This is a genomic window from Kitasatospora sp. NPDC096147 (genome assembly GCF_044763225.1).
Classification (GTDB): Bacteria; Actinomycetota; Actinomycetes; order Streptomycetales; family Streptomycetaceae; genus Kitasatospora.
On record NZ_JBIWFX010000009.1, the window covers coordinates 114,609 to 172,279 of the forward strand.

Annotated in this window: 37 protein-coding genes and 2 pseudogenes (2 of these 39 cut by a window edge); 19 read left to right on the forward strand and 20 right to left on the reverse strand. The window is 75.1% G+C overall.

Annotated features, from left to right (window positions below; translation table 11 throughout):
* The 6 genes from ACIRBX_RS26305 to ACIRBX_RS26330 form a co-directional block, all read right to left on the reverse strand.
* Positions 1–1,878, reverse strand: partial view of a M20/M25/M40 family metallo-hydrolase gene (locus ACIRBX_RS26305; protein ID WP_402300064.1) — the 5' portion only. It extends 504 nt beyond the left edge of the window; the window shows 1,878 of its 2,382 coding nt (coding positions 1–1,878); the start codon lies at positions 1,876–1,878; the stop codon falls past the left edge of the window.
* Between the two features lie 46 nt (positions 1,879–1,924).
* Positions 1,925–5,476, reverse strand: coding sequence for an amino acid adenylation domain-containing protein (locus ACIRBX_RS26310; RefSeq protein WP_402300066.1), 3,552 nt, complete (start codon positions 5,474–5,476; stop codon positions 1,925–1,927).
* 49 nt (positions 5,477–5,525) lie between these two features.
* Positions 5,526–5,717: a ferredoxin gene (locus ACIRBX_RS26315; protein WP_402300068.1), complete on the reverse strand. Its 192-nt coding sequence runs from the start codon at positions 5,715–5,717 to the stop codon at positions 5,526–5,528.
* A gap of 50 nt (positions 5,718–5,767) precedes the next feature.
* On the reverse strand, positions 5,768–6,271 hold the full coding sequence (locus ACIRBX_RS26320; protein WP_402300070.1) for a DinB family protein: 504 nt from the start codon (positions 6,269–6,271) through the stop codon (positions 5,768–5,770).
* Between the two features lie 39 nt (positions 6,272–6,310).
* Positions 6,311–9,598 carry an amino acid adenylation domain-containing protein gene (locus ACIRBX_RS26325; protein WP_402300072.1) on the reverse strand — a complete coding sequence of 1,096 codons (3,288 nt, stop codon included), beginning with the start codon at positions 9,596–9,598 and terminating at the stop codon, positions 6,311–6,313.
* Positions 9,599–9,749: 151 nt separating this feature from the next.
* Complete coding sequence (locus ACIRBX_RS26330) at positions 9,750–15,122, reverse strand: amino acid adenylation domain-containing protein (protein ID WP_402300074.1); 5,373 nt, start codon at positions 15,120–15,122, stop codon at positions 9,750–9,752.
* A gap of 264 nt (positions 15,123–15,386) precedes the next feature.
* On the opposite strand from ACIRBX_RS26330, the gene ACIRBX_RS26335 reads away from it, so the two are divergent.
* Positions 15,387–16,142 (forward strand): hypothetical protein, encoded by a 756-nt coding sequence (locus ACIRBX_RS26335; RefSeq protein WP_402300075.1) that lies wholly within the window; start codon positions 15,387–15,389, stop codon positions 16,140–16,142.
* Positions 16,143–17,214: 1,072 nt separating this feature from the next.
* Here the strand turns inward: ACIRBX_RS26335 and ACIRBX_RS26340 are convergent.
* The 9 genes from ACIRBX_RS26340 to ACIRBX_RS26380 all read right to left on the reverse strand — a co-directional run bounded on the left by ACIRBX_RS26340 (position 17,215) and on the right by ACIRBX_RS26380 (position 34,212).
* The gene (locus tag ACIRBX_RS26340; protein ID WP_402300076.1) at positions 17,215–19,449 is read right to left on the reverse strand and encodes an AAA family ATPase; all 2,235 of its coding nucleotides are present in this window, start codon (positions 19,447–19,449) and stop codon (positions 17,215–17,217) included.
* A 43-nt stretch (positions 19,450–19,492) separates the two neighbouring features.
* Entirely contained in the window at positions 19,493–19,705 is a 213-nt protein-coding gene (locus tag ACIRBX_RS26345; RefSeq protein WP_402300359.1) for an MbtH family protein, read from the reverse strand.
* A 53-nt stretch (positions 19,706–19,758) separates the two neighbouring features.
* Entirely contained in the window at positions 19,759–20,502 is a 744-nt protein-coding gene (locus tag ACIRBX_RS26350; RefSeq protein ID WP_402300078.1) for a thioesterase II family protein, read from the reverse strand.
* A gap of 21 nt (positions 20,503–20,523) precedes the next feature.
* Positions 20,524–21,786: a cytochrome P450 gene (locus ACIRBX_RS26355; protein WP_402300080.1), complete on the reverse strand. Its 1,263-nt coding sequence runs from the start codon at positions 21,784–21,786 to the stop codon at positions 20,524–20,526.
* 19 nt (positions 21,787–21,805) lie between these two features.
* On the reverse strand, positions 21,806–24,112 hold the full coding sequence (locus ACIRBX_RS26360) for an amino acid adenylation domain-containing protein (RefSeq protein WP_402300081.1): 2,307 nt from the start codon (positions 24,110–24,112) through the stop codon (positions 21,806–21,808).
* The gene (locus ACIRBX_RS26365) at positions 24,109–25,533 is read right to left on the reverse strand and encodes a condensation domain-containing protein (protein ID WP_402300084.1); all 1,425 of its coding nucleotides are present in this window, start codon (positions 25,531–25,533) and stop codon (positions 24,109–24,111) included. The genes ACIRBX_RS26360 and ACIRBX_RS26365 overlap by 4 nt, the downstream gene beginning before the upstream one ends.
* Before the next feature lie 4 nt (positions 25,534–25,537).
* The gene (locus ACIRBX_RS26370) at positions 25,538–28,684 is read right to left on the reverse strand and encodes a condensation domain-containing protein (protein ID WP_402300086.1); all 3,147 of its coding nucleotides are present in this window, start codon (positions 28,682–28,684) and stop codon (positions 25,538–25,540) included.
* Between the two features lie 61 nt (positions 28,685–28,745).
* Positions 28,746–33,389, reverse strand: coding sequence for a condensation domain-containing protein (locus ACIRBX_RS26375; RefSeq protein WP_402300089.1), 4,644 nt, complete (start codon positions 33,387–33,389; stop codon positions 28,746–28,748).
* 115 nt (positions 33,390–33,504) lie between these two features.
* A complete protein-coding gene (locus tag ACIRBX_RS26380) occupies positions 33,505–34,212 on the reverse strand; it encodes a thioesterase II family protein (RefSeq protein ID WP_402300090.1) in 708 nt (235 codons plus the stop codon).
* A 432-nt stretch (positions 34,213–34,644) separates the two neighbouring features.
* Here ACIRBX_RS26380 and ACIRBX_RS26385 point away from each other — a divergent pair, with 432 nt between their 5' ends.
* On the forward strand, positions 34,645–35,136 hold the full coding sequence (locus ACIRBX_RS26385) for a hypothetical protein (RefSeq protein ID WP_402300092.1): 492 nt from the start codon (positions 34,645–34,647) through the stop codon (positions 35,134–35,136).
* 191 nt (positions 35,137–35,327) lie between these two features.
* On the forward strand, positions 35,328–36,620 hold the full coding sequence (locus tag ACIRBX_RS26390) for an MFS transporter (RefSeq protein ID WP_402300362.1): 1,293 nt from the start codon (positions 35,328–35,330) through the stop codon (positions 36,618–36,620).
* A gap of 375 nt (positions 36,621–36,995) precedes the next feature.
* Here ACIRBX_RS26390 and ACIRBX_RS26395 read toward each other — a convergent pair whose 3' ends face one another.
* Entirely contained in the window at positions 36,996–38,087 is a 1,092-nt protein-coding gene (locus tag ACIRBX_RS26395; RefSeq protein ID WP_402300094.1) for a PhlD, read from the reverse strand.
* Between the two features lie 355 nt (positions 38,088–38,442).
* Between ACIRBX_RS26395 and ACIRBX_RS26400 the strand changes: the two genes are divergently transcribed.
* From ACIRBX_RS26400 to ACIRBX_RS26425, 6 genes are all read left to right on the forward strand, one after another.
* Positions 38,443–38,649: a hypothetical protein gene (locus ACIRBX_RS26400; RefSeq protein ID WP_402300096.1), complete on the forward strand. Its 207-nt coding sequence runs from the start codon at positions 38,443–38,445 to the stop codon at positions 38,647–38,649.
* A gap of 292 nt (positions 38,650–38,941) precedes the next feature.
* Entirely contained in the window at positions 38,942–39,229 is a 288-nt protein-coding gene (locus tag ACIRBX_RS26405; RefSeq protein WP_402300098.1) for a hypothetical protein, read from the forward strand.
* 93 nt (positions 39,230–39,322) lie between these two features.
* Positions 39,323–40,243 carry a hypothetical protein gene (locus tag ACIRBX_RS26410; protein ID WP_402300100.1) on the forward strand — a complete coding sequence of 307 codons (921 nt, stop codon included), beginning with the start codon at positions 39,323–39,325 and terminating at the stop codon, positions 40,241–40,243.
* Between the two features lie 134 nt (positions 40,244–40,377).
* Positions 40,378–40,935, forward strand: coding sequence for a hypothetical protein (locus ACIRBX_RS26415; protein WP_402300102.1), 558 nt, complete (start codon positions 40,378–40,380; stop codon positions 40,933–40,935).
* 191 nt (positions 40,936–41,126) lie between these two features.
* On the forward strand, positions 41,127–42,335 hold the full coding sequence (locus ACIRBX_RS26420) for an alpha/beta hydrolase family protein (protein WP_402300103.1): 1,209 nt from the start codon (positions 41,127–41,129) through the stop codon (positions 42,333–42,335).
* Between the two features lie 116 nt (positions 42,336–42,451).
* Entirely contained in the window at positions 42,452–43,717 is a 1,266-nt protein-coding gene (locus tag ACIRBX_RS26425) for a hypothetical protein (RefSeq protein WP_402300105.1), read from the forward strand.
* Between the two features lie 108 nt (positions 43,718–43,825).
* Here the strand turns inward: ACIRBX_RS26425 and ACIRBX_RS26430 are convergent, their stop codons facing one another.
* The gene (locus ACIRBX_RS26430; RefSeq protein ID WP_402300107.1) at positions 43,826–44,086 is read right to left on the reverse strand and encodes a GlsB/YeaQ/YmgE family stress response membrane protein; all 261 of its coding nucleotides are present in this window, start codon (positions 44,084–44,086) and stop codon (positions 43,826–43,828) included.
* Between the two features lie 227 nt (positions 44,087–44,313).
* On the opposite strand from ACIRBX_RS26430, the gene ACIRBX_RS26435 reads away from it, so the two are divergent.
* The gene (locus ACIRBX_RS26435; protein WP_402300108.1) at positions 44,314–45,432 is read left to right on the forward strand and encodes a LuxR C-terminal-related transcriptional regulator; all 1,119 of its coding nucleotides are present in this window, start codon (positions 44,314–44,316) and stop codon (positions 45,430–45,432) included.
* Between the two features lie 309 nt (positions 45,433–45,741).
* On the opposite strand, the gene ACIRBX_RS26440 is transcribed toward ACIRBX_RS26435, so the two are convergent.
* Entirely contained in the window at positions 45,742–46,281 is a 540-nt protein-coding gene (locus tag ACIRBX_RS26440; RefSeq protein ID WP_402300109.1) for a hypothetical protein, read from the reverse strand.
* A 159-nt stretch (positions 46,282–46,440) separates the two neighbouring features.
* Here ACIRBX_RS26440 and ACIRBX_RS26445 point away from each other — a divergent pair, with 159 nt between their 5' ends.
* The 4 genes from ACIRBX_RS26445 (at position 46,441) to ACIRBX_RS26460 (ending at position 50,187) form a co-directional block, all read left to right on the forward strand.
* Positions 46,441–48,363 (forward strand): BTAD domain-containing putative transcriptional regulator, encoded by a 1,923-nt coding sequence (locus ACIRBX_RS26445; protein ID WP_402300111.1) that lies wholly within the window; start codon positions 46,441–46,443, stop codon positions 48,361–48,363.
* 155 nt (positions 48,364–48,518) lie between these two features.
* Entirely contained in the window at positions 48,519–48,653 is a 135-nt protein-coding gene (locus ACIRBX_RS26450; protein ID WP_402300112.1) for a hypothetical protein, read from the forward strand.
* Positions 48,654–48,662: 9 nt separating this feature from the next.
* Positions 48,663–48,968 (forward strand): hypothetical protein, encoded by a 306-nt coding sequence (locus ACIRBX_RS26455; protein WP_402300115.1) that lies wholly within the window; start codon positions 48,663–48,665, stop codon positions 48,966–48,968.
* 412 nt (positions 48,969–49,380) lie between these two features.
* Positions 49,381–50,187, forward strand: a complete 807-nt coding sequence (locus tag ACIRBX_RS26460; RefSeq protein WP_402300117.1) for a DUF1206 domain-containing protein — start codon at positions 49,381–49,383, stop codon at positions 50,185–50,187.
* Positions 50,188–51,250: 1,063 nt separating this feature from the next.
* On the opposite strand, the gene ACIRBX_RS26465 is transcribed toward ACIRBX_RS26460, so the two are convergent.
* Positions 51,251–52,255 carry an aldo/keto reductase gene (locus tag ACIRBX_RS26465; protein ID WP_402300118.1) on the reverse strand — a complete coding sequence of 335 codons (1,005 nt, stop codon included), beginning with the start codon at positions 52,253–52,255 and terminating at the stop codon, positions 51,251–51,253.
* Positions 52,256–52,439: 184 nt separating this feature from the next.
* Here ACIRBX_RS26465 and ACIRBX_RS26470 point away from each other — a divergent pair, with 184 nt between their 5' ends.
* Together ACIRBX_RS26470 and ACIRBX_RS26475 are read left to right on the forward strand one after the other, a co-directional pair.
* A complete protein-coding gene (locus tag ACIRBX_RS26470; RefSeq protein ID WP_402300364.1) occupies positions 52,440–54,191 on the forward strand; it encodes a glycoside hydrolase family 36 protein in 1,752 nt (583 codons plus the stop codon).
* Positions 54,192–54,226: 35 nt separating this feature from the next.
* A pseudogene (locus ACIRBX_RS26475) lies at positions 54,227–54,304 on the forward strand (NAD(P)-binding protein); the annotation flags it as partial.
* A 602-nt stretch (positions 54,305–54,906) separates the two neighbouring features.
* Here ACIRBX_RS26475 and ACIRBX_RS26480 read toward each other — a convergent pair.
* Complete coding sequence (locus ACIRBX_RS26480; protein WP_402300120.1) at positions 54,907–55,062, reverse strand: hypothetical protein; 156 nt, start codon at positions 55,060–55,062, stop codon at positions 54,907–54,909.
* A gap of 184 nt (positions 55,063–55,246) precedes the next feature.
* Here ACIRBX_RS26480 and ACIRBX_RS26485 point away from each other — a divergent pair.
* From ACIRBX_RS26485 to ACIRBX_RS26495, 3 genes and pseudogenes are all read left to right on the forward strand, one after another.
* A pseudogene (locus ACIRBX_RS26485) lies at positions 55,247–55,636 on the forward strand (GMC oxidoreductase); the annotation flags it as partial.
* A gap of 151 nt (positions 55,637–55,787) precedes the next feature.
* Positions 55,788–57,197, forward strand: coding sequence for a hypothetical protein (locus tag ACIRBX_RS26490; RefSeq protein ID WP_402300121.1), 1,410 nt, complete (start codon positions 55,788–55,790; stop codon positions 57,195–57,197).
* A protein-coding gene (locus ACIRBX_RS26495; RefSeq protein ID WP_402300123.1) for a TauD/TfdA family dioxygenase crosses the window boundary here: on the forward strand, positions 57,194–57,671 show its 5' end (the start). Its footprint extends 524 nt past the window's final position; only the first 478 of its 1,002 coding nucleotides appear in the window; it begins with the start codon at positions 57,194–57,196; the stop codon falls past the right edge of the window. The genes ACIRBX_RS26490 and ACIRBX_RS26495 overlap by 4 nt, the downstream gene beginning before the upstream one ends.

Genomic DNA, 57,671 nt, shown 5'->3' on the forward strand with positions numbered 1-57,671 from the left:
TCGGGTGCCGGCCACGGCGCTGGTCCAGGCGGGCGGGGCGGAGTCGGCGCTGACCCAGCGGGCCCCGTGCTCGGCGTCCCAGAAGTAGGCCAGGCTGGTGTGGGCCGGGTGCTCGGCATCGGTCACGTCCACCCGCAGGCCGACCCCGAGCAGGGCCAGACCGGCCGCCAGGGCGACCAGCGAGGTCCAGCCGCCGGTGCGGCGCGGGAGCGAGCCGAGCAGCGGCAGGGCGAGGGCCAGCAGCACGGTGAGCAGGATCAGCGGGACGGCCGCCTGGGCCAGGCCGAGGGTGGGCAGCACCAGCACCACGATCGGGATCAGCAGGGTGACGGCCGGCAGCGCGGCAGCCGTGGCGCCGAGGGCGAGCCAGCCGGGCTCGGCCCGGCCCCAGCGGACGGCGGCGGCCAGGCCCGCGCAGCCGAACAGCAGCGGCCAGGCGAACAGGTAGGAGGCGCCCGGTGCCAGCAGGGTGGTGACCACCGTGAGCAGCGCGGCCCAGACCCAGACCCCGAGGGCGAGTTGGGCGGTGCTCACCCGGCGGCGCAGCAGCAGGTACCAGCCGAGCACCGCCGCCGCGAGCAGCAGCGTGAAGGCCGCCCGGAACCACGAGGGCCGGTAGGTGTCGCCGGTCATGAAGCCGCCGTACTCGGGCCGGACGGCGCACAGCAGGGCCCAGCCGCCCGCACCGACCAGCACGGCGGCCGCCAGGGTGAGCGGGAACGCGGCGGCGGCGCCCAGGGTGCCGCGCAGCGGGACGCCGTGCCGGCGGGCGTACCCGAGGGTGAGCAGGAGGGCCAGCACGGCCAGGGCCGCGACCACCGGCACCAGGGCCTGCGGGTAGTGCACCAGGAAGCCCAGCGCGGTGAAGTAGGTGTCCCGGCCGTCGGGCAGCGCGCCGAGGTCCCGGCCGGCCAGCTCGCGGGCGGCGGCGAGCACGCCCTCGCCCTGGTGCTGGAGGGTGTCGGCGTCGAGGTTGGCGACCGAGTCGGCGGTGGTGTGGTAGCGCGCGGAGCCGTCCACGAAGGCGAAGTTGAGGCCGGTGAAGCCGCCTTCCTTGAACTCGCTGAAGTCGGTGTCGTTGGGCAGGAAGCGGTAGATCTCGTCGGCCAGCGAGGTGGCGATCGGGCGATCGGCCGCGCCCAGCGCGCCGAGCACGCCCCGGTTCCGCTCGCCGGATTCGAACATGATGGAGGGTCCGGTGGAGCCCCGGGCCTCCAGGTTGAGCACCACGCTGCGGGCCGGGTCCAGCGCCTTCGCGTCGACGAAGGCGCTGGCGCCGAGCAGCCCGGCCTCCTCGCCGTCGGTGAACACCACGTCGATGTCGTTGCGCGGGGCGCCGTCGGCCCGCAGGGCGCGGACCACCTCCAGGATCGCGGCGACGTTCACGCCGTCGTCGGAGGCGCCGGGGCCGGCCGGGACGGAGTCGTAGTGCGCCACCAGCACCACGTGGCCGGTGGGGTCGGTGCCGGGGAAGCGGGCGTGCAGGCTGGCCACCTCGGCCACCCCGGCGGTGCCCTTGCCGTTGCGCGCCACGGTGCTGGTCAACACCTCGGTGGTGCCGCCGAGTTCGGTGAGCCGGCCGGTCAGGTAGGTGCGGGCGGCGGCCGCCGCCGGGCTGCCGATCGGGTGCGCCTCCCGGCCGACCTCCCGGGCGTCGGTGAGCGCCCGCCCCGCCGAGAAGTCCCGGGTGGGGGCGGAGGCCGGACGGGCGTCCGGCGGTTGCAGGGTGACCAGGGTGAGCGCGGTCAGCAGGGCGACCAGCAGCAGGGCGAGCAGCCCGGCCCGGCGCGGGGCCCCACCGGTCGGCGGGGGTGGTGGCGACGGCCGGTCCGGGGCGCCGGTGACGGCCTCGGGGACGACGTGCGGTGCTGCGGTCATGGCGCGCTCCGTGGGGGCGAGGGGTGGGGGCCGGGCTGACGGTGGCTCAGGCGGTGCGGGGCCGGCAGTCGGCCAGCCGGACCGGACCGGCCATCGCCACCACCACCTGGCGGGGCCCCTCGAAGGGCTCGCGGCTGTGCGCCATCCGGAGGTTGTCCACGATCAACAGATCGCCGTCGCGCCAGGGTTCGCGCTGGGTGAGCGAGTCGTAGACCGCGTTGATGCTCCGCACGACGGCGGGGTCGATCCGCTCGCCGTTGCCGTCCAGGCTGTTGAAGGGCAGGCCGTCCTCGCCGAACTCCAGGGTGAGGAACTCGCGGACCGCCGGGTCCAGGGTCCACTCGTTGAGGAAGGCGATCTGGTTGAACCAGCCGCGCTCGCCGGTGATCGGGTGGTGCAGCACGGCCGGGCGGTGCTGGCTGGTGCGCAGCGTGCCGTCGGCCTCCCACCGGGCGGTGATGCCGTGGTCCCGGCAGTAGGCGTCCACCTCCTCCCGGGTCCGCGCGCCGAAGGCCTCCTGCCAGCCGACCCCGACCAGGCCGTTGTAGGTGCGGGCCAGCGTCCAGCCCTCCCGCTCGAACTTCGCCACCAGCTCGGCCGGCAGGGCGGCCAGCACCTCGCGGGAGTCCGCGACGGCGGTGGCGCCTCCCTCGGCGGGGGCCCGCAGGCAGCCGAACAGCATCAGGCTGGGGAACTCGTCGGCGTAGCTGAGCTCGTGGTGCATGCACATCGGCTGGTCGGGCGGCCACTCGGAGGAGCCGTAGGTGCCCTCGGCGAGCACCTGGCGGGGGGCGAAGCCCTCCCGCTCGACCACCGGGGCCGCCCCGAGGGCGCGGGCCACCGCCGTCACCTGGGCGGCCTCGGTCAGGCCCAGCCCCCGGACCAGCACCGCCCCGTCGGCCGCGATGACGGCCCGCAGCGCCTCGGTGTGTTCGGCCACCCAGCGGGCCGCGCCGCCCGGCTCGACGGCGTCGGCCAGTACCACCGGGGGGCGCCGGTCGGCCCGGGTCACCGCGAGGGCGGTCGGGGCCGGGAGCGGGGCGGAGCTGTCGGCCGGGGCGGTGGTGCGGCCGTCCAGCAGGGCCGCGAGCGCGGCGAGCACGGGGGTGGTCACCAGGTCCTGGAGGGAGAACCAGCGGTCGTTGGCGATCACCATCCGGACGGCCGAGAGCGAGCTGCCGCCCAGGCCGTAGAAGTCGTGCTCGCGGCGGATCTGCCCGACCGGGATCTTCAGCGCCTCGGCCCAGGCGCCGGCCAGCCGGCGCTCGGTCGGCGTGGCGGGCTCGGTCGACTCCCCGTCCGCCGGGGCGAGTTCGTCCACCAGCCGGGTCAGGGCCTTGCGGTCGGTCTTGCCGTTGTCGGTCAGCGGCAGTGCGTCGAGGCGGTGGCAGAGCGCCGGCACCATGTACTCGGGCAGCTGCCCGGCCAGTGTCTCCCGGACCTGCCCGGCGGTGGTGGCGGGCCGGGCGGCGTAGAAGCCGACCAGGCGCTTCTCCCCGGACGGGGCGTCGACGACCACCACGGCGGCGTCCGCCACACCGCCGATCCCGAGCATCCGGTTCTCGATCTCGCCGATCTCGATCCGGAAGCCGCGGATCTTCACCTGGGCGTCCCGGCGGCCCGCGAAGCCCAGTGTGCCGCCGGGCAGCCAGCGGCCGAAGTCGCCCGAGCGGTAGAGGCGTTGACCCGGCCGGTACGGGTCGGGCAGGAAGGCCAGCCGAGTGCGCTCCGGGTCGTTGATGTAGCCGCGCCCGACACAGACGCCGGAGAACACGATCTCGCCCGGCGAGCCGAGCGGCACCAACTCCAGCCGCTCGTCCACCACGTAGACCCGGACGTTGCGGACCGGGCGGCCGAGCGGGACGGCGTCCTGCGGCGGGACGGCCCGCATCACCTCGTGGTTGGTGTCGTCCGAGGTCTCGGTCAGACCGTAGGCGTTGGCCAGCGCGATCTGCGGGTAGGCGGCGAACCAGCGGGTGACCAGCTCCTTCTTCAGCGCCTCGCCGGTCGCCGAGACGATCCGCAGCCGGCCCAGCGGTCGCGGCGCCAGCTCCAGCTGGGAGAGCACCAACTCCAGGTAGGACGGCACGACTTGGAGCACCTCGACGTCGCCGCTGACCAGCCGGTCGAGGTAGCGCGGCACGTCCAGCACCGCCTCCTGCTCGACGATCAGCGTGCGACCGCCGACCAGCAGGGCGGCGAGCAGCTGCCAGAGCGAGATGTCGAAGCACTGCGGCGCGGTCTGGGCGACCACCTGGCCCTCGGTGATCCCGAGGTCCTCGATCTTGGCGTAGAGGTGGTTCAGCATCCCCTCCTGCTCGCACATCGCGCCCTTGGGCGCCCCGGTGGAGCCGGAGGTGAAGTAGACGTAGGCGAGCGAGGCCGGCCCGACGGCGGTCTCCGGGTCGGTCGACGCGTGCTCCTCGGCGTACAGCTCCGCCACCGTGAGCGGGGCCGGCAGGCCGAGCGCGGCCAGGGCCGGGAGCAGGTTGGCGGTGCTGCCCCGCTCGGTGAGGACGGTGCGGGCGCCGCTGCCCGCCAGCACCGAGCCGATCCGCTCGGCCGGGAAGTGCGGCTCCAACGGCAGGTACGCGCCACCGGACTTGAGCACCGCGAGGACGGCGACCAGCCAGTCGAGGTCGCGCTCGGTGACCACCGCCACCACCTCCTCGGGCCGCAGCCCCCGGGCCAGCAGGGCACGGGCCACCCGGTTGGCGCGGGCGTTGAGCTCGCCGTAGGTGAGCGTCCGGTCCAGGTGGACCACGGCGACCCGGTCGGGGTGGAGCCGTACGCGCTCCTCGAACAGCTGGTGGAAGCGCCGGTCCGGGAGCTCCCGCCGCTCCCCCGCCAGGCCGTCCAGCTGGAGGGCGGTCTCGGCCTCGGAGAGCAGCCGCACCGAGCGGTGGTCGGCTGACGGGTCGTCGGCCAGCGCGGCCAGGGCGCGTGCGTAGTACCCGGCCAGCCGCTGGGCGTACTCGGCGCCGACGGCGCTCGTCCGGTGCGTCAGGCGCAGCCGGAGGGCGCCGCCGGACCGCTCGAAGGAGACCCGGAGCACCTCCTCGGCGGCCGGTGCCCCGACCGTACGGTCCGGGCCGGTGCCGGCCGAGCCGGTGCTGTCCAGGCCCGTGCTGTCCGGGCCGGTGCTGTCCAGGCCCGAGGTGTCGAGCACGACCTCGAACGGCCGGTGCCCCGGGCCGAGTTCGCGCAGCACCTCGGCGACCGCCTCGGCCGCCGCCCGCTCCTCCCCCGGCCGCACGGCCGGGGCACCGGCCGCCTGGCCGACCAGGCGGCGCCACGGCCCGTCCGGCACCGCGACGCGCACCGGCAGCACCCAGCCCGACCGAACGCGGCCGGTGAGCAGGTCGCCCTCCCCCGTCACCGCCGCGAGCACCTTGGCGTGCACCGCCAGCAGCAGGTCGGCGAGGCCCGCCGACCACTGCCCGGCGAGCTCACCGAGCGCGGCGGCCACCGGCCCGGGGACCTCCGACGTCAGCTCGCCGAGGGCCGGCTCCCCCGCACTCCCCGGCCAGCGGGGAAGCGGTGAGCCACCGACGTCCGACAGCACGGAGCGCCAGTACTCGTGCGCCTGCTGGGCCATACCGAACCTCCACGGGGTCCTACGGAAGGAGTGCTGGGTGCTGGGGTTGCTACTGCCGGATGGCGATCGCCTGGGCGGGGCAGAGGTACGCGGCGTCGCGGACCGCCCCGTGCGCGTCCTCGCCGGGGTTCTCGTCGAGCAGGGTCACGATGCCGTCGTCGTCCTGGGTGAAGACCGTCGGTGCCGTGAACGAACAGCGCCCGGACGTGACGCACAGGTCGGGCTGGATCTCGATCCGCATGCTGGGCTCTCCCTCGCAGGTGTGGTGCCGGGTGGTGGGGTGACGGGGGCTCAGAGGCCGGTGCTGCCGTCCAGCAGCTCGCGGATCGCGTCGGCGTGGCCGTTGTGCCGGGCGGTCTCCTCGACCATGTGGACCAGGACCCACCGCAGGTCGACGGTGCCCAGCTCCTCGTTGGGCACCGCCCGGCCGAGGTCGGGCGTGGCGGCGGTGATCTGCCGGCTGCGCTCGCAGGCCGCCAGGTAGTGGGTCACCACCGACTCGGTGCTGTCCGCCTCGGTGAGCTCGAAGGTCTCGCCCCCGCCGTAGAGGTAGGGCTCGTCGCTGCCCGCGTACTCGATGGCGAACCAGCCCTGCTCGACCTCGGTGAGGTGCTTGACGATGCCGAGCAGCGAGAGCCCGGACGGCAGCACCACCTTCCGCAGCTGCTCGTCGCCGAGCCCGGCCAGCTTGCGCAGCAGGGTCGCCCGGTGCCAGTCCAACCAGCCGGTCAGGGCAGCCCGTTCACTGCCGGCGCCGGGCGGGTCGACGCGTTCGGTCGGGATCACGAAGGACATCCGGCCCTCCTCTCTTCGGTGACGGATCGGGACGGGCGGCTACGCGTCGCGCTCGCCGAGCATCCGGGCGACGTCCTCCTCGGACAGCGTGCCGACCAGCAGCACCGTGGCGGCGGCGGCGTCCACGTCCACGCTGGCCTCCCGGCCCGCCTCGGCGAGCAGCGCGGCCTGCTGGGCGACGGTCGGGGCGTCGAAGACGGTGCGCAGCGGCAGGTCGATCCGGAAGGTCTCGCGCAGCAGCGAGACCACCTGGGTGGCGTGCAGCGACTGCCCGCCGAGCTCGAAGAAGTGGTCGTGCACGCCGATGCTGTCCACCGGCAGCACCTCCAGCCAGACGTCCCGGACGACCTTCTCGACCGGGCCGCTGGGCTCGGTGTAGGCGGTCGCCAACTCCGGTCGTTCGGTGCCGACCTCGGGCAGTGCGGCGCGGTTCACCTTGCCGTTGGGCGAGAGCGGCAGCGCGTCCAGGCGGACGAACACGGCGGGCACCATGTAGTCCGGCAGGGTGCGCCGCAGGTGGTCGCGGAGCCCGGTGACGCTCGGGCCGCCCTCGGCCGGGGCGACGTAGTAGGCCACCAGCCGCTTGCCCGCGCCGTCGGCGGCGGCCACCACCACCGATCCGGCCACCGCCGGGTGCCGGTTGAGCGAGGCGGTGATCTCGCCGAGCTCGATCCGGAAGCCGCGGATCTTCACCTGGTTGTCGATCCGGCCGAGCAGCTCGATGGTGCCGTCGGCGCCGAACCTCGCCAGGTCGCCGGAGGCGTACAGCCGCTCGCCCAGCGGCACGCCGGGGATGGCGTACGGGTTGGGGACGTAGCGCTCGGCGGTCAGGCCCGGGCGGCCCAGGTAGCCCCGGGTGATGCCGGTGCCGCCGTGGTAGAGCTGGCCGGGGACGCCGACCGGCACCAGGCGCATCAGCTCGTCCAGGATCAGCGCCTGGGCGTTCCCGGTCGGCTTGCCGTAGGGGACGCTGCTCAGGCCCGCGTCGGCCTCGGTGACCTGGTGCTCGGTGGCGTAGATCGAGGTCTCGGTCGGGCCGCCCATGTTGAAGTGGCGGATGTTCGGGAAGACCGCCCGGGCCCGGCCGGGCAGGCCGATCGGGAGGACGTCGCCGACGTTCAGCGCGAGGTGGATGGCCGGGCGGGTGCCGCCGGTCCGCTCCAGTTCGGTGACCAGGGCGTCCAGCATCGCCGGGACGGAGACCCAGACGGTGACACCGTGCCGGTCGATCAGGTCCAACAGGTAGGCGGCGTCCCGGAGTTGGTCGTCGTCGGGCAGGATCACCGTGGCGCCCAGCGAGAGCGCGGAGAACAGCTCGAAGACCGAGACGTCGAAGCTCACCGAGGACATGCTGATCAGCCGATCGGTGTGGCTCATGCCGTAGCCGGTGCTGACCGAGACCACGGTGCTGACCAGGCCCCGGTGCGGCACCGCGACGCCCTTGGGGCGGCCGGTGGAGCCGGAGGTGTAGATGACGTTCGCCAGCCGGCCCGGGTCGTTGTCGGCGGGCACCCGCTCGGTGCTGCTGCCGAAGTCCTCCAGGGCCAGCACCCGGGTGGTGCGGCCCTCGCCGCCGGCCACCTCGCCGGTCTCCGGGTCGACCGGCAGCAGGCCGATCAGCTCGCGCTGGGCCAGCACCACCACGGGGGCGGAGTCGGTCAGCATGTGGGCCAGGCGCTCGGCCGGGTAGCCCGAGTCCAGCGCCACGTACGCACCGCCGGCCTTCAGCACGCCGAGGATGCCGACCGCCAGCTCCAGCGAGCGGCGGGCGCAGATGCCGACCACCACGTCGGCCCCGACACCGAGCTCGCGCATCCGCTGCGCGACGGCGTTGGCCCGCTCGTCCAGCTCCCGGTAGCCGATCGCTCCGCCGGGCCAGCGCAGCGCGATCTCCTCGGGCCGCTCGGCCGCCTGACGCTCGAACAGCTCGTGAAGGCAGACGTCCGGCACCTCCCGACGGGTGTCGTTCCACTCCACCAGCAGCCGGTGCTCCTCCGCCTCGGTGAGCAGCGGCAGCTCGGAGAGCCGGGCCCCCGGACGCCGGACGGCGGCCGAGAGCAGCACCTCCAGGTGGCCCCAGAGCGCCCGCACGGTGGCCGGGCCGAACAGGTCGGAGTTGTACTCCAGGAAGCCGCCGATCCGGTCCTCGCCGGTCCACAGGTGGACCTCCAGGTCGAGCTGGGCGGCGCCCCGGCCGACGTGCAGCGGGGAGACCTCCAGGCCCTCGAAGGCCGGGGCCGGGACGGGCGCGTTCTGCAGCACGAACATGGTCTGCACGACCGGGTTGTAGCTCAGGTCGCGCGGGACGCGCAGCTCCTCCACCAGGCGGCCGAACGGCAGGTGCCGGTGCTGGATGCCCTCCGCCGTCACCAGCCGCACCCGGTCCACCAGTTCGGCGAAGCTCGGGTCGCCGGCCAGCGAGGTGCGCAGCGGCACCGCGTTCACGAAGCAGCCGATCAGCCCCTCGGTCTCCGGCTCCCGGGTGGAGGCCGGGGTGCCGACCACGATGTCCTCGCTGCCGGTGTAGCGGTGCAGCACGGCGTCGAAGGCGGCGAGCAGCACCATGAACGGGGTCGCGCCGCTGCGCCGGGCGTACTCCAGGACCAGCCGGGAGACCTCGGGGGTCAGCGCGACGTTCTCCAGCTCGCCGCGGAACGCCTGGGAGGCCGGGCGCGGCCGGTCGGTGGGCAGCTCCAGCAGTTCGGGGGCCCCGGCCAGCTGGGCCCGCCAGTAGGAGATCTGCTCCTCGGCGAACGCGCCGGTCAGCCGCTCGCGCTCCCAGACCGCCAGATCGCCGTACTGGACCGGGAGTTCGGGCAGCTCGGCGGCCCGGCCCGCCAGCTCGGCCGCGTAGGCGGCGGACAGCTCGGCGAGCAGGATGCCGACCGACCACATGTCCGAGACGATGTGGCTGACGGTGATCAGCAGCACCTGGTCGTCCTCGGCCGACCGGTACAGCGAGAGCCGCAGCAGCGGGCCGGTGGCCAGGTCGAACGGCCGGGCCGCGTCGGCGGCCAGCAGGGCCGTCAACTCCGCCTCGGCGTCCGCCCGTTCGCGCAGGTCGGTGACGGCGATCGGGGTGGGCACGGTCTCCGCGACCAGCTGCACCGTCCGGCCGTCGATCTGGCCGAAGGTGGTGCGCAGCGCCTCGTGGCGGCCGACCACCACGGCGACCGCGCGCTCCAGCGCCGCGACGTCCAGCCGGCCGCGCAGCCGCAGCCCGAGCGGGACGTTGTAGGCCGCGCTGTCCGGCACCAGCTGGTCCAGGATCCACAGGGACTCCTGGGCGAAGCTGGTGGGGAAGATCGCGGACGGTTCCGCAGTCATGGCTCTCTCCGTTCTCGGCACGGGGCACCAGCGCACGGCGCTGGGACGGGTGGGGCGGTACTGCTGGGACTGCACGGACTGCTGGCGGTGCTGGTGGTGCTGTGGGTCCTGCGGGTCCGGTACGCGGAGGGGGTGGGTCCGGCCGGACCGGCTACGCGGGATCGGCCGACTTCGGCACATCGGCATCCGGCCCGGACGCCTTCGGCCCGCCGGCCGGCCGGCGCATCGCCTCCGGCAGCCGCAGTCGGCCGTCGGCCGTCCGGGTGCCGGTGTAGGCGCTCCGGTCGACCCGGGTGACCGGCGCCGCCGGGGCGGCCTGGGCGGGGGTGCCGGCGGCGGCCAGCTCGCCGATCAGCGCGGCGACCCGGGAGACGGTGATCTCACCGCCGAACAGCTCGCGCAGCGGGAGCTCGACGCCGTACCGGTCGCGGACCCGCAGCGCCAGCCGGGCCACCATCAGCGAGTGCCCGCCGAGCGCCAGCAGGTCGTCGTGGCGGCCGATCCGGGGCAGCTCCAGCAGCTCGCCGACCAGCCGGGCCAACCACTGCTCGTCCTCGCCCACCGGTTCGGCGTACTCGCCGCCGAGGCCGCGCACGGCCTGGTCCACGCTCGGCTCGGGCAGCGCGGCCCGGTCGACCTTGCCGTTCGGGGTGAGCGGCAGCGCGTCTGCGGTCACCAGGAAGGACGGCACCGCGTACCCGGGCAGCCGGTCCCGCAGCAGCGCCAGCACCGAGCGGGTGTCCACCGTGCCGATCCCGTCGGCGGCCACCAGGTAGGCCACCAGCCGGAGTTGGCCCGCGCTGTCCGGGCGGCCGAGCACCACGGCCCGGCGCACCTGCGGGTGCTCCTCGATCGCCGCCTCGACCTCGCCGGTCTCGATCCGGTGGCCCCGGATCTTCACCTGGTGGTCGCTGCGGCCGAGGTACTCCAGGCGGCCGTCGGCGGTGGCCCGGGCCAGGTCGCCCGAGCGGTAGAGCCGCTCGCCGGCCCGGGTCGGGTGCGGGACGAAGCGCTCGGAGGTCAGGCCCGGACGGCCCAGGTAGCCCCGGGCCAGGCCGGAGCCGCCGACGTGCATCTCGCCGACGCCGCCCGCCGGGACGGGCTCGCCGTCCTCGTCCAGCAGCCGGATCTCGGTGCCGGGCAGCGGGCCGCCCAGCGAGATCCGCCCGGTCGGGTCGGTGATCTGGAAGAAGGTGCTGTGCACCGCCGTCTCGGTGATGCCGTAGAGGTTGGCCAGCCGGGTGCGCGGGTCGCCGTGGGCCACCCAGTCCGCCAGGTGGGCGGCCTCCAGCTTCTCGCCGCCGAACATCACGTGCCGCAGCCGGCTGCCGGCCAGCCACTCCCGGCCGCCCGCCGTCAGGTGGGCGAAGACCGCCGGGGTCTGGGTGAGCACGGTGACCCGGTGCTCGCGGACCAGCTCCCAGAGCTTCTTGGGGTCGTGCACCGCCTCCGGCGGGACCACCACCAGCGTGCCGCCGGTGGTGAGGGGCGCCCACAGCTCCCAGACCGAGTAGTCGAAGGAGACCGAGTGGAACAGCACCCAGGCGTCCCGGTCGTCCACGTCGAAGAGCGAGACCGCCCCGAGCACGCTGGCCAGCCCCCGGTGCTCCATCTCCACGCCCTTGGGGCGGCCGGTGGAGCCGGAGGTGTAGATGACGTAGGCCAGCCGGTCCAGGCTCGGCTCCGGCAGCTCCACCGGCCCTGCGGGCGGGGCGGATTCGGCCAGGTCGAGCACGGTGGCGGTGTGCGGCGGCAGCGCCGCGCCCAGCTCGCCGCGGGTGACCACCACCCGCACCCCGCTGTCCCGCAGGATGTGGTCCAGCCGGTCGGCCGGGTAGCCCGGGTCCAGCGGCACGTAGGCGCCACCGGCCTTGAAGACCGCCAGCACCGCCACCGCCCACTCCGGCGAGCGGTCCAGGCAGAGCCCGACCAGCTGCTCGGGGACGACCCCGGCCTCGACCAGCCGGGCCGCCAACTCCTCAGCCCTGGAATCCAGTTCGCCGTAGCTGAGCCGGCCGCCGTCCCAGGACAGCGCGGTCCGCCCGGGGGCCTGCGCGGCCTGCTCGGCGAACTGCTCGTGCGCGGGGCGGAGCGGGCCGGGCAGCTCGGGGCCGGTCAGCACCGACTCGGTGTGCGGACGGTGCAGCGCCGCCAGGCTGAGCCCGGGGTGCTCGACCGCCACCGCGAGCAGGTCGGTCAGCTGCCCGGCCAGCCGGGCCACCGTCGCGGCGTCGAACAGGTCGGCGTCGTAGTCGAAGGTGCCCGCCAGGCCGTCGGCCACCTCGCCCATGGTCAGCGTCAGGTCGAACAGCGGGACCAAGTCCGGGCGTTGCACGGTGGTCAGCCGCAGCCCGGCGAAGTCCACCGCGCCGTCCGCCAGGCCGAGCGCGAACCGGGCCAGCTGCCGCTTGGGGCCGCCGCCGAACTGCTGGAGCGCGAAGACCGCCTGCACCAGCCGGGGCACCCCGGGCACCCGGGCCGGGCGGAGCCGCTCGACCAGGGTGGCGAACGGCATGTCGGCGTGCCGCAGCACCGCCGCCGTGGTGTCCCGGGTGACCCGCAGCACCTCGGAGAAGGTCTGCTCGGGACGGAAACTCCCGCGCACCGGAAGCATGTTGACGAAGTATCCGACCGTCTCCGCGTCCCGGCCGGCCGACCGCCCGTGGGTCGGCGTACCGACCAGCACCTCGGACGAGCCGCTGGCCCGGCTGAGCACCAGCTGGTAGGCGGCCAGCAGCACGTCGTGCAGGGTCACCCCGTGGTCCCGGGCCAGCGCCTTGATCCCGGCCGTCAGCGTCTCGTCCAGCCGGACGGCGTGCCGGGCGCCGCTCGGGCGGCGGTGGGCCTGCCGGGGGCGGTCGGCGGGCAGCGCCAGGGTGGTCGGCGCACCGGCCACCTGCTGCTGCCAGAAGGTGAAGAGCCGCTCCCCGGCGGCGCCGGTGAGCGCCTCCTCCTGGGCGGCGGCGTGCGCCAGCCCGCTGCGGACCACGGCCGGGGCGGGCAGGGCGCGGCCTCCGGCGGCGGCCCGGTAGAGCCGCTCCAGCTCGCGCAGCACCACCTCCATCGACCAGAGGTCGGCGACCAGGTGGTGCACCGCGAGGTGGATCCAGTGCTGCTCGGCGGACCGGGTCAGCACCCTGATCCGGAACAGCGGCCCGGTCAGGATGTCGAACGGCTCGGCGGCAGCCGCGCGCAGCAGCTCCTCGACGGCCGCGTCGTCCAGACCGGCCACCTCCGTGTGCTCGAACTGCGGTGCGCCGTCCGGGTGGACGCGCTGCACGGCCTCGCCGTCCACGACCGGGAAGCTGGTCCGCAGCGAGGCCTGGCCGGCCACCAGCGCGGTGGCGGCGGCGCGCAGCGCCGCCACGTCCAGGGCGCCGGAGACGGCCGCGTTCACCGAGATCACCTGGGCCGGGCTGTCCGGGTCGAAGCGCTCGCCGAACCAGAGCGAGCGCTGACCGGCCGTCAGGATGTGGTCGCCGACCTCACCGCCCGGGCCGGTCGCCGGGGCGGCCGGAGCTGCCGGCGCGGCGCCGACCGGCGCGGCGGCCAGCTCGGCCGCGCTCATCGCGAGCACGTCCTCCGGGTCCAGCTCCACCCGCAGCCGCTCGCGCAGCCGGTGCGCCAGCCGCACCCCGCTGATCGAGTCCATCCCGAGCTCCACCAGCGGCCGGTCCGGGAGGACCTCGGCCACCGGGACCTCCAGCAGCTCGGCCACCTCGGCCAGCACCTCCTCCAGCACCGCGCCGTCCGCGACCAACCCCAGGTCGGCGGCCCCCGCACCGGCGGCCGGCTGCGCGCTCCCGCTCTCGGCCGCAGCCGCCGCCCGCCCGTCGGTCTCCGGGCAGCCGCGCAGGTCACTGCGGAACAGCACGGCCAGCTCGCCGGCCGCGAGCGCGTCCCGGGTGCCGCTGCGCCGGACCTTGCCGCTGGAGGTCTTCGGGAGACTGCCCGGCTTGATCAACACCACCGACAGCGGCCGGAGTTCGTGCACCCGGGCGATGTCGGCCCGGATCCGGTCGGCCGCCGCCGCCAGGTCGGCGCCGCGTGCCTCGCGGTGCACCTCCTGCACCACCACCAGCTCCTCGGCACCGTCGGCCGTCACCGCGAAGGCGGCGGCACCCTGCCGGCCCAGGGCCGGATCGGCGCACTCGGAGGTGTGCTCGACGTCCTGCGGGTAGTGGTTGCGGCCCCGGATGATGATCAGGTCCTTGAGCCGCCCGGTCACGAACAGCTCGCCGTCGGTCAGCCGGCCGAGGTCGCCGGTGCGCAGGAAGCGCGGGCCCTCGGTGCCGGCCAGGGTGGCGCCGAAGGTGGTCTCGTTCAGCTCGGGCCGGTTCCAGTACCCGGAGCTGACGCTCGGTCCGCTCACCCAGATCTCGCCCACCTCGCCGGCCGGGCGCAACTCCCGGGTCTCCGGGTCGACGATCTCCACCCGCTGCCCGGCGGCCGGCGGGCCGGAGCTCACCGCCGCCCGCTCGTCCGCCCGGTAGACCGAGCCGACCGGCTTGCCGGACACCATCAGGCTGGACTCGGCCAGCCCGTAGCAGGGCGAGAGCGCGGTGGCCGGGAAGCCGGAGCCGGCGAAGGCCTCGGCGAACCGGCGCAGCGTGGAGTCCCGGATCGGCTCGGCCCCGTTGAACGCCACCCGCCAGCTGCTCAGGTCGAGCTGCGCCCGCTGCTCGGGGGTGATCCGGTCGACGCAGATCTCGTAGCCGAAGTTGGGGCTGCCGCTCGCGGTCCCCCGGTAGCGACTGATCGCCTCCAGCCAGCGGTACGGGTCCCGGACGAAGGAGACCGGGGACATCGTCACGCAGTGGCCGCCGCAGTAGACCGTGCCGAGCACGCTGCCGATCAGACCCATGTCGTGGTACATCGGCAGCCAGGAGACCACCGTGGTGGTGGCGTCGGTGCCGAACTGGGCGCTGATCACCTCGGAGTTGGCGATCAGGTTGCGGTGGGTCAGCACCACGCCGCGCGGGTCGGCGGTGGAGCCGGAGGTGTACTGGAGGAAGGCCACCGTCTCCGCGTCCGCCTCGGGGTGCTGCCACTCCTCGGCCAGGTCGGGCTCGACCAGGTCGGTGGCGATGTGCGGCATCAGGGTCAGCGAGGGAGTGCGCTCGGCGATCCGGGCCGCCAGCGCGGAGGTGGTCAGCGCCACCGAGGAGCCGGAGTCCATCACGATCGTCACCAGCCGCTGCACCGAGGCCGGCTGCCGGGTCGGCGGGTAGGCCGGCACCGCCACCACGCCCGCGTACAGGCACCCGAAGAAGGCCGCCACGTACTCCGGCCCCGAGGGGTAGAGCAGCAGCGCCCGCCCGCCGGACAGCCCCTCGGCCCGCAGCCGGACCGCGATCGCCCGGGCCCGCCGGTCGAGTTCGGCGTAGCTGAGCACGGCGGGGGCGGTCTCGTCGTCGTCCGCGAGATGGGTGAACGCGGGGGCGTCCGGGCTGCGGTGCGCGGCCCGCCGCAGGACGTCGATCCAGGTCGACGGTGCGGGCTCCACGGACGAAGGATCGGGCATTCCGGCCTCCTCAGGCTTTCGTTCGGCTCTCTGGACGGGGAATCGACCCGACGTCGGGGGCGGGCACCGCTATCCGCGACGGCTCGCCCGCGAATTCCGTCAGCGTGAGGAATCCTGTCGCCCGGGGCTCCTGAGGCGCAGTCAGGACTATCCCTGACATCCCCTCGGCGGGACCCTGACGTACCGTCGCGAAATACCGTGGTGCCGTGTGCGCCGACGGGCTCCACGGGGAATTCCGACCGCCCAGCCCGGAAGAGGACGCTGATGACCGTCGCACCGCAGGAGACTTCGCAGGGGACATCGCCGGAGGCGGTCACCCTGACGATTCCGAGCCGCTTCAACGGGCCCGCCACCGCCGGGAACGGGGGCTACGTCTGCGGCAGCGTGGCCGCGCTGGCCCGGGAGCTGGGCGACGGGCCGGCCGCCGTCACGCTGCACGCGCCCGTCCCGGTGGACCTCCCGCTGGACGTCCGCCGCAAGGGCAGCCGGCTGCACGTCTGGCACGGCGAGGAGCTGATCGCCTCGGCCGCCCTCTCCACCGCCCCGATCGGCCGGGTCGACCCGGTGGACCCGGCGGTGGCCCGGACCAGCTCCGAGCGGTTCGGCGGGCACACCGGCCACCCCTTCCCGACCTGCTTCGTCTGCGGCATGGAGCGCGCGGCGGAGGACGGGCTGCGGCTGACCCCGGCGCCGGTGCCCGGTCTGGAGCACACCGCGGCCTGTCTCTGGCGCCCGACGGCGGCGGTGGCGGGGCCGGACGGCACGGTACCGCCGGAGATCGTCTGGAGCGTGCTCGACTGCCCCGGCGGCTGGACCGCCGACCCGACCGTGGAACCGATGGTGCTGGGCCGGATGTGGGCCCGGATCGACCGCCTCCCGGCGGTCGGCGAGGAGTGCGTGGTGGTGGCCCGTCAGGACACCCGCAACGGCCGCACCATGACCAACACCTCGACCCTCTACGACGCGGCGGGCCTCCCCTTCGCGGACGCCTCCGCGATCTGGGTCGCCGTCAACGGCTGACCGCCCTCCGCCGCCCCAGCCGGCCCGGGCCGCCAGGCCCGCATCCTCCGGGGCGGCGGCTGACCGGACATCACCCCGCGCACGACAGCACAGGCAACGGCACCACTGGCCCAGGCCCGCACCCTCCAGCGCGGCGGCTAACCAGACGTCTCCCCGCGCCCAGCAGCGCGGGCAACGGGAGCAGCGCGGGCAACGCAGGCAACGGGAGCAGCGCAGGCAACGCAGGCAACGGGAGCAGCGCAGGCAACGCGCACGCATCCTCCGGGGCGGCGGCTGACCGGACATCACCCCGCGCACGACAGCACAGGCAACGGCACCACTGGCCCGGGCCCGCACCCTCCGGGGCAGCGGCTAACCAGACGTCTCCCCGCGCCCGGCAGCACGGGTAGCGCGGGCACTGCGGGCAACGGGAGCAGCCCGGGCAACGCAGGCAGCGGGAGCGCACCCTCCGGGGCAGCGGCTGACCGGACATCACCCCGCGCCCGGCAGCGCGAGCAGCACGGGCAGCGGCACCATGGGCCCTCGGCCGGGCACCGCAGGAGGAGCGCTCCGCGCGGCTCGTCCGAGGTGCGGCCGGTATGCCGACCCACGGACGGTCGGCCAGCCGGGACGCCGAGACGTTCGGGCACTTCGTCAACATGCTTCCGACGCCCGGGAGTTTCCGTCCTGAGCGGACCTTCCCCGAGGTGCTGCGGGGCACCCCGGTCGAGCGGCTCCGCCCGGCCCGGGTGCCCGGGGTGTCCCAGCTGGTGCGGGCGGTCGTCGCGCTCCGGCAGTCCGGCGGCAGCCCCAAGTGGCAGTCGGCCCGGTTCGCGCGCGGTCCGGTCGACGGCGCGTCAGGCTGCGGGCACTCCAGCAGATCCCCCGGCCAGCCCGCCCGGCCCACCAGCAACGCGACCCGGACACGGGCCGAGACACCCGACCCCCTCACACCCCACCAAGCCGACCACCACCCGGGACAACCGCCAGAACACCCCACCCACACCCACCAAGCCCGGTCAGCCCACCCAACAGCAACGCGCCCCGGACACGGGCCGAGACACCCGACCCCCTCACACCCCACCAAGCCCGGTCAGCCCGCCCGGCCCACCAGCAGCGCGACCTGGGCGCGGGCCGAGATGCCCAGCTTCTTGAAGGTCCGGCCGAGGTAGGTCTCCACCGTCTTGTGGCTGAGGCCGAGTTCGCGGGCGATCTGCTGGTTGGTCCGCCCCTGGCTGACCAACTGGGCGATCTGCTCCTCGCGCTGGCTCAGCAGCTTGAGCGGGCTCTGCGGGTCCTCGGTCGGCCGGCCCGCCGCCGTGGCCGCCACCGGTCCGTAGGCCGCGCACTGCTCCGCCTCCTCGGCGTAGCGGCCGGCGCCCTCGAGGTCGTGGTGGGACAGGCAGAGCTCGGCCAGCGCGACCGCGAAGCCGCGCTGGAGCACGCGCTGCCCGTGCAGGCCCACCAGCCGGTGCCCGCGCAGCAGATGACGCTCGGCCTCCTCCCGGCGGCCGAGGGCCGCCTCCGTGCTGCCGAGCCAGCGCAGCGTCTCCAGGCCGCCCGTCAGGGCCGCGTCGTCGAGACCGTCCACCAGCTCCGCCGCCCGCCGGGCCCGGCCCTCGGCGGTGCCCCGCTGGCCGCCCAGCCAGGCGCTGGCCGCGAGCAGGCTGAGACATCGCGCCCGGTGGGCCGGCTCGGCCGGCAGCGCGTCCACCGGCGCCCCGGTGCCGGGGCGCCGCGCCCAGGCCGTGCCGGAGTCCACGGCGACCGCCAACTGCTCGCTCCACAGGCCGGGTTCGGCCCCGGCGGCCGGCTCGCCGTGCGCGGTCTCGTCCGCCTCGGCGGTCAGGCCGAGCCAGCGCTCGGTGCGCGCCAGCCACTCGGCGGTGGCGGCACGCAACTCCTCGGGCAGCGCGGCGCGTTGCCGCCGGAGCCCGACCAGCAGGGTCCGTGCCTCGGCCGGCCGGCCGTCCAGGGCCAGTGCCGTGGCCCGGGTCAGGACGTCGGCCGGGTCCGGCTCGGCCTGCCGGAGCCGGGCGGCCACCTCCAGCCAGCGCAGCGCCCGCGCCGGGGCGGTGAAGACGGTGTCCCGGGCGGCGGCCGTCAGCACCCGGGCGCCGGCGGTGTCACCGGCGATCGCGGTGTGCTCCAGGTGGCACGCCTGCCTGGCCGGGGCGGCCCCGGCCAGCCGGAGCAGCAGGGCCGCCCTGGTGTGGGCCGACTGCCGCCAGCCGGGGGCCGCCGCGTGGTAGGCGGCGGCCCGGACCACGGGGTCGCGCAGCCGCAGTCCGCCGTCGGCGGCGGGCAGCACCAGGTGCTCGGCGGCCAGTTCGTCCAGCACGGTCTGGGCCTCGGCCCCGGTCACCTGGGCGACGAAGGCCACCATGGTCAGGTCGAAGGGATCGCCGCAGACCGCCGCCGCACAGAGCGCGAGCAGGGCCGCGGGCGACAGGCGCCGCATCTCGGGCACCGGCGGCACCACGAAGTGCGGTATCCCGCTGCGGAGTTCGTCCCCGTGCGGATGGTGGCCGAGCTCCGGCCGGGGGCCGTGGGCCCGGGCCAGCTCCTGGGCCACGCCCGGATTGCCCGCGCTGTCGTGGTGCAGCAGCCGCCGGGTGAGCCGGTCGGCGCCGGCCGGGAGCAGCCCGGCGGTCTGGTCCTCCGTCAGCGGGCCGAGCTCGATCCGGATCGCCGCCCCGTACCGGACCACCCGCTCGACCAGCTCGGTCAGCCCGGGCCCGGCCTGGGCCGGCCGGTAGCCCAGCACGATCACGATGGCGGCCTTCGGCGGGTCAAGGAAGAGGAAGCGGAGGAACTCCAGCGAGACCGGATCGGCCCAGTGCATGTCGTCGCAGAACAGCACCAGGCTGCGCTCCCGGGCGAGCCGCACCAGCAGCGCGCGGGCCAGCCCGAAGACGTGCGAGATCTCCGCCGGATCGCTCGGCCAGCGGGCCGTCCAGCGCTGTCTCAGCACCGGGAACAGCCCTGCCAGCCACGAGAGTTCCTCCGCGCCCAGGCCGTCGAAGACCGACTCCGGGGCGTGCCGCAGGCAGTGGTCGAGCGAGGAGGTCAGCACCTCGGAGGGGGTCATCGAGGCGGGGTGCTCGGCGCTGCCGGCCGCCACCGTGCAGCCCCGGGTGCGGACCTCCTCCAGCCACTGGGCCACCAGCCGGGTCTTCCCGGCCCCGGCCGGTCCGGTGACGGCCACCAGCCTCGCCTCCGCCGGCCGCCGCTCCAGCACCGCGTCGAGCGCGGTGAGTTCGGCCCGCCGCCCGAGGAATTCACCTCGGGAGGAGGAATCCAGAATCCGGTAGAAGTCCGCCACCATGCCGGCAACCCCCGTTGCAGAAGTAGACCTTCGCTCGACCGGGTCAGGCGTTCCGCAGGCTGAGCGGGCGCATGTCGGTCCAGCTATCGTCGATGTAGCGGAGGCACTCCTCACGCGGTCCGCGCTTTCCGACCGTCGTCCATCCGGCGGGCACCTCACGTCCGGCCCGCCAGATCGAGTACTGCTCCTCACCGTTCACGACGACCTCGAATTCGTCGGAAACACCAGTGAACACAGTGAACCTCCAGTGCGAAATGTATATGAACTGACGAGTTTCTCCGCCCTGCCGGGGGCAGAGGTGACACAGCCTCAGACGAAGTCGGCCAGGTCCTCGGAAATGGCCGCCATGAGGTCGTCAGGTGCCTCCATGAACTGGTAGTGCGGCCCCTGGAGCAGCCGGAAGCTGGTCTCCCCGCAGTCCGCCCAGCCGTCCATCAGGCGGTAGTCCACCTCGACGTCCTGGGCCCAGCCCAGCGCGCTGATCGGCAGCGGCAGCACGGTCGGCTTCTCCGGCTTGTACCGCTTGTTCGCCTCCACGTCGGCCCGCAGGATGCGGATCGACAGCTCGACCATGTCGGTGGTCGGCTTGCCGCCCAGCGAGGTGATCAACTCGGCCACCTCCACCGAGAGTTCCTCGTCGCTCATCTCCAGGAAGCGCCCGGCCGGCCCCTGGTGCGGGGCGACCTGGGAGGAGACGAACAGCCGGGACGGCAGCGGGTAGCCGCGCTCCAGCAGCCGCACCGAGGTCTCGTAGCCCGGCAGGGCCGAGCCGCAGTGCCCGAAGAAGGCGAACGGCCGGTCCAGGTAGGGCAGCAGGGCCTCGGCGAAGTCGTCGGCCAGCTCCTCGTAGGTGCCGTACGCGGGCTCGCGCAGGCGGTTCTCCCGGCCGGGCAGCTGGACGGCGCAGATCTCCACCTCGCCCAGGTACCTCGGCCACTTGCGGTACATGCTGGCCCCGCAGCCCGAGTACGGGATGCAGAACAGCCGCACCGCGCTGCTGTCGGACGGTTCGCGCAGCAGCCACTTGGCCTTGCGCGCAGTGGTCTCGGCCATCGTCGGTGTCCTCCCCGCCGCTCAGTCGGCCACGGGGGCGGACACGCCGGCCCGCGCCTTGGCCCGGATCGGCATGTGCTTGATGCCCGCCACGAAGTTCGAGCAGAGGTGCTCCACCTCGCCGGCCCGCTCGAAGTCCTCGAAGGTGGTGAACAGCTCCTCGAAGAGCAGCTTGAGGCTCATCCGGGCCACCGAGTGGCCGACGCAGTAGTGCGGGCCGATGCCGAAGGCGATGTGCTTGTTCGGCTTGCGGTGGAAGTCGAAGGTGAACGGGTCGGTGAAGTACTCGTCGTCCCGGTTCGCCGCGCCCAGCCAGACCACCACCGCGTCGCCGGCCGCGATCTGCTTGCCCCGGATCTCCACGTCGGCGATCGCGTAGCGCATGAAGTGGTTGGCCGGCGAGGCCCAGCGGACCGCCTCGTCCACACCGGTGGTCAGCGCGTCGGGGTCGGCCATCCACTCCTTCAGCCGGGGGGTGTCCATCAGCTCGTCCATCGCCGCGATCGGCACGAAGGGGGTGGTGATGTTGGCCCCGAGCAGCAGGCTGTAGCAGTTGGCCAGGACGGCGCCGACCTCGATCGGCTCGCCCTCCACCTCCATGGTCAGCATCAGGCTGATCAGGTCGTCGCCGAGGTTCTTGCGGCGGTCCCGGACGATGTCGTGGAAGTAGGCGAACAGCTCGCGGTGGGCCAGCTCCAGGGTGGCCTGCGCGGTGTCCTTGGCGGCGAACTCCGGGTCGTCCGGGGCGATCGACATCGCCGTCAGCTCGGTGAGCCGGGCCCAGTCGGCGCGCGGCAGGTCCATCAGCCGCCCGGCCGTGGCCATCGGCATGGCCATCATGTGCGCGGCGAAGTCGTAGACCTCGCCGGAGATCGCGGGCGCCAGCACCCGGCGGATCTCGTCCCGGACAGCGCCCTGGTAGCGCTCGATGGACTTGGGCGCCAGCGCGCGCTGCAGCGGCACCCGCATCCGGGTGTGCCGCGGCGGGTCGGTGGCGGCCATCTGGCGGCCCCGGGCCGGGTCGTCCTTGCCGAGCAGGAAGAGCATGGTGCCGCGCTGCGAGGTGAAGCGGGTGTGGTCACGGAGCACCAGGTCGGCGTCGTCCATCTTGGTGATGGACCAGAAGCCGAGGTCCTCCCCGACCGGCTGCCAGCGGACCGGGTCGCGGTCGCGCATCGCGTGCCAGATGGAGTGCGGGTCGCCGTGCCCGTAGAGCTCGGAGTCGACCAGGTCGACGGCGTCCAGGTCGATGGTGGCGGGGTCCAGCGGTCGGTTGAGTCGCATGTCGTTGGCTGCCCTTCGGTCAGGCGGAGGCGGTGCCCTGCTCCAGGGCCTCGGCGAGTTCGGCGATGGTCGGGCGCAGGTAGAGGGTCTGCGCGGAGAGTTCGATGGAGCGCTCCTCCTGGATCCGGGTGATCAGCTCACCCGCCATCAGGGAGTGCCCGCCGAGCTCGAAGAAGTCGTCGTCGATGCCGACCGGCTCGACGTCCAGCACCTCGCCCCAGAGGCCGCAGAGGTACTCCTCCTCGGGGGTGACCGGCGCCCGGTAGGCGTCCGGCAGGTCGCGCGGGACGCGGCGGGCGGCCGGCAGCGCGGCGCGGTCCAGCTTGCCGTTGCGGTTCAGCGGGAACTTCTCCAGCGTCACGTACGCCCACGGCAGCATGTAGGACGGGAGTTGACGGCGCAGCGCCTCGCGCAGGCTGGCCACGTCGCCGTCGCCGGTCGGCACCAGGTAGGCCAGCAGCCGCTTGCCGCCGGCCGGGTCGGGCTGGGCCAGCACCACGGCCTCGGCGACCGCCGGATTGGCCAGGACGGCGGCCTCGACGGCGCCGATCTCCACTCGGTAGCCGTTGATCTTGACCTGGTTGTCGGCCCGGCCGAGGAACTCCAGGTCGCCGTCGGGCAGCCAGCGGGCCAGGTCGCCGGTGCGGTAGATCCGCTCGCCCGGCCGGGCCGGGTCCTCGCGGAAGGCGGCGGCGGTGGCCTCGGGGCGGCCCAGGTACTCCCGGGCCAAGCCCTCGCCCGCGGCGTACAGCTCGCCCGGCACCCCGGCCGGGACCGGCCGCAGCGCGCTGTCCAGCACCAGCACCCGGGTGCCGGCGATCGGCCGGCCGATCGGGACGGAGCCGGTGCGGGGCGCGGTGCGGGTGGTCCAGCAGGCGGTGAAGGTGGTGTTCTCGGTCGGGCCGTAGCCGTTGGTGAAGGTCAACTCCGGGTGCGCGCCCAGCAGTCGGCGCAGCTGGTCGGGGCGGATCACGTCGCCGCCGGCGATCACCTGGCGCAGTCCGGCGAAGGACTTCAACTGCGAGCCGACCATCTGGTGGAACAGACCCGCCGTCAGCCAGGCGACCGTCACGCCCTCGTCGCGCAGCAGCTCGGCCAGCCGGTCGGCGGTCACCGGACCGGCCGGGTAGACGGCCAGCGAGGCGCCGTTGGCCAGTGCGCCCCAGAGCTCCAGGGTGGAGGCGTCGAAGGCGACGGGGGCCAGCTGGAGCACCACGTCCTCGGGCCGGAGGTCGGACCAGTCGTTCGGGCCGACCAGCCGGGCCACCGCCCGGTGCGGCACGGCGACGCCCTTGGGCTCGCCGGTCGAGCCGGAGGTGTAGCTGATGTAGGCCAGGTCGTCCGGGCCGACCTCCACCGGACGGAAGCCGGCCGGGGCCTCGGCCGGGACCTCGGCCGGGGTGAGCACGGTCAGACCGCCGGGCAGGCGCTGGCGCAGCGAGTCCTGGGCCAGCACGGTGCGCACCCCGGCGTCGGCCAGCTGCGCCGCCGAGCGGGCGTCCGGTGCCTCCGGGTCCAGCGCCAGGTAGGCGCCGCCCGCCTTGAGCACCCCGAGCACGGCCGTCACCAGGGCGGCGCCGCGCTCGTGGCTGACCCCGACCACCTCGCCGGGGCGGACCCCGGCGGCCAGCAGGGCGGCGGCCACCGCGTCGGCGGCGCCGTCGAGTTCACGGTAGGTCAGCTTGCTGCCGTCGGCGCTGACCGCGACCGCGTCGGGGGCGGCCTGCGCCCGCTCGGCCACCAGGACGTGCACCGGCCGGGCCGGGCCGGGGGCCACCCCGGTGCCGCCCCAGGCGGTGACCTGGGCCAGGTCCTCGGCGGAGGCCAGCGGCACGGCCGTCAGGGCGTCGCCCGGGGTGGCGGCCAGCGCCAGCTCCACCAGGCCGGCCAGCCGGTGCTCCGTGACCGCGTCCACCGGCTTGGGCAGCAGGTGCACCGAGCCGTCGGGGGCGGTCAGCAGCAGCGGGGTGGTGCGCCGCCCGGTCTCCGGCGAGCCGGCGCCCCGGTAGCCGAAGTCCGTGGCGGCCGCCTCGAGTTCGTCGAGCAGCTCCTCCTCGTACTCGTCCAGGCCGGCCACGGCGGCGGTCAGCCGCTCGGCCAGCTCACCGGCGGTCGGGGTGTCCGAGAGGTCCAGGGTCAGCACACCGGCCCGGGTGGGCTCGGCCGCCGGGTCCAGGTAGTCGACCCGCAGGGTGTCCCGCAGGCCGGCGCGGTGGACCACCAGCGCCAGCGCGGCGATCGCCGCGGCCGGGGTCCGGCTGCCGATCGGCACACCCGACGGTCCGTCCGCGTGGTCGGTGGCAGGTAGGTTCGCGAATGTGGTCATGCCGCCCTCACCGTGAGGAGTTCCCCGACGCGCCGATCGGCGTCATCGGCCAAGTCGCCCAAGAGGGCCAGGAATTCGTCCGCGATCGCGGTGCCCAGCGCGGGGCTGAGCACGTCGGTGCGGTGGTTGACGTACAGGTACCAGCCCGCCGGGGAGCTGGAGACCCGCACCGTCAGGTCGTTCAGCGCGTGCTCCCAGGGCGCGTCCCAGAGCTCGCCGGAGAGCTCGCCCTCCGGGAAGACCGTCTCCGGGTCCTCGTCGCGCTGGAACAGCACCCGGAACAGCTGACCGGTGGTCAGCCCGGCCAGCCCGGCGATCTCCTCGTACGGGAGGTCGTCGTGCGCCAGGTCGGCCGTCACCTCGGCCCGCACCGCGTCCAGATGGGCGCCGAAGCCGAGGCTCCCGTCGATCCGCACCCGGAGCGGGACGTAGTTCAGGTGGGCCCCGATCAGCCGGGCCGTCTCCTGCCGGTCCCGGCGGGTCACCGGGGTGGAGAGCACCAGGTCCCGCCGGCCGGTGCGGCGGGCCAGCACGATCGCGAAGGCCGCCAGGGTGGTGATGAACTCGGAGGCGCGGTGGGCGTCGGCCAGGGCCTTCACCCCGGCCGCCACCCGTGCGGGCACGGGCCGCACCACCACGTGTCCGGCGGTGCTCGGCGGCACCGCCCGGGTGGTGTCCGAGGGCAGCTCCACCGCCGCCGCGCCGGCCGTCCTGGCCCGCCAGTAGGCGTGCAGCTCGGCCTCCCGGGGGCCGGTCAGCGCGGCCTGCTGCCAGGCCGTCACATCGGCCGTCTGGGCGGTCAGCGGGTCCAGCAGCCCGGCGAGTACGGCCTCCTTCGCGCCGAGCCCCGACAGGTGCAGGGTGTACAGCTCGCGGAAGAGGATCTCCACCGAGTGCAGGTCGCCGACGATGTGGTGCAGGGCGAACAGCACGATGTGGTCCTCGGCCGCCAGCCGCAGCACGGCCAGCCGGACGGGCAGCTCGGCCGCCAGGTCGAACGGCCTCGCGACGAACTCCCCGGCCAGCGCCCGGGCGTCCGCCTCCGCGGTGTCCCGGACCGGGACGGCCGGGGCCTCGGCCGCCCGGACCACCTGGTGCAGCACCCCGTCCCGGGTCTCGAAGACCGTCCGCAGTGCCTCGTGACGGCCGATCAGCTCGGCCAGGGCCCGCTCCAGCCGGGGGACGTCCAGCGGGCCGCGCAGCCGCGCGGCGCCGGACTGGTTGAAGCCGGGCTGGCCCGGATACGCCTCCTGGAGGCCGTGGAACAGCCGCTGGGCCGGCGAGGCGGGCGTGCTCAAGGTGCCGTCGGCCGCCCGCTCCAGCAGCGGCGGCCGGGCCGCCCGGCGCGGGCGGCGGGCCAGCAGGGCCCGCTCGCGGGCGGCCCGGTCGGCCAGGTCGGTGGGGGTCCCGGTGGTGCTCATGCCGTCACTCCTCCTCACTGCTGAGCCGCTCGAACAGCCACTCGGCCAGCGCCTCGATGGTCGGCTCGATCCCGAAGAAGGCCCGCAGCGACAGGTCGAGCCCGAAGACCTCACGGACCTCGGCCACCATCCGCACCGCGATCAGCGAGGTGCCGCCGACGTGGAACAGGTTGTCGGTGACGCCGATCCGCTCCCGGCCGAGCAGCTCGGCCCAGATCTCGTGCAGCTCCTCCTCGATCGGGGTGCGCGGGGCGACCGGCCCGGTGGCCCCGGCCCCGGTGCCGAGCGCCGCGACCGCCGCCCGGTCCACCGTGCCGTCGGCCGTCACCGGCAGCCGGTCCAGCGGTACGTACACCGCGGGCACCAGCCACTCGGGCAGCCGCTCGCGCAGGTGGGCCCGGAGCGTCTCGCCGTCCACGGTGGCGCCGGGCAGCGCGACGTACGCGGCGACCAGTTCGGTGGGCCCGGCCGCTCCGTCCCGGGCCACCACCGCGGCGGCGGCCAGCTCCCGGTGGGCGGCGAGCACCGCCTCGGTCTCGGCCGGGTCCACCCGGCGGCCCGCCACCACCGTCCGGCCGTCGCCCGGACGGCCCGTCAGCTGCAGGCTGCCGTCGGCCAGGAAGCGCGCCGACTCGCCGGTGCGGTACAGCCGTTGGCCGCTCCGCGCGGCGAACGGGTCCGGGACGAAGCGGTCGGCGGTGGCCGAGGCGTGTCCCGGGTAGCCCGGGCCGACCCCGCGGCCGCCCACGTACAGCTCGCCCGGCACGCCGACCGGCACCGGCTCCAGCCACTCGTCCAGCACGTACACCCGGGCCCCGGGCAGCCGGCGCCCGACCGGCACCTGGGCCGCCCGGTCCGGCTCCGGCCCGTCCGGCCCTGCCGGGCCGGAGGTCACCGGGCCGGCCGCCTCCACCGCGCCGTGCATCCGCACCAGCCGGACCGCGAGGCCGTCCACCTGCTCCCAGCGCAGCGCCGGTTCACCGGTCAGCACCACGGTGTGCAGGGTCGGCGGCAGCTCCTTGCGCTGCTGCTCCGTCCAGCCGAGCAGCTCGGAGGGCGGCACCGCCACGGTGGTCGCACCGCCCGCCGTCACCAGCTCCCACAGCCCGGCGCCGGCCTGACGCTCCGGCAGGGCGAGCGAGGCGCCGGCCACCAGGTAGGGGTAGACCTCCTCCAGCAGCCGTTCCGAGCCGGCCGGCGCGAGCGGCAGCGACCGGTCGGCCGGGCCGAGCTCCAGCGCGGCAATGACCGCCCCGGCCAGCTGGGCCAGCTGACGGCGGGTCACCGGCACCAGGCCCTGGCCGGACAGGTGGCAGAGGTGGGCCGGGTCGTCCGGCCCGGCGCCGCTCTCCGGCGGGCCGGCCGGACCGTCCGCACGGCCCTCGCCGTCCTGACCGTCCAGGCCGTCCGAGCCGTCCAAGCCGTCCACCAGGACCTCGGGCAGACCGTGTCCGGCCAGCGGCCCGCGCTCCCGGGCGTCCGTCACCAGCACGGCGGGAGCCGCCTGCGCCAGGATCGCGGCCGTCCGCCCGGCCGGCTCCGCCGGGTCCACCAGCAGGGCGGCGGCGCCCGCCTTCTGCACGGCCAGCAGCACCACCGGCAGCTCCGGCGAGCTCGGCAGCGCGACGGCGGCCACCGCCCGGTCGGCCAGCCCGGCGGCCCGCAGCCGGTGGGCCAGCAGGTCGGCCCGGCGGTTCAGTTCGGCGTAGCTCAGGCCGGAGCCGTCCCCGGCCACGGCGATCGCCTCCGGGGTCTGCGCCGCCAGCCGGGCCACCGCCAGGTGCACCGGCTCGGCCGGGCCGCCGTCCTCCGCGTTCCACGCGTTCACCAGTTGGTCGCGCTCGTGCTCGGAGAGCATCGGCAGCCGGGAGACCGGCAGGTCGGGGTTGGTGGCGATGGCGCCGAGCAGGGTGGTGAAGTGCTGGGCCATCCGCCGCACGGTGGGCTCGCGGAACAGGTCGAGGCTGTACTCCAGGCTGCCGAGGAAGCCCTCGGCGCCCTGCGGGGCGATGTCCAGCAGCAGGTCGAACTTGGCCGTGTTGGTCGCGACGTTGAAGACCTCGAAGGTCAGCCCGCCGGCCTTCCACTCGTCCTGCGGGATGTTCTGGAAGGAGAGCATCACCGTGGTCGGCGGCCCGTCCAGCTCGCCGCGCACCGCCTCCACCACCCGGTCGTACGGGAGGTCCTGGTGGGCGTAGGCGTCCAGGCAGGTCTGCCGGGCCCGCTCCAGCAGCTCGCTGAAGGCCGGGTCACCGGAGGAGTCGGTGCGCAGCGCCAGGGTGTTGACGAAGTAGCCGATCAGGTTGGCGACTTCGGGCCGGTTGCGGCCGGCCACCGCGCTGGCCACGGTGATGTCGGTGGCGCCCGAGTAACGCGAGAGCAGCACGTGGAAGGCGGCCAGCAGCAGCATGAACGGGCTGGCGCCCCGGTCCCGGGCGATCTTGTCGAGCCGCTGCATCAGCGGCGCCGGGAGGGTGAAGAAGTGCGTGCCGCCCCGGGAGGTCTCCTGGGCGGGCCGGACCAGGTCGGTGGGCAGCGGCAGGTGGGTGATGCCGGACAGCTGCCGCTGCCAGTAGCCCACCAGCCGGTCCAGCGCCGGGCCGGCCAGCGTCTCGCGCTGCCAGATGGCGAAGTCGGCGTACTGGATCGGGAGTTCGGGCAGCTCCGGCAGCCCGCCCGCGATCAGCGCCTCGTAGCCGGCCGACAGCTCCTGGAACAGGATGGCCGAGGACCAGCCGTCGGTGATGATGTGGTGCATCACCAGCACGCAGACGTGCTCCTGCGGGGAGAGCCGCAGCAGGCTCATCCGCAGCAGCGGCCCCTGCGCCAGGTCGAAGGCGCGCTCGATGTCCGCCTGCACCACGGCGTCCACCTCGTCCCGGGTGACCTCCCGGACCGGGATCGGCACCCGCAGCTCGGGCAGGATGCGCTGGAGCGGGTCGATGCCGTCGAAGTCGAAGACCGTGCGCAGCGCCTCGTGGCGGCGCACCACCAGGTTGAGCGACTCCTCCAGGGCGGCCGGGTCCAGCTCGCCGGTGATCCGGACGGCGGCGAGCACGTTGTAGGTGGGCCGGCCCGGGTCGGCCTGGTCGATCAGCCAGAGGCTCTGCTGGGAGAACGAGGTCTCCAGGGTGACCGGTTCGGTCGTCACTGCCGTACTCCCTTGCCGTCGTTCCGCTCTCCGATGGGTCCGCCGCGCGCGGTCCGGCGCCTCACGACCCGGCCCCCCGGCGGCCGGCCCGCCCGGCCCCGGCGCGCTCCTCGCGCTTGCGCCGGTAGCCGTCCCGGTCCACCCGGCCGATCGGGGCGGAGCCCGCGCCGCCCTGCCCGGTGGCGGCCAGCTGGCCGTCCACGTACTCGGCGGAGGAGGCCACCGTGGGCGCCTCGAAGAGCGTGCCGAGCGGGAGTTCGACCTCGTAGACCGCGCGGACCCGCTCCACCACCTCGGCGCCCATCAGCGAGTGGCCGCCGAGCGAGAAGAAGTCGTCCGTCACCCCGATCCGGTCCAGGCCGAGCGCGTCGGCCCAGATCTCGGCGATCACCCGCTCGGTCTCGGTGGACGGGTCACGGGAGATCTTGGCCTGCTCGCGGGCCGCCCGGTCGGCGGCCGGCAGCTTGGCCGGGTCGACGGTGCCGTCGGCCCGCAGCGGCCACTCCCGCACCACGATCAGCTCCGCCGGGACGGCGTAGCCGGGGTGACGGCCCGCCAGCTCCTGCTGGATCTCCGGCAGCACCGCCTTGATCCGCATGGCCCGCAGCGGGTCGTTGGCCAGCACCGCACCGGCGCCGCTGTCCTTGCCCCACTCCTGCTCCAGCACCGCCGCCAGCCGTTCGAACGGCACCGGCTCGCCGTCGGACTGCCGGGCCAGCACCACGTCCAGGTCGCCCGGGACGCCGTTGGCCGAGCAGCCGATCAGCGGGGTGTAGCCCGCCTCGGCGGCCAGCGCGAGGAGTTCGGCGTGGTCGACCGGCGAGCCGGGCTCGCCGAGCACCGGGCGGGCCGCGTCCAGCAGGTCGGCGACGGTGTCCACCAGCCCGGAGCCGAGCAGGCCGACCCCGGCGGCGTACTGGGCGGTGCGGGCGTCCTTCACCGCCCGCAGCAGCACCGTCTCCGGCCGACGCTCCGTCAGGGTCTCCCGCAGGTCGGCCGGGGTGAGGCCGTCCTGGGCCCAGTCGGCCGGCTCGACCGCCGGCACCTCGACCGGCTCGCCGCCGACCCGCAGCAGCACGTCGTAGCGGAAGGCGTTCAGCTCGTTCTGGTGGCGGCCGACCCGGGGCAGCAGGCTGACGCCCGTGACGCCCGGGATCCGCCCGGCGATCTCGCGGAACAGGCGCGGGTCGAGGATCAGGTCCTCCTCCCGCTCGGTGTGCTGGGTGACGGCCTGGCGCAGCCGGTCCACCGGAGCGTTCGGCGGCAGGCGGCGGGCCTGCACGGAGAGGTGCAGCGCCTCCACCAGCCCGAGGCTGCGCACGTCGCCGACGTAGACGGTGCCGCCGGGCCGGACCACCCGCACGGCGTCGGCCAGCACCCGCTCCAGGTAGTCGGCCTCGGGGAAGTACTGGGCCAGCGAGTTGATCACGACGGTGTCGAAGTCGCCGTCCGCCAGCTCGGAGAAGTCGTCGGCGGCGCGCTCCAGCAGCACCACCGCCTCGGCCTTGGAGGCCAGCCACTGCTCGTGCTCGCGGATGTGGGCGAGTGCCCGGGCGGACAGGTCGGTGGCCACGTAGGAGTCGCAGCGCATCGCCAGACGGAAGAGCAACTGACCGTTGCGGCAGCCGACTTCGAGCACCCGGGAGGGGTGCAGCGCGGTGATCCGGCGCATCGTGCCGTCGGCCCACTCGCGCATCTCCTCGGGCGAGAGGTACTCGTCGGTGGAGCGGCTCTTCCAGCCCGCCGTGTTCACCGTCGGGTCGTCCTCGGCGCCGCGGCCGGAGTAGGTCTCCTCGAAGATCTTCCGCCAGCGGGCCCGCTTCACCAGCTCGGGCGCGTTGGCCCGCACGCCGGAGGCGCGCTCGCGCAGCGTCAGGTAGCCGAGCAGCTCGGTGCCGCCGGGGGCCTCGTGGTCGGCGACCACCAAGGCGCGGTCCACCGCCTCGTGCCGGGCCAGCGAGCCCTGCACCTCGGTGGTCTCCACCAGGCGGCGGCGGATCCGCAGGGCCCGGTCGGTGCGGCCCAGCAGTTCGATGGTGCCGTCGGGCAGGCGGCGGCCGCGCTCCCCGGTGCGCCGCACCGGCACCCCGCCGAACAGGACCGTCTCGGGGCCCGCGCCGCCGGTCTCCGCGCCGTCCGCCCCCTCGTCGTCCGCCCTCGCGGCCGCGTCCCCGGCGGCTGCGGAGACCTGGAGGTGCAGCTCGCCCGGCACGCCGACCGGCACGGCCTGGCCGCGCCCGTCCAGCACCACCACGTCGGGGTCCACGCAGAGCGGGCCGTGCTCGGCGCCCTGGCCCTGGCCGGCGGCGGGCCGGCTGACCACCAGCCGGTCCGCTCCGGCCGCCGCCGAGCCGCGCAGCTCGCGCAGCCGGGTGGACGGCAGCAGGCGGCGGGCGTCCTCCAGCAGGGCGGGCCAGGTCTCGTCGGTGACCACGGCCAGCTCCCGCAGCCCGCCGAGGCCGACCGCCGCTCCCGGGGCGGCCAGCAGACCGGCCAGCGCGGCGGGCACCAGATGGGCCACGCCCACCTGCTCACGCGCCATCAGCTCAGCGGTCTCGGCACCGGTGGCACCACCGCCCGCGATCACCAGCCGTCCGCCGGTGACCAGCGGCAGCAGCCAGCGCCACGGGGAGGTGTCCAGACCGACCGGGCCGCCGAGCAGCACCGAATCGGCCGCCGTGCAGGCGAGTTGGGTCTGCTCCCAGCGCAGCCGCTCCAGCGCCGAGCGGTGGCAGTGCACCCCGGCCGGGCCGCCGTCGGCGGCGTACAGCGCGAACGCGCCCCGGCCGGCGGTGCCCGCCGGGATCTCCCCGGCCGGGGCCTCGGCGAGCTGGTCGGCGATCCGGTCCAGGTGCACCACCTGGACCCCGGCCCCGGCCCACAGCAGGCCGGGGTGCCAGCTCCCCGACTCGGTCAGCACGATCCGCGCCCCGGAGTCGCGCAGGGCACTGCGGACGGCGGCGCGCGGGTGCGCCGGGTCCAGCGGCACCAGCACCGCCCCCGCCTTGAGCACGCCCAGCGCCGAGGCGGCCAGCGCGCCCGACCCGGGCAGGTGCACCGCGACCCGGTCGCCCGGCTGGACGCCCAGGCTCCGCAGGTGGTGCGCGATCCGCCCGGCCCGCAGGTCCAACTCCCGGTAGCTCCAGCGCTCTTCGCCGTGCACCAGGGCCTCGGCCTCCGGCGTGCCGGCGGCGTAGCCCTCGACCAGCCCGTGCACCGTCCGCGCCGAGGTCGCCGGGTCGGTGACCGGGGCGGGCGCCAGCGGGGTGGGCACCGCGAGCGGCAGCAGCGCGATCGGGGTGTCGGGGGCGTCGAGGGCCGCCCGCAGCACCCGGTCGAAGGCGTCCAGCACGTCCTGCACCAGCTCGGGGGTGAACAGGTCGGTGGAGAAGTACACCGGGCCGCTGATGCCGCCGTCGGCGTCCACCGCGAGGTCGATCTCCATGTCGAAGCGGACGGTCTCGGTGCTCAGCGTCTCGACCTCGAAGGTCACGCCGGACAGCTCCACGCTCCAGCGCGGCTCGTTGTGCAGGCCGAGCTGGTGGCGGATCAGCGGCACGTGCGAGCTGGCGTCACGCTCCGGGTTGACCGCCTCGACCATCAGCTCGAACGGGACCTCCTGGTGCTCGTAGCCGCCGTGCGCCACCTCGCGGGCGGTGCGCAGCAGCGAGCGGAAGCTCGGGTCGCCGGCGGTGCTCACCCGCAGCGGCAGGGTGTTCACGAAACACCCCATCAGCCCTTCGAGTTCACTCATCGTCCGGTTGGCGATCGGGCAGCCGATCACCGTCTCGTCCGCGCCGCTCCACCGGGTCAGCACCACCGAGAGCGCGGCCAGCAGCACCATGTACGGGGTGGCCCGCTCGCTGTCGGCCAGCTCGCGGATCCGGCGGACCAGCGCGGGCGGCAGCGCGAAGGAGAGCGCGTCGCCGTTCCAGCTGAGCGCGGCCGGGCGCGGCCGGCCGGTCCACGGCAGGTCGAGCAGGCCGGCCCCGGTCAGCTGCTCCTTCCAGTACGCCAGCTTCTCGGCCAGCACGTCGCCGCTCAGGTGCTCGCGCTGCCAGGCGGCGAAGTCGCCGTAGTGCACCGTGAGTTCAGGGAGCGGGGACGGCTCGCCCCGGGTGAAGGCACCGTACAGCGCGCCGATCTCGCGCAGCAGCAGGTTGATCGACCAGCCGTCGGTGGCGATGTGGTGCTGGACCAGCACCAGCAGGTACTCCTGCTCCCCGGTGCGCAGCAGGCGCGGACGGAGCATCAGATCGCGCTCCAGGCTGAACGGACGGCCCACCTCGCCCCGGCAGTACTCGGCCGCCGCCTCCTGGCGGTCGGCCTCCGGCAGGTGCCGGAGGTCCACCACCTCCAGCTTCAGCTCCGGTGCCTCGTTGACCTGCTGGACGGCCCGGCCGTCGAGCTGGCGGAAGGTGGTGCGCAGCACCTCGTGCCGGCGGACCACCTCGGTCAGCGAGCGGCCCAGCGCGTCCACGTCCACCGGGCCGCGCAGCCGGGCGGCGCCCGCCACGTTGTAGATGGTCGAGTTGGGCTGGAGCCGGTCGAAGAACCAGATCCGCTGCTGCATCAGGGACACCGGCATCGCGGACCGGTCGCCCGGGTGGCTCTCGACCCTCGGCCTGGTGCGGGCCACGCCCTGCTCGGCGAGCAGGAGGTCAAGCAGCCGCCTGCGCTCGGGCGACATCACGGTCGGTGGCATGTCGGGTCCCCTCGGTGTCGATGAGTCTGCTCGTACTGGTCAAGTCGGTTGTCGGGAACGGCCGGTGGGCCGCCGGCCGGCTCCGGATGCGGAGCACCGGGCCCGACGGGCCGGGCTATGCGGGCCGGGCGCGCAGCGCGTCGCCGATGTCCCGCTGGAGGCGGCTGAGCACCATGTCGACCCGCTCCTGCACGAAGAAGTGGCCGCCGGGGAAGGTGCAGAGCTCGAAGTCCCCGTTGCCCTCGATCTCCCAGCCCGCGGCACGCTCCCGGTCGACCCGCGGGTCCGCGTCGCCGACGTAGGCCCGGACCGGGCAGCCGAGCCGGGGTGAGGCCGCCAGGTCGCGGTGGGCGATCGACTCGAAGTCCGCCCGGACCACCGGCCGGAGCATCGCCAGGTACTCCTCGTTGTCCAGGATCGAGGCGGGGGTGCCGCCCACCTGGCGCAGGAAGGCGAGGATGCCCTCGTCGGTCATCCGGGTCTCGTAGTCGGGCACCGACGGCAGGTCCGGCGAGCCGCAGCCGGCCGCCACCAGCAGCAGGGGCCGCCAGCCGACGTCGGTGAGCAGCAGCCGGGACAGCTCGGTGCCGACGATCGCGCCCATGCTGTGGCCGAACACCACCAACGGCCGGTCCAGCAAGGTCTTCACCTCGCCCAGCAGCCCGCCCGCGATCAGCCCTGGCAGGGTGTCCACCGGCGGCTCGCCCATCCGGGAGCCGTGGCCGGGCAGTTCCACCGCCACCACGCCGATGTGCGCGGGCAGCAGCTTGGACCACGCCCGGTAGGGCTGCGCACTGCCGCCGGCCGGCGGGAAGCAGAGCACGCGAACCAGCGGCTCCTCGGTCCCCGACCAATCTCGGAGCCATTCCATGCAGTTCTCCAGAACGTGGGGAAAGGGGGTGCGGGAGTTCATCGCTCCGCCGGTTCCGACCGCCCTCGGCGGGCTTTCGGAAGGGCCTCGGCGGGGCCGCCCTCACCGTTGGAGACTTCCGCATCCCACCCTCCCCCCAGTAGTCAGGAGACTCCCCTACAACCCCGACCTGACACAGTCCGCGACCTGCGCGTCCCGCTCCCCTTGGTGGCACCCGGACACCGCCGCGAGGCACTTGCCTCACCCCTCACGGATCGTCAAACTGTCGGTACTCGGGGGAAGTTGGGTGACATTCCGAACTCCGCCGAGGTATACGGACGCCGCTGCCGGAAACACCCAGAATCCCGGCCGTCGAGAACGCCGAATTTCGACCTACGGAGAAGAATGACCACGCTGAACGAGCTTCTGACGACCTCAGGGCAGTCCGCCACCGTCGACTCTTTCGCCCTCTACCGGATCGCCACCTCGCACTCCCCCGAGGGCGACGCCGCCCGCCGCGCGGTGCTCGACGGCGCCCTCTCGCTGAGCGTCTCCGCCGTGGCGGTCTCCACCGCCGCCGCCATGAAGACCTGCTGGGACGAGGACTGTCCGGAGCGCCACCGGCTGGGCAGCGAGACCCAGGTCCGGGCCTTCTGCGAGCTGCCCGGCGTCCGGGTGGTACCGCTGGAACTGACCGACGGGGTGGCCACCGGCCGTCTGTACGCGGTGAGTTCGGGCGCCCGGATCGAGGGGGTGGAGGTGCTGTCGAGCTGCCACTCGCTGCTGATCGCCGAGGAGGCCGGACAGCCGCTGCTCACCAGCGGCCGGGCCCGCTACTGCTACGGCGATCAGCTGCTCGACCGGCTGGACCGCCGGCCCGCCCTCCTGGAGGTCTGACCCTCCCGGGGGAGGGTCCACCGAACCACCCAGTACCGAACCACCCCGCACCGAACCACCCCGCGCCGCAGGCCACCAGCCGGGGAAGTCCCTGACAGCACCGCCCGTCCCGCACGTGCCAAGCTCCGAACCGACGCTTGCCGGTGCAGGGAGGGAGAGTTCGGGTGGACGCTGTCGCGGTTCGACCGCAGGTGGCACGGTCCTTCTGGCCGTTGTGGTGGGCGACGCTGGTGTCCAGCACCGGTGACGGCATCAGGATCGTGGCGCTCCCGCTGTTCGCCGCCTCCCTCACCCGGGACCCGGGCGCGGTCTCGGTGGTCACGGTGGTCGGCGGCCTGCCCTGGCTGCTGGTCGGCCCGTTCACCGGCGCCCTGACCGACCGGCTGCGCGACTACCGGCGGGTGATGTGGGTGACCGACCTGTGCAGCGCGGTCGGCATCGGCCTGTTCGGCGTGATCGCGGCGACCGGCGGCGGGACCATCGCCATGCTGGCGGGCGTCAACTTCCTGCTCGGCTCGATCCAGACCCTGCGCGACGGCGTGACCCTGTCGGCCGTCCCCCGGATCGTCCCCAAGGAGGGCCTGGAGACGGCCAACAGCCGCCTCCAGGCCGCCCAGTTGATCACCATGGAGCTGGTCGGCCCGCCGCTCGGCGCGGTGCTGTTCTCGCTCCCGACCGGTGCGCCCTTCCTGATCGACGCGGCCTCCTTCGTGCTCTCCGCCGCGATCGTCCTGGGCATCGCCGACGCCCGCCTGCGCGCCCAGCGCGCGGTCCTCGACGCCACCGGCCCCGCCGACTCGCCTGACGCCCCCGTCGCCGTCCCTCGCGGCAACCTCCTCCAGGACGTCCGGCACGGCATGGCCTGGCTCTGGAAGCACCCGCTGCTCCGGGCGGTCTGCCTGCTGGTCGGCCTCACCAACTTCGCGGTGATGGCCGTCCTCGCCATCGCCATCCTCTACGCCTACGAGGTCCTGCACGTCTCCCACCTCGCGTACGGCCTGCTGCTCGGCCTGGTCGCGGTCGGCGGCCTGGTCGGCACCCTGGCCGCCCCCGTCCTCACCGAGCGCTTCGGCCGGGGCACCCTGCTGCGCGCGGTCTTCGCGGTCTCCTCGGCCGCCTTCGTGGTGGCCGGCCTGACCTCCACCCCGCTGCTCGCCGCCGGCTCCCTCAGCCTGGTCGGCGCCGGAGTCGGCGTCGCCAACGTGGTCAGCGTCTCGCTGCGCCAGGCCCTGGTCCCCGAGGAGCTGATGGGCCGGGTCAACTCCGCCTACCGCTTCTTCGCCGTCGGCCTCGGCCCGGTCGGCGCCGCCCTCAGCGGCGCCTCCGCCGAACTCTGGGGCCTGCGCGCCCCGTTCATCCTCGCCGCGGTCGTCCTCGCCGCCGGCTGGCTGGTCGCCCTGCGCACCCTGCGCCCCTCGGTGATCCGCCGTCACCTCCCCCAGGACGGCCTGCGCAGGGCTCCGGCCTCCACCACCGCCGAGTAGCGGGCCCGTCCGAGCCCGTCCGAGCCCGTCCGAGCCCACGGGGGCTCGACGTACGGCAGCTGAGCGGTCATGCGGTCGAGGTGCGGCTCCGTCGGCAGGGGGTCGATGGCGGCGGGGCCCATCCGGCGCCGTCGGCTCCCTCGGCCTCGGCCCGCGCATCCGGCCGCGTCGAGCACCGGAGGGCCGGTGGCGCTCCACCGCCTCGGCCGTCCGGAGCCGACCGCCGCCGAGCACCCTCGGCGGGCCCGGCGGCCCTCCGGCCCGTGTCGCCCGTCCTGGTCACCGTCATCACCGATCGCCCCCGACCGGGGCGCAGTACCGGGCGTCCGGACGCGCGGCCGACGACGGTCTCGGCACGCACGGCCGGACGGGCCGTCAGGCGGTGGGCACCCGTCGCAGGCGGGCCGCCTCGACGGTGACGCCCGGGCCGATGGTGAGCATCACGCCCTCCTCGCCCGGGGCCGGACCGTCCGGATCGTCGAGGGTCCGGGCCAGCACGTCGAGCACCGAGACCGAGGTCATATTGCCGTGCTCGCGCAGCGAGTCCCAGGAGTGGCGGAGCCCGTCGCGCCCGCAGCCGAGCACCTGCGCGGTCCGCTCCAGGATGGCCGGCCCGCCGTGGTGCGCGACGTGGAAGGCGGGCGCCGGCGACCGCTCGGCCCGCCAAGCGTCGAGCGCGGGGGCGGCCGAGAGGATGGCGAGCGGGGCCTCGGCCGTGGAGGTGAACCCGATCTGCCCGTTCCGGTGATCGGCCGTCAGCCGGTAGTGCTCCTCGGTACCGGGGATCAGCAGCTCCAGCGGGTCGGACAGCTCCACCGCCGCCACCCCCGGGCGCGGGTCCGCGACACCGGTGACCACCACCGCCGCCGCGCCGTCCCCGCCCAGCGCCTTGTAGATCATTGCGGGCGTGCCGGTGTCACCGGGCCGGAAGCCGGTGCTGAACGCCTCGGCGGCCACCACCAGCACTCTGCTGCCCGGGTGGGCGGCGACCTGCTCCCGGGCCCGGATCAGCCCGTACAGACCTCCGGCGCACCCGATGGTGCTCACCGGCAGCCGCCGGACGGTGGGCCGCAGCCCGAGCAGCCGGATCACCCGGACGTCCACGCCCGGCATCGTCCACCCGGTCACGCTCGTCACCACCAGGGCGTCGACCTCCCCGGGCGCCAGCCCGGCCGCAGCCAGTGCCTCCGTCGCGGCCTCCGCCGCCAGCCCGGCCAGCAGGTCGGCCGTCGCGTCCCAGTACTCCGGCCCCGCGCCCCGGGTGAACAGCTCCTCCGGAGGCCGGACGAAGGACCGCGTCTCCACGCCGGTCGCCCGCATCGTGCGCTCGACCCGCTCCGGCACCTGGCCGGTGTCGAACGCCCCGCCGGCCAGCTTCACCACCTGGTCGATCGTGGCGGTGTGCGGTGCCGTGCGGAAGACCGGCCGGTGCACCCTGGCCGCGAACCCCGAGTCACCCTGGCCCATGAATCCGTCCTCTCCCAGACAGGGTCGGCCCCTGCAGACGCGTCTTCGGCGGCAGGCGCTCGCTTCCCCACCCTGACGCAGCCCGACCGCCGCCGGGTTCCACCGTCGTCACCCGGACGCCGCGCGCCCCGGGGCCGGCCTGCCGTGCCCAGTACCGTCCCACAGTCGCACCGGAGGTGACCGCGGCCACCGCACACCCCGTCAGGTCATCACCGCTCCGGCCCACCCGTCGGGTCCCCGCCGCCGGCCGAAGGTCTACGACTCCCCTTCCGGTGCGCACCGGACGCGCGGCGCCGAGGGGCGGGATACCGAAAATCGCAGCGCCGATCCGCCGGCGCTCGCTACCCTCCCGCTCATGCCCACCACCCCGAACCCCTCCCAACCCGCACTCGAGCACTTCCTGTGCTGCGTCTGCGGCGGGAGCACCGCCGGCGCCGAGGACTCCGTCCTCCTGGCCGTCACCTCGCCCAAGGGTCCGACCGAGCAGTGGCTCGGCGCCCACGCCGAACACCTCAACGACCTCCTCGCTCCCGGCTTCGCGGTCGAGGTGCACAGGATGTGACACGGGACGGGCGGCCCCGTGGTCGGGGCGCGGGCCCGACGGCCAGCCCGGGTCCGGGGCCACGGCGCGTGCGGCCAGAAAATCTCCCCTCGGGGGCGATCGGTCCGATAAGCTGGCGTGGCGTCAGTCGTGGCTCACGGAGCAGGTCTTGACGTATCGCATCCCCCTTCCAGGAGGGTCATCGCGCCCCGCGCGCGACGGACGGCACTGCGAATCCAGCCGAGCGTGGGTACCCCCATGCCTCGGAACTGGTGGCAGTCGACCGTCATGACGACTTTCGAGGGGGCTTCGCATGGTCACGATTCTGGCCTGGATCGGTGGCATCGGTATCGCGCTGGGCAGTGCGGTCCTGGTCCTGAAGCGCGCTCGCGCGCTCGTCCTGCAGCTCACCGACGTGATCACCGATCACGTCCGCCCCCTGGTGGGTGCCGTCGAGGAGTTGGTCCACGCCCTCCGCGAACTCCGCGTCGAGGTCCGGCGGGCGTTCGGGAGCCACCGGCCCCGGCGGGCCGAACTCCCGCCTGCCGAGGGCCTCGTGCGGCCTCCGGTACGGGACGGCGGGCGCCGGGAGGAGCGCTGAGCAGCGGGGCTGTCGGTGCGGCTCCCTAGCCTGAGGGGGACCCGGGGCCGGGCGGCGAAGCACCGGCCCCGTCCACCGAGGAGGGGAGCGACCGTGTCCGCCGTGGAACCGGCCCAACTGAACCGGAGCTTGGCGGCGCTGCACGCCGCATCACTGCCGGCGGGCCGACCGCCGGAGACGCTCACCTACAGCGGGGTGCCGGACGGGCAGGCGAAGGGCGGCCGGGACTTCCTGGTGGCCGACGAGCTGCTGTTCGGGGCGCCCGAGATCGCCCCGTGGGCGGACCTGGACGACCCGGGCCGCCCGCTGCCGGTCCGGGTGCCCGTGCTGTCGGGAGCCCTGGTCGTGCTGGAGGACGCCCCGCTGACCCGCCGGGTGACGGACTACCACCTGTTCTCCCCCGCAGGCGGCCACCACGTCACGTTCCACCTCCCGGGCGGCGGCCTGCGGCTGGACCTCGCCGAGGCCACCGACATCACCCTCGACTGGCCCGGGACGGAGGCGGAGCGGGAGGTCTCGGTCCGCGCGCTGAGCGGCGGCACGCTGCGGCACCTGCTGGGTGCGGACGGCGTGTACGACCTCACCGCCGCCCCGGCCGAACTCCCCCCGTCCGGGACCGAGTCACCGCCCGCGCCCGGTGCGACCGGGGACGGTCCGACCGACGACGGCCCGACCGGGGACGGTGACGCGCTCCGGGCCCTCGCCACCGAACCGCTGGACCCGGCCCGGCGGATCCGCTTCACCACCAGCAGCGAGCTGCCGTTCGTCCGGCCGCAGGACCACCGGCTGTTCTTCTTCTCCGGCCCCGACGGGGACCCCCTGGACCGCGAGCCGGTGCTGACGCTGTACGGTCCCGGCTCGCTCGACGAGGGCGCGCCGGTCTACGTCGCCCCCACCGCGGTCCCCGCGTACACCGTCGCCGTGCTGGTGGCCGAGCTGACCGGCGGGCCCGAGGGGGACCTGCGCGGGATCCACACCGTCGTGCTGACGCCGGATCGCCCCGGCCGACCCTGATCCGGCGTCAGCAGGACGGCGCACACCGCCCCGTCCTGTCATGTGATCCTCATCTCCGCTCGCGCCCGACCCGGCCGACGGGCGGGCCACCTGCGGTACAAACGTTCCGCTCGACCACCACCACAGGGGGAATTGTGAACACTCGCACCGTCGTCGCGGTCCTCACCGCCACCGCCGCCGCACTCGTGCTCGCCGGCTGCTCGGACACCCAGGAGCTGTCCTACGGGAGCAGCGCGAAGAAGGACAACATCGAGGTCAGCGTGGAGCGAGTGGTCGCCGGGACCACCGCCGACCTGTCCGTGCTCAAGGACGCCGCCAAGTACCAGGGCCGGACGCCCTACTACCTGCACTTCCGGGTGACCAAGACCGCCGACGGCGACGTCACCGGCCCGTCCTTCGACGTGACGGCGGACGGCGACCTGCTGACCCGGCTGAGCATCATGCCCTCCTTCCCGGAGCCCGTGGTGGGTGCGGACGGCAAGCTCAGCTACAAGGAGTCGCAGAAGTTCGACAAGTGCCTCGACGGCCACGACTCCGCGAAGTTCAAGAGCGCGGCGGCGGGTGAGAGCTACCAGGCCTGCGTGGTCTACCTCTCCGCCACCGGCTCTACCAAGGCACCGGAGAAGGTCGAGTGGGTGAAGGGCGGCCTGCTGCGGCGCAGCGACGACGAGGCGTTCGCCGTCTGGAAGTGAGCCGCCCGGTCGCGAGGCACCGGGCCTGAGGGGCCCGGACGCGAAATGCCCGGACGGCCCCGGCGGCGTCGGCCCACGGATGTACACCCGTGGGCCGACGCCGCCGGGGCGGGGCCCGTGACAGGGTGCCGGTGTGCCCACGGAGCATCCGTGGGGCGATGACTGACGATCCGTCACCACCCGGGGGAACCATGACCAGCTCCCAGCAGGGCCCGTCCCGCCGCCTCGTCCTGGGCGGCGCCCTGGCCGTCGGCGCCGCCGTCCCGCTCGCCACCCTGGCGGGCAGCGCACCGGCCGCGGCCGCGGACGGCCCGCCCGAGCGGCTCACCCTGCCCGGCCCGACCGGCCCGCACCCGGTGGGCACCACCGCACTGCACCTGATCGACCGGGCCCGCCCGGACACCCTGGCCGGCCCCGGCCGGTACCGCGAGCTGATGGCCAGCGTCTGGTACCCGGCCCGGGACGCCGCGCGCCACCCGGTGGCGCCGTGGATGCCGCCCGGCGCGTTGCGGGCCTTCCTCACGGACGTCGGCTTCGGCTCGCTGGTCGACGTCGCACCGCTCACCTCTGGGCACCTGGACGCCCCGGTGCTGCGCACCGGGCGGCGGCTGCCCGTCCTGCTCTTCGCGCACGGCGCGCACAGCCACCAGGGCGACCACACCATCGTGGTACAGGAGTTGGCGAGCCACGGGTACGCGGTGGTGACCATCGCCCACCAGTACGACACCTACACCGAGTATCCCGACGGCCGGGTGGCCGTGCCCACCGAGGACCACCGGGCCCCCACCCTGCCGGGCGACTTCGCGGCCGACCTCCGGTTCGTGCTGGACTGCGTCGAACAGCTCGCCGCCGGGTGCAACCCGGACGTCGACCGGCGCCGGCTGCCGGCCGGGCTGCTCGGCGGGCTCGATCCGCACCGGGTCGGCGCGTTCGGCTTCTCCAAGGGCGGGACGGCCACCGCCTGCGCCGCGCTCGCCGACCGGCGGATCCGGGCGGGGCTGAGCCTGGACGGCCCGATGCAGATGAACCCGCCGCTGGCCGGCGTGCTGCACCGCCCGTTCATGCTGATGACGGCCGAGTTCGGCCGGGACACCGATCCGGCCGCCGCCGCGTTCTGGTCCCTGTTGCGCGGTGTGCGCCTCGACGTCCGGGCCCGGGGCGCCCTCCACGACTCCTACGGCGACAACGAGGCGCTCTACGCCCAGGTGGCCCGGCTCCTCGGCTGGAGCCCGGAGCAGCTCCAGGAGGTGATCGGCACGCTCGACCCCGAGCAGGCCGTACGGATCCAACAGGCCTACCCACTGGCCTTCTTCGACCGCCACCTGCGCGACCGCGAGCGCCCCGGACACCTGCTGGACGGCCCGTCCGCCGACTTCCCGGCCGTCACCTTCCCGGCCTGACGCACCGTCACCTGCGCGTTCAGTCGTTGTTCATCGGTCCGCGCGATGGTGACGGCCGGCCTGCGCCCGGCCGTCACCACCCGGACGCACCAGTGGACTTGTGGAAAGAGGAGCAGATGTCGACCGCCGTTCAGCCGGAGACCACCGTCCTCGCCCCGAACACGGGCAAGACCGTCCCGGACCGGGACGCCTGGGCGGTCAAGCCGCTCACCAACGCCAAGGCCGCCCACGCGTTCCCCGACAACTGGGGGGCCGCGGCCCTGCACCACAAGATCTCCAAGGAGAAGCTCAGCTCGATCGCCGAGCAGGTCGCGCTGCTCTACAACTCCCCGACGCCGAAGCTCAAGGACGCGGTCCGGGCGTTCTGGACCCAGTGCTGGGCGCTGGCCGGGGCGCAGGTGACGGCGGCGGTCACCGACGCCGCACCGAAGGTCAGCCCCTACCGGCTGCTCTGGAACCTGCCGGTCAACGTCTCGATCGGACCGCCGAGCCCGGCCACCGACCCCGGGATGGCCTTCGACCCGGACACCGAGCCGGTGCCGGACACCCCGGGCCGCCGTCGGATGGATGCCGTCAGCACCGCGCTGTCGGAGCTGGAGGAGGCCTGGGACGCGGCGAGCAGCCGCGACAACGGTCGGGGGGACTTCCAGGACCCCGCGCTCTGGAAGACCCTCACCGACCAGCTCGGCAAGGCCCACGCGGCTGCCGACGCGGCCGGCCGGGGCACGAAGCTGCTCTACCCACCGAAGCGTGAGCAGTGGCTCTACGACACCGTCACCTCGCAGCACCTGCGCAAGGGCATGACCGACTACGTCGGTGCGGTGGCGGGCCGTCAGCTGTTCCAGCAGGCCCGGCTGAACGCTCCCGCCATCGCCGTGCACAAGGACTCGCCGAACCGTCTGGTCACCGGCCGGGCGACGCTCCGCCACCAGGGTGAGGACCTGACGCTGGAGGTGCGGATCACCGAAGGCGTGATCCACCACGTCTGCGAGCGGCACACCCTGACGTTCTTCGACTTCAAGGGCACCGCCCGGCCGATCAACACCCTCTGGCCCGGCGTCGGGACCTTCCAGGCCGCCACCGCGCTGGCGACCCGGCTGGCCCCGCACATCGCCCGCTGCACCCTCGTCCAGCTGATCGAGCGGGGCGACCCCGACCGGACCCAGTGGGTCGGCGAGGACGTGAAGCTCACCCAGCAGTCCGCCGGGCCGGACACCGTCTACTTCGACGTCTCGATCGAGAAGCTCCGGGACGCCCAGGGGGCGAACCCCGCCGAGGTCATCGCCACGGTCAAGACCTTCGCCCCAAGCGGCGACAGCGGGCCGGGCTTCCTCCGCCAGGACCTGGTCACCATCGGCACTGCCCTCGGCCTGCTCCCGTGACCGGCTCCCGGTAGCGGACGCGGCGCCTGACGCTCCGCCACCGACCGGCACCACCCGCCCCACCCGGCACCACTCGCCGCCGTCCGCGCGGCCGGGTGGTGCCGGAGGTCAGTGGCCCCGGCGGGCCCAGGCCGGGGTGACCAGTGCGATCAGCACGGCGGCGGCACCGATCTGCAGCAGGTGGCGGATCCAGTCGATGCCACCGGTGTGCCGCACCCCGAGCGCGCTGGCCAGCGCGTTGCCGGCCAGCCCGCCGAGGACGCCCAGCAGCACCGTCAGCCAGAGCGGGATGGGCTGGCGGCCGGGCAGGACCAGCTTCGCCAGCAGTCCGATGACCAGACCCGCGATGATCGCCCACAGGATCGTCATGGTGAACTCCCTCGTCCGGGTGTGCACCCCGCACGGTCGGCGGAGCGTGAGGACCGCATGCCCGGTTTCCGACCGGCCAACCGCCTGACCGGCCGACCGGGTGCGGGTGCTCCACCCACTGGCCTCCGCAGTCCTCAACTGTCGCTCTGGCAACGGTGGATGACGGTACATCAGGCCAATCTGCCAGGGGGCTCCCTCCCGGCGGACCCCGCCCCTAGGGTGAGCCGATGACCTCCTTCCGTGACCGGGAACGCCGGATGCTGGGTGAGATCGACGACCTGGCGGCGGCAGGGCTCCCGCTGGAGCAGTTCTTCCGGCAGCTGCTCAGCGTCCTCGGGCCCGCCCTCGGGTCCGAGGCGGGCTGCCTGCACGGGGCCGATCCGGTCACCGGCTTCCTGACCTCCACGGTGGCCGAGGGCCTTCAGGCGGGCGCCTTCGAGCACGCCATCCGGTTGGAGATGTGGTCGGACGACAGCACCAGGTTCGCCGACATCCGAGCGGCCGGCCGGCTGGTGGAGACCGTCCACCGCGCCACCGGTGGCCGTCCCGAACGCAGCGTGCGCTACCGGGAGTTGCTCGCCGAGTACGGGCACGGCGACGAGCTGCGGATGAACTTCGACGTCGGCGGCGGGCGGTGGGGGGCCGCCGCACTGATGCGCGGGGCGGGCTCGGCGCCGTTCGGCGCGAGCGAGCAGCGGCTGGCCGAGCGGGCCGCCCGGGCGGTGGGTGCGGCCCTGCGCGACTACGCCCTGCCGACCGTGGGAGCGCCCGGTCCGCAGGACCCCGGAACGGACCCGCAGGACGGCCCGGTGCGGCTCGGCGTCGCCGTCATCGGTCCCACCGGTGCGCTCACCTCCGCCGACGCCACGGCCCGCCGGCTGTTCGAGGAGCTCGCCGAGCCCCGGTACCGCCCCGCCGGGGTGCCGACGGCGCTGGTCTACCTCGCCGAGCGGGCCCGCAGCCACGCGGGCTCCACGACCGGCGAGGCCCACGCCTCGACCCGGCTGCGCCGCCGCAACGGCGAGTGGCTCGCGGTGCACGCCTCCGTGCTCGACGGGGGCCCGCGGGGCAGCGTGGCCCTGGTCGCCCAGCCGGCGAGCCCGGTCGACGTCATCCCGCTCTCCCTGCTGGCCCACCGGTTCTCGCCCCGCGAGCAGGAGGTGGTCCTCCAGGCGGTCCGGGGCCTGAGCACCAGGGACATCGCCCACCGGCTCTTCCTCAGCCCGGCCACCGTCCAGGACCACCTGAAGGCGGCCTTCACCAAGACCGGTGTCCGCAGCCGCCGCGAGCTCGTCGCACTGCTCGCCGCCCCGTCCACCGCCACGCTGGGCCGTCCCCCGGCCTGACGCACCGTCGAGCCGGGGGCCGGCCCGCAGCCGGCCGCCGCCTACCACAGGGAGGCGGTCGCCACTCCTCCCGCAAACCTGGGATGTCACCGGTCGGCGGCGGATGGGAAGGTCTACACCAGTTCGGCCCCACAGGGGCGGCCGGACCGGTGGAGACCTTCCCCGCAGAGGAGTTGCCGTGCCGTGGTACGCGCCACCCGCCCAGCGCCCCGGTCTCCCCCGTCTCCGGGCCGGCGAGGCCGGGAGCGGAGCCGGGCCCGGCCGGACGGACCGCTCACCGTCCGCCCGGCCGTCGGCACCGGTCCGGCATCAGTTCCAGGGGTTGGCCTGCTGGTCGTTGATGGCGGTCCAGAACCGGGCGTTGGGGGCGATGTTTCCGTACGCCCAGAAGCTCCACCCGCCGGTGTACTCCAGGTTCGGGCCGTACCGGCCGTCGTGGAACTCGGCCTGCCGCCAGCCGATGCCGAAGGCCGCCGAGCAGACGCTGTTCGCGGCGGCCTGGCTGTTCAGCCGTGAGCCCTTCACCGGCTGGCTCAGCGCGACGGTGCCGCCGGCCCAGCCGTTGTAGAAGCCGAGGCTGAGGCCGTCCGGCGCCGGGCTGCCGTCCACGTTGATGCAGAGCACCGGCAGCGAGACGGACGGCAGGGTGTCGCCGTTGTACGGGTCGCTCGGCGTCGAGTGCTGCGGGCCGCCGACCCGGACGGTCCCCTCGGGGCCCGTCCCGAGCGTCTGCCAGGTCATGCCCTTGTGGGTGGCCGGTCCGGCCGCCTGCGCGGTGCTGCCCGCGAGGGGGACGAGGGCCAGGCCGAGGGCGACGGCCACGGCTGCGGCTCGCTTGATGGGCTTCATCCGACTGCTCCTTGGGTCCGGGTGGAGCCGGCCCCGTGCGGGGCCGGCGAGAGAAGACTCCCAACCGGCCGCACAGGATCAGCACGAGCCCGTCACGGGACGACCACGTGCTCCGGGGTCGGCCGCCAGGCCGGCCCCGTCCGACGAGAGGAGAGGGTTGTGGAGTTCAGGATTCTCGGGCCATTGGAGGTCTGGACCGACGACGGCCGGCGGGCCCGGACCGAAGGGGCCAAGCAGGAGCGGATGCTGGGCGCCCTGCTGCTGAACGCCGGAGCGGTGGTGCCGCTGCCCCGGCTGATCGACGCGGTCTGGGACGACGCGCCGCCCGCCACCGCCCACCGCCAGGTCCGCAATCTCGCCGGGCTGCTGCGGCGCAAGCTCGCCGCCGCCCAGGACGGGCCGCCGGCCCTGCTCACCGACGGCCCCGGCTACCGGATCGCGGCGGACGGCCACCGGGTGGACGCCCTGGTCTTCACCCACCGGGTGGCAGCGGCCCGCCGGCTGGCCGAGCAGGGCGAACCCGCCGCGGCGGTAAGGGAGTTCCGCGCCGCGCTGGGCCTGTGGCGGGGACCGGTGCTGGACGGACTGTCCGGTACCCTGCCGGCCGCCGCCGCCCTGGCACTCGACGAGACGCGACTCACCGCCTGGGAGAGCTGCCTGGACCTGGAGGCCGAGCTCGGCCGGCACCGGCAGACCGTCCCGGAGCTGACCGCGCTGGTCGCCGAACACCCGCTCCGGGACCGCTTCGTGGCGCAGCTGGTCCGGGCCCTGCACCGGGCGGGCCGGCAGGCCGACGGGCTGGCCGCCTACCGCTGCTTCGCCCGGCGCCTCGCCGAGGAGCTCGGCCTCGACCCGGGGCCCGAACTCCAGCTCCTGCACCGGGAGTTACTCACGGATGCCCGCACCCCGGGGATCCGGCCGTCCAGGCCCCCGGCTCCGGCGCCCGTTCCGTCCCAACTTCCGCCCGCGCTGCCCACGTTCGTCGGACGGCGGGCGGAGCTCGGCTTCCTGGACCGGCTCACCCGTCCGACCGCCACCGGCACCCCGGCCCCCGCCACCGTCGGCGTGCTGACCGGCGGCGCGGGGACGGGCAAGACCGCCGTCGCCCTGCACTGGGCCCACCGGGCCCGCGAGCGCTTCCCCGACGGCCAGCTCCACCTCGACCTGCACGGCTACTCCCTCGGCCCGCCGTTGACCCCGCACGAGGCACTGATCCGCTTCCTGCGGGCCCTCGGCACCGAGCACGCGCGACTGCCGGGCACCCTCGACGAGTGCGCCTCCCTGTACCGGTCGCTGCTCGCCGACCGGCGGGTCCTGGTCCTGCTCGACAACGCCCGCGACGCCGACCAGGTCCGCCCGCTGCTGCCCGCCTCGGCCGGCTCCCTGACCCTGGTGACCAGCCGGGACGGACTGGCCGGGCTGACCGCCCGCGACGGCGCCCGGCGACTGGTGCTCGGGGTGCTGCCCCGGCCCGACGCCGTCGAGCTGCTCGCCCGGATCGCCGGGGCCGAGCGGATCCGCGCCGAACCGAGCGCCGCCGCCGAGCTCGCCGCCGCCTGCGGCCACCTGCCGCTCGCCCTCGGCATCGCCGCGGGCCGCCTCGCGGAGCGCCCGCACCGTACGGTGGCGCAGCACGCCGCCGAACTGCGGGACGCGGAGGACCGCCTGACGGTGCTCCAGATCGACGGCGACGCCACCTCCGCCGTCCGGGCCGCCTTCGACCTCTCCTACCGGGCCCTGCGCCCCGGCCCCCGGCGGCTCTTCCGGCTGCTCGCCCTGGCTCCGGGCGACTGCCTCGGCACGGCCGAAGCGAGCGCGCTCTCCGGCACCACCCCCGCCGCGACCGGCCCGCTGCTCGAACTGCTCGCCGCCGCCCACCTGCTCGACCCGATCGGCCCGGACCGCTACCACCTGCCCGACCTGCTGCGCCGCTACGCCGCCGAGCGCGCCACCGCCGAGACCGGCCCGGTCGAGCGGGCCGCCGCCCGGGAGCGCCTCCGCTCGTGGCAGCTGCGCCCGGTGCGGCGGCCCGCACCTGCCGTGACGGGCCGTCAGCCGCTCGCCCCGGACTCACCCGGATGAACGCCGCACTGCCCACCGAGGCCGATCTCGCCCGCCTGGTCGACGTCCTGCCGACCACCACCGGACCCGCCGGGAGCGCCGGACGCGACCGCCTTCGAGGTGCCGGGCCTGCACGAGGTGATCGAGCGGCTCAGCGCGGCGTTCGGCGGTCCCAGGTGTACTACCAGGACCCGTTCGCCGCCCCGGCGATCCAGGCGGCGGTCCGCACCTGCCGCGACGGCTTCGACGCCCGCCCGGAGCTCCGGCCCGGCGCACCAACCGGCCCCCGGACCGTCGGTGACGGCCGGTAGCCTGCGGGCATGTCCGTGAACATCGATCTCCACTTCACCGTCTCCGACCTCACCGACGCGGCCCAGGCCGAGGCGGTCGCCGCGTCGATCGGCGACCTGCTGCGCGACGAGGGCTTCGAGAACCAGATCACCTACGGCGCGGTCGTCGAGAACGGCGTGCACCGGGTCACCGGCGCCTCGCAGTTCCCGATCATCGTCAGCGGATTCGGCCGCTGGCAGCCGTACTTCGAGTCCTCGTTCGCCGCCGCCGTGGCCGAGGCGGCCCCGGCCGCGACGACCGACATCGACTGGGGCTACCCGGACGACGAGTACTGAGCCGCAGCTGACCGCGCGTCAGCGTGGCTCCCCCGCTCCCGGACGGAGGCTCGTCCCGGCGCGGAGCGAGCACCGAGGCGGAGTGGTCCCCCCACGGGCCCGGCTCCACGGCTCGAACGGCGCGGAGGGCCCGGCGAGTTCCGGCCACGCAGGCGCCGGCGCCCAACCTGCCGATCCGCCCTGCGCTCCCCTCCGGGTCCCGGCCGCCGGCCTCGGACACCGTCCCCTCCGCGCCCTTCGGCTCCCGGCCCGGCAGGCGACCGGGCCCCGGGAGCGGTCGCGCCGTATGCCGCCCGGTCAGGTCGCCGCTCCCGGCCCGCCGCCGGGGCCGCCGCATGACCGGCCCGGTCCTGGGCAGACGGGCTCGCGCCGCAGGGTGCGGCGACGGCACGCTGACGGAGAGGACACGCCGGTGAGTGAGGACCGCGGCAGGCAACCAGGGGCACGGGCCGGGCGTTGGCTGGGACGGGCGGGGCGGGCCGGCTTCGCCGCCCGGGGCACGGTGTACCTGCTGGTCGGCTCGCTGGCGCTGCGGATCGCCTTCGGCGACGGCGGCGCCGAGGAGGCGGACCGTCAGGGTGCGCTCCGGGAGGTGGCGTCGCAGCCGTTCGGCCGGGTGGTGCTCTGGCTGCTGGTGGTCGGCTTCGGCGGGATGGCGCTGTGGCGCGGCTCGGAGGCGCTGTTCGACCGTGGGGCGAAGGCGGGCTCCCGGGTGCTGGACGCCGGCCGGGCCGGCTTCTACGCCGTCAGTTGCTGGGCCACCGCCACGTTCGCGGCCGGTGCGGGTGGCGCCGAGAGCGGCGACGCCAAGTCTCGGGGCTGGACCGCGACGTTGATGGGCGAGCCGGGTGGCCGCTACCTGGTCGGCGGGGCGGGGCTGGTGGTGATCGGGGTCGGGGTCGGCATAGCCGTCCGGGGCGTGCTGCGGAAGTTCCTCAAGGACCTGGACACCGCCGCGATGAGCCCGCGCACCCGCACGGCCGTCACCGCCGTCGGGGTGATCGGCACCGCCGCGCGCGGCCTGGTCTTCACCGCCGCCGGAGTCTTCGTCCTGCTCGCCGCCGTCCACTTCGATCCCGGCCAGGCCAAGGGGGTGGACGACACCCTGCGCAGCTTCGCCGCGACCCCGGCCGGCCCCTGGCTGCTGGTGCTGGTCGCCGTCGGCCTGCTGCTGTTCGGCCTCTTCTCGTTCGCCCACGCCCGCTGGCGTCGGCTCTGACGCTCCCCGCAGGCGCGGCCCCGACGGCCTGACGCCCCCTCACCGACCGGGCCCGGACGCGACGGGGGGCACGTCCTCGGGGCCCGGTCGGGGGCAGGCCGCGCCTCGGGGGCTCGCGCGCGGCCTCTCTGCCACGGCGGCCCGAGGAGGCTGTGGTGGGGCCGCCGTGGCGGAGACACTAGACCCGCGCGACGACCGTGACCAGCCCTTTGACCTGCCGTTTTTCCGGACGCGAGCATGCCATCGGCCCAACGGCCGCCGCCCGTGGGCGGCTTGCTGCACCGACACCCGCCCTCCCGCCGAGGGGACGGTACGGCCCGCCCCGGCACGGCGGACGTACGAGGAGCGCCCCGGCAGAAGCCTCCCGCCCACGCCGCCGCCCCCACCCCGGAACGAGGACTGACCCTCCGTCATCCCCCCGCACCGACCTGCCCCACAGCCCGCGCCGAACGGAAGCGCCGTCCGAGCCCCGGCAGGAGCCACCGCCCACGCCCCCGCCACCGCCCGTCACCCCTCCTCCACCGGCACCGGCGTGCCCGGCGGCAGCAGCTGTGGGCCGCTTGCTGCACCGACACCCGCCCTCCCGCTGGGGGGACGGAACGGCCCGCCCCGGCACGGCGGACGTACGCGGAGCACCCCGGCAGAAGCCACCCGCCCACGCCGCCGCCCACCCCGGAACCAGGACTGACACCCCGTCATCCCCCCGCACCGACCTGCCGACAGCCCGCGCCGAACAGAAACGCCGTCCGAGCCCCGACAGAAGCCACCGCCCACACCCGCGACACCACCTCCTGCGGCACCGGCGTGCCCGGCGGCAGCAGCTGTGGGCCGCTTGCTGCACCGACACCCGCCCTCCCGCCACCGGGACGGTACGGCCCACCCCGGCACGGCGGACGCACGAGGAGCACCCCGGCAGAGCCACCCGCCCACGCCGCCGCCCACCCCGGAACCAGGACTGACCCCCCGTCATCCCCCCGCACTGACCTGCCCCACAGCCCGCGCCGAACGGAAGCGCCGTCCGAGCCCCGACAGAAGCCACCGCCCACGCCCCCGCCACCGCCCGTCACCCCTCCTCCACCGGCACCGGCGTGCCCGGCGGCAGCAGCCCGGTGCGGATCAGGTCCACCCAGAGGGCGGCGGGGATCGGGAGGGCGAAGAGGTCGGCCAGGTCGTCGACCTGCTCCGGGGAGCGGGCGCCGGGGAGGACGGCGGCCACGGCCGGGTGGCCGAGCGGGTAGCGGAGGGCGGCCGCGCGGAGCGGGACGCCGTGCCGCTCGCAGACCTCGCGCAGCGCACGGGCCCGGGCCAGCACCGCCCCGTCCGGCGGCTCGTAGTCGAAGTGGGAGTCGGGCTCGGGCCGGGCCAGCACACCGGAGTTGAACGGGCCGCCGGCCAGCACGGCGATGCCGCGCTCCGCGCAGAGCGGCAGCAGCCGCTCCAGGCCGGAGTGGTCCAGCAAGGTGTGGCGCCCGCCGAGCAGGAAGCAGTCGAAGCCCGGGGCCGGTGCCTCCAGGGCGAAGCGGACCAGCAGCGGGGCCTGGGTCAGCCCGACCCCGATCGCACCGACCGTGCCGGCGGCCCGCAGTTCGGCGAGCGCGCGGTGGCCCTCCGCCAGTGCCTGCGGGTAGTGGTGGTCGGCGTCGTGGAGCAGCAGCAGGTCGATCCGGTCCAGGCCGAGGCGGTCCAGGCTCTGCTCCAGTGAACGGTGCACGCCCCGGTAGGAGAAGTCGAAGCGCGGCCCCTGGCCGGTGGCCTCGCCCTCCGGCCAGCCGTCCTGGGTGTCCGGCCCGCCGGGTTCGATCAGCAGGCCGGCCTTGGTGCAGAGGGTGAACTCCGACCGGGGCTTGCCGGCCAGCACCGCGCCGGTCCGCCGCTCGGAGAGACCGTAGCCGTAGAGCGGGGCGGTGTCGAAGAGGCGGATGCCGCGCTGCCAGGCCCGCTCGACGGTGGCCCGCGCCCGTTCGTCGCCGACCGGGCTGAACAGACCGCCGATCGAGGCGAGTCCGAGGCCGAGGCGGCTCACGGTGGTGCCGTTCCGGCCGATGGTCGTCGTTGCTCCGGTGTGCATCGGTGTTTCCCCCCGTTGACCGTGCCTGCTCAGGAACTCTGTCACCTCCGCCGGCCCGACAGGTGAACTTGCAGTAAATGGCTGAAGGTTTCCATCGAGCTTGCGGCAGCATCCTGAAATCGTTAGCGTCGCAACGGCACTGAAGCTCCGTCAGACCACAGCATCGGGTGGGAAATTGACCAGTGTGACCACGGCGGGCCTGACCCCCGCCGCGACCGAACCCCTGGTGGACGGCGTGAGGATCGCGGTCCTCGGCGACTCCACCGGCTGGATCCTGGAACCGGCTCCGGACGGCGCCCTGACCCTGGTGGTCACGGGTGACGGACCGTTGGAGATCAGACTCTCCGTCCCGCTCGGCGAGGCGGTCGGCTTCTGGCACCCCGAGTGCCACCGGGAGCGCACCCTGGTGGCCGACTGGGCCGGCCTGGCCGGCACCTCGCTGGTGGCCGGTGCGCTGGCCGGCTGCCTCTACCAGGCCGACGGGCAGCCCTCGTTGGCCTTCGCCGCCACCGAGCACGTCGCGGAGGCGTCCATGCGCTACGGCGTCTCCGAGGAGCACCGCACCTTCGTGGTGCACCTGCACGTCACCGCCGTCGCGGGCGGCTACCGCCTGCTGCTGGCCCCGCGCACGCCCGGGGTCGGCACGGTGGCCGGCGCGCTGCGCACGCTCCGGGGGGCGCTGCGGGCCGGGCTCAGCCCGCTGCCCACCCCGCCCGCCGCCCTCGTCCCGGCCTACTCCACCTGGTACGCCTTCAACCAGGAGGTCGAGGCGTGGGCGGTCGAGGAGGAGGCCCGCCGGGCCGCCACGCTCGGGTGCGGTCTGCTGATCCTGGACGACGGCTGGCAGGAGCTGGGCAGCGGGCGGGGCTACCCGGGTGTCGGCGACTGGGTGCCGGACACCGCCAAGTTCCCCGATCTGGCCGGGCACGTCGCCCTGGTCCGCGCCCTCGGGCTGCGCTACCTCGCCTGGGCCGCACCGCTGTTGATCGGCCCGGAGTCCCGGGCCTACCGGGAGTGGGAGCGGCACGCGCCGCTGCCGGCCCGCGCCCCCGGCGCCCGGGTGCTCGACCCCCGGGTGCCCGAGGTCCGCCGCCACGTGGTCGCCACCTGCCGCCGCCTGGTCGCCGACTACGGGCTCGACGGCCTCAAGCTGGACTTCCTGGACGACGTCCGGGCCTACACCGGCACGCCCGCACCGGCAGCGGCGGACACCCCCGGCGTCGGGCTGGCGATGCGCGAGCTGCTGGCCGAACTCACCGGGGAGCTCACCGCGGTGCGCCCCGACGTGCTGATCGAGTTCCGCCAGCCGTACGCCGGGCCCGGCCTCGCCCCGTACGCGAACCTGCTGCGCGCGGACGACTGCCCGGCCGACGCGGTGGACAACCGGCTGCGCACCATCGACCTCTCGCTGCTCTCCTACGCCGGGGCGATCCACTCCGACATGCTGATGTGGGACCGGGCGGCCTCCCCGCAGGCCGCCGCCCGACAGCTGATCGCCACCCTGCAGGCCGTGCCGCAGCTCTCCGCCCGGCTCTCCGAACTCCCGGGCCCGCACCTGGAGATGCTCCGGTTCTGGCTCGACCGCTGGCACCGGCTGCACCCGGTGCTCAGCAGCGGCGGCCTGGAGCCGGGACGGCCCGACGAGCTCTACCAGCTGCTCACCGCCGTGCACGGGGACGAGGCCGTGCTGGTCGCGCACGCCGACCGGGTGGTGCCGCTCCCGCCGCCCGGGGCCCGACGGCTCACGCTGGTGAACGGCACCACCCTGTCCCGCCTGGTGGTCGAGGTCCCCGCTCCCGGCCTGACCGCGGAGGCCACCCGCTACGACGCCCTCGGGCGCACCGACGGCCCGCACCGGCTGACCCTGCCGGCCGGCCCGGTCGCGCTGCCGGTGCCGCCGTCCGGGCTGGTCGAACTGGCGGTGGTCTCGCCGTGACGCGCGATCAACTTCCCGCCTCCGCAGCCGTGCTGGTGGTCGGCGGTGGCATGGCCGGGCTCGCCGTGGCCGAACGGCTGCACCGCCGGGGCGTCCGCGACGTCCTGGTGCTGGAGGCCGGGCCCTACGGTCCGCCGGTCCACCTCAACCTGGCCCACGACCCGCGCACCGCCCTGCTGCGCTGGCTCGACCCGGCCACCGACCCGTCGTTCTGGCGCCCCTGGACGGCCGCCGAACCACCGCACTACGCGGGCGTGGCCGGCCTGCGCCGTCGCCTCGGCGGCCGGTCGCTCTACTGGCACGGCGTCATCCTGCCGATCGAGCCCGCCGCCCTGGCCGACTGGCCCGCGCCCGTGGTCCGCGACCTCACCGAGACCTGGCAGGACGGTCCGCCGCTCTACGACCGGATCCGCACCGAACTCGCCGCCTGGGCCGCCGCCCCGGGCACCCGCCCGCCCACCGCAGCGGCAGCCCGGCCCGGACCGGCCGCACCGGCCGTGCCGCCCCTCGGCGGGCGGGCGTGGACCCGGGTGCCGCAGGCGGTGCGCCGCCCGGACGGCGCACCCGAGGACCGCTGGGAGGCGTACTCCCCCTGGCACTCCTGGCCGGCGGAGCACACCGCAGCGCCGCCGGGCGGCCTCGCGCTCCGGACCGACTGCGAGGTGCTCACCGTGACCCGGGCCCCGGACGGCCGGGCCGACGGCGTGACGGTGCGTCACCCGCGCACCGGCCGCCCGGTCCGGATCGCCGCCGAGGCGGTGGTGCTGGCCGCCGGCACCACCGAGACCACCCGCCTGGCCGCCCAGGCCCTGGACGGCCCGCTGACCTTCCCCGGGCTGGCCGACCACCTGGCCCAGGGCGTCATCGCCACGCTCGATCCCTCCTCCCTCCCGGCCGCTCTGGTGGCCGCCGCCGACGCGGACACCTTCCTGCACGCCCCCGGCTCCCCCGCCGCCCGGGCCAACCTCTTCCTCCGCCTGTACCGCAACGACGCGGGCGCGGTGGTGCTGGACGCCTGGACCATGGGTGAGCAACTCCCGGACTCCGACAGCTTCCTGAGCTTCGCCCCGGGGCCGGACGGCACCCACCGGGTGACCGCCGCCGGCCGGCTGTCCGCCGCCGACCGGACCGCACTCGCCGCCCAGCAGCAGGACCTCCGCGCGATCTGGCACGCGGTGGGCGGCCGGACCGAGCTGGACTTCCCCGACCACACCCGGGCGGAGCGCCTGCTGGAGCAGGTGCTGCCGGCCGCCGCCGAGACGGCCCCGGGCACCCCACCGGTCACCTGGACCAGGGCGCTCGGCACCGAGTACCACGAGGCGGGCACCCTCCCGCTCGGCCGCCTGCTCGACGACGATCACCAACTCCCGGGTATGCCCGGTCTGTTCGTGGCCGGCCCGGCCTCCTTCAGTCGCCCCGGCGCGGCCAATCCGACGCTCACCATCCTCGCGCTGGCCGAACGGCTCGCAGCCCGGATCAGCACCCGCACCACCGAGATCCACCCCACCGGGACCCGCACCGCGGGTCCGGACCACCGCGGGCCGGCGAGGCGCTCCCGGCCGGCGGCACCGACCCCCTCGACCGAGAGGTGGCACCATGAAGATAGCCCTGGTCTGCGGCGACGGCCTGCCCGTCAGCGGCCTGCTCACCGTCTTCCGCAACGTCCTCGACTCGCCGCCCGGCCGGCAGCTGGTCGAGCGCCCCGTCCCGGCCGACCTCGGCTACTCCTGGCGGCCCGACAAGCCCGCCTTCTACCCCGACGGCGGTCCGGCCCCCGCCCATCCGGACTGGCTGGCCGTCAGCACCGGCCCGGCCGTGGCCGACCCGGCCGCCCACGCGGCCGAACTCACCGCCCTGCGCGACCTGGTGGCCGTCGCCGACTCCCTGGACGACACCGCCCGGGCCGCCTTGCACCAGCGGATCGAGACCGCCGCCGCCCCGTACCAGCGGTACTTCGCCGACTGGTTCGAGCGTCAGGGGGCCGACTGGGTCGTCGCGGTCAACATGACCCTCTCGGACGCCGTCCCGGTCACCCTCGCCCTGCACCGGGCCGCCGCCGAACGCTGGGCCGGCCGGCCCGGCCGGCTGGTCTTCTGGGACCACGACCTGCTCGGCAGCTACGCGGTGCACGAGGGCGACCACCGGGTCTACCCGGTGGCACCGAACGAGTTCACCCCGCTGCCCGGCAGCGCGCCCGGCCACCGCTGGGCCGTGGTCTCCGAGCCGCTGGCCAAGGAGGCGGTCGGCTACCCGACACCGCTGGCACCCGAGTACCTGCCCAATCCGCTGCCCACCGTCCCAGCCGGGATGGAGCTGCGCCACCACGCCTTCCTGGACCGGATCGGCGCCGGGCCGGACCGGCCGGTCCTGCTCTGCCCGGTCCGGGTGTTCCGGGTGAAGGGCGTGGAGATCTCCGTCGCCCTGCACGCCGCCGTGGTCCGCAGCGCCCGTGAACGCGGCGTGCCCGTACCGCTGTTGCTGGTCTTCGGCGCGCTCGGCGAGGACCCGGAGTACACCGAGGAGGTGCTCGCGGCCGTCGCCGCGCACGGGCTGGCGCCCGACGTCCGCTTCCTCGACGGCGTGCCGCTGAGCAGCCGGCACGACGCCACCGGCCACTGGTGCCCGGACGAGATCGACCTGCTGCGGATCTGCGCCGGCACCGGCGGCGGGGTGCTCTTCACCCCGAACCGGCCCGACGTGGAGAGCGTCGGCCTCGGGCCGGCGCTCGCCGCACTGGTGAAGGTGCCCTGCGCCTCCACCGCCTACCAGGTGCTGGACGAGGTGTACGGCCCGAGCTTCCGTCAGATCCGGGTCGATCCGGCCGACCCGGCGTCCGCCGGTCCGGCCTTCGCCGAGCTGCTGGCCCTGCGCCGGTCGGGCGATCCGGCGACCCTGGCCGCGCTGGACCACAACCACGAGGTGGTCCGGCGGCGCTTCCCCGACACCCCCTGGCACGACCTGCTGCACGACCTCCACCGGCGTCTCACCCAGGAGTCGACCTCATGAGCACGACCGTCCGACAGAGCATCCACCCGGTGCTGGAGACCGAGCTCCCCACCACCGACCGCCCCGTCCTGCGCGATCTGATCGGCGATCTCGCGACCAGCTACGGACGCGCCGACCACCCCGAACTCCTGCGCACCGCAGGCCGGTTGGGCCACCTGCTGCCGGAGCGGACGCGGGAGGCGCTGTCCGCCCTGCACTTCCAGGACGGCCCGGCGGCCGTGGTGGTGCACGGCAGCCCGGTGGGCACACCGGTGCCGGCCACCCCACGGCACTGGCGCGACCGCGATCCGGCCGGCACGCTGCACCACGACCTCTGGTTGGTGCTGGTGGCGGCCCAACTCGGCGACCCCACCTGCTGGTCCACCCTCCAGGACGGCCGGCTGCTGGCCGACGTACTGCCGATCAGGGGCGAGGAGGAGGCACAGACCGGCCACGGCAGCGAGAGCGAGCTGCTGTTCCACGTCGAGGACGCCT

Bases quoted from the DNA above. Each gene is read 5' to 3' on its own strand.
- ACIRBX_RS26395 (WP_402300094.1), bottom strand. From the start codon at position 38,087: ATGGGCCAGGGTGACTCGGGGTTCGCGGCCAGGGTGCACCGGCCGGTC.
- ACIRBX_RS26435 (WP_402300108.1), top strand. From the start codon at position 44,314: ATGACCTCCTTCCGTGACCGGGAACGCCGGATGCTGGGTGAGATCGAC.
- ACIRBX_RS26335 (WP_402300075.1), top strand. From the start codon at position 15,387: ATGACCGTCGCACCGCAGGAGACTTCGCAGGGGACATCGCCGGAGGCG.
- ACIRBX_RS26360 (WP_402300081.1), bottom strand. From the start codon at position 24,112: ATGACCACATTCGCGAACCTACCTGCCACCGACCACGCGGACGGACCG.
- ACIRBX_RS26310 (WP_402300066.1), bottom strand. From the start codon at position 5,476: ATGGCCCAGCAGGCGCACGAGTACTGGCGCTCCGTGCTGTCGGACGTC.
- ACIRBX_RS26465 (WP_402300118.1), bottom strand. From the start codon at position 52,255: ATGCACACCGGAGCAACGACGACCATCGGCCGGAACGGCACCACCGTG.
- ACIRBX_RS26330 (WP_402300074.1), bottom strand. From the start codon at position 15,122: ATGCCCGATCCTTCGTCCGTGGAGCCCGCACCGTCGACCTGGATCGAC.
- ACIRBX_RS26425 (WP_402300105.1), top strand. From the start codon at position 42,452: ATGTCGACCGCCGTTCAGCCGGAGACCACCGTCCTCGCCCCGAACACG.
- ACIRBX_RS26365 (WP_402300084.1), bottom strand. From the start codon at position 25,533: ATGAGCACCACCGGGACCCCCACCGACCTGGCCGACCGGGCCGCCCGC.
- ACIRBX_RS26405 (WP_402300098.1), top strand. From the start codon at position 38,942: ATGGTCACGATTCTGGCCTGGATCGGTGGCATCGGTATCGCGCTGGGC.
- ACIRBX_RS26400 (WP_402300096.1), top strand. From the start codon at position 38,443: ATGCCCACCACCCCGAACCCCTCCCAACCCGCACTCGAGCACTTCCTG.
- ACIRBX_RS26340 (WP_402300076.1), bottom strand. From the start codon at position 19,449: ATGGTGGCGGACTTCTACCGGATTCTGGATTCCTCCTCCCGAGGTGAA.
- ACIRBX_RS26355 (WP_402300080.1), bottom strand. From the start codon at position 21,786: ATGCGACTCAACCGACCGCTGGACCCCGCCACCATCGACCTGGACGCC.
- ACIRBX_RS26375 (WP_402300089.1), bottom strand. From the start codon at position 33,389: ATGCCACCGACCGTGATGTCGCCCGAGCGCAGGCGGCTGCTTGACCTC.
- ACIRBX_RS26490 (WP_402300121.1), top strand. From the start codon at position 55,788: ATGAAGATAGCCCTGGTCTGCGGCGACGGCCTGCCCGTCAGCGGCCTG.
- ACIRBX_RS26325 (WP_402300072.1), bottom strand. From the start codon at position 9,598: ATGACTGCGGAACCGTCCGCGATCTTCCCCACCAGCTTCGCCCAGGAG.
- ACIRBX_RS26315 (WP_402300068.1), bottom strand. From the start codon at position 5,717: ATGCGGATCGAGATCCAGCCCGACCTGTGCGTCACGTCCGGGCGCTGT.
- ACIRBX_RS26420 (WP_402300103.1), top strand. From the start codon at position 41,127: ATGACCAGCTCCCAGCAGGGCCCGTCCCGCCGCCTCGTCCTGGGCGGC.
- ACIRBX_RS26430 (WP_402300107.1), bottom strand. From the start codon at position 44,086: ATGACGATCCTGTGGGCGATCATCGCGGGTCTGGTCATCGGACTGCTG.
- ACIRBX_RS26385 (WP_402300092.1), top strand. From the start codon at position 34,645: ATGACCACGCTGAACGAGCTTCTGACGACCTCAGGGCAGTCCGCCACC.
- ACIRBX_RS26320 (WP_402300070.1), bottom strand. From the start codon at position 6,271: ATGTCCTTCGTGATCCCGACCGAACGCGTCGACCCGCCCGGCGCCGGC.
- ACIRBX_RS26350 (WP_402300078.1), bottom strand. From the start codon at position 20,502: ATGGCCGAGACCACTGCGCGCAAGGCCAAGTGGCTGCTGCGCGAACCG.
- ACIRBX_RS26440 (WP_402300109.1), bottom strand. From the start codon at position 46,281: ATGAAGCCCATCAAGCGAGCCGCAGCCGTGGCCGTCGCCCTCGGCCTG.
- ACIRBX_RS26455 (WP_402300115.1), top strand. From the start codon at position 48,663: ATGTCCGTGAACATCGATCTCCACTTCACCGTCTCCGACCTCACCGAC.